Here is a 52,495-nt window from a genome sequence, read left to right as displayed (position 1 = left end):
GTCGTCAAAGTAGCGTCGTCCGCCCGTGAGGGCGGGGTCGGCGGGGTCTGGTGCGTGTGATCGCAAGGCGGAGGAGGGAGGCGACGCTCGCGTCGTCGACCGACGACAACGCGGCGAGCGCGCGTGCCAGACCCCGCCGACCAGACGGGACTTTGACGACACCCCCTAGGCTCCGCGGATGACTCTCGATGAGCTGGACCGGAGCAAATACGTCAGCCTCACCACGTTCCGCAAGGACGGCACGCCCGTCGCGACGCCCGTGTGGGCGGTGGCGGACGGCGGTGAGCTGTACGTCTGGACGCGCAGCGATTCCTGGAAGGTGAAGCGGATCCGCAACAACGGGCGGGTCACGGTCAGCGCCTGCGACGTGCGGGGGCGGGTCGCGGAAGGGGCGCCCGTGCTCGAGGGCGAGGCGCGGCTGCTGGACGAGGCCGGCCTGAAGCGGGTGCGCAAGCTGATGCTGCGGAAGTACACCTGGCAGTTCTGGGGGGTCGACGTGCCGGCGGCGGTGTTCCGGCTCGGGAAGCGTCCGCACACCGCGATCGCCGTCAAGCTTTGAGATTCCCGTAGCCCGCCCGTAACACCGGTGGGATCCAATGCGGGCATGGAGACCGCGACTTCGCTGGTGATCGGTCAACTCTCGGGCTACTTGCGCGGGTTGACGCAGAGACTCGATCCGGGGGCAGGTTGGTACGGGGAGTTCCTGCGCCGGGATCCGGAGGGTCTGCGGGCCTGCCTGGACGGGGCCGCGATGCCGCCGTGGGACGTGCTGGAGTCGCTGCTCGGCGACCTCGCGGGGGCCAGGGGCGCCGAATCCGCGCAGCGGGAGAGCCAGTACGCGGCCCGGCTGCGGGCCGCGGCCGTCACGGTGTGGGACCGGCTGCCGGGCGGCGCGGAGGAACTGCGGACCCTGCTGGCGGCGGCCGCCGACCAGCGAGCCGTCTCGGAGGCGGCGACGCGCGCCCTGACGGCCCGCCTGGCCGCGACCGCGGACCGCACCGAAGCGGAAGCACTGACCCGGGAACTCGCCTGGACCCGCGACGACGCGGCCAGGGCCGCAGCCCGCCAGCAGGACCTGACCTCCCGCCTGACGGCCCTGTCGGCGCCCGCCCCGGAGCCGGCCGGGCAGCCCGCCGCCTCCTGGCCCGGCACCACCCCGCCCGAACCGAGCCGGTCCGAATCCCCCTGGCCCGCCGAGGGCGCTGCGGCCGGTGCGGGTCGGCCCGGCGGCTCCTGGCCCGCCGAGGGCGAGGTCGAGGCCGATGCCGAAGCCACGGAAACGGCGCAGGCGCCCGGGGCGTGGGCCGGGGTCGGGGACGGCGGGCCGTTGCCCGGGGTGCCGCGGCAGCGGGAGTCGGGGGAGGACCGGGCGGAGCCGCCCGTCGGGCAGGCCGAGGGGCGGTGGCTGCGCGGAGCGCGGCGGGCCGGCGGGGCCCGCTACGCAGGCGCCGCGGCCCCGGAGGCCGCCGCCTCCTTCACCCCGCCGCCCGGGCTCCCGGACGCGGCCGGCGCTCCGCCCCGCGGCGCCCGCTTCGGCCGCCCCGGCGCCGAGCCCGCAGCTCCCGGCCGGACGATCGGCCGGGCCCGCTTCGCGCCGCCGCGGCCGGCTGCACCCGCCGCCGACGGGAGCCCCTCCTCGGCCACCGGGCCGGACGTACGGGCCGGGGCCGCAGACCGCCCCGCGCAGCCGCAATCGCAGCCGCAGTACGCGGGCGGCCCCCGTTTAGCCCCGCCCGGTGCGCAGGCGCAGTCCGCCGCCCGGGGCCACTTCGCCCCGCCGGGGCCACAGGAGCACTCCGCTGCGGACGAGCCGGGCCGGCGCTCCGGCGAGGGGATCACGGGAGTGGTGGGGCAGTTGGCGGCCCTGCGGGCCCAGGGGCGGAGCGGGGAGGCGCATGCGGTGCTCTGCGAGGCCGCCGCCGGGCCCGCCGAGTGGCTGCCCGGGTTCGCCGCCGAGCTGGTCCGTGCCGGGCTCGGTGCGGACTGGGCCACGCTGCTGTGGGAGGCGGCCTCGCTGCCGCCCGAGCGGCTCGCCGCGGCCGCCGCCGTCCTCGGCGAAGCCGGCCGGCACGCCGACTGCGAGGCCCTGCTGCGCCAGGGCGCGGCCCGCCCCGCCGCCGAGATCGCCGACGCCGCCCTGGCCCTGGCCGCCGCCGGCCGGACCCGCGAGGCCGACGCCCTGCTCGGCGCCTTCGTCAAGGTCCGCACCGCGGAGGAGGCGGTCCGGCTCGCGCGCCGCGATCCGCAGTGGTTCACCCCCCGGCTGCTCCGGGCCGCCGAGGCCCTGTCCGGCACGCATCACCGTGACCTCGTACACGCCCTGCGGGTTGCGAAACCGCCCGTCCATTGAGCGGATTCGACCGCCCGTTGTCATAACTTGATCGACTCACCCAACCGTGCACGGCGGTCTTGCCCCACGGTGTGACGAGGCCTACGTTCTACTCCCTACGCATATCGTCTACGTGCGTAGAACTCGGCGTTCCCGTCGCGAGGAGCAGCTCATGGCCCAAGTCGTCCGCGCCGCACTCGTCCAGGCCACCTGGACCGGAGACACCGAGTCGATGATCGCCAAGCACGAGGAGCACGCCCGCCGGGCCGCCGCCCAGGGTGCGCAGATCATCGGCTTCCAGGAGGTGTTCAACGCCCCGTACTTCTGCCAGGTCCAGGATCCCGAGCACTACCGCTGGGCCGAGCCCGTCCCCGACGGCCCCACCGTCCAGCGCATGCAGGCGCTCGCCCGCGAGACCGGCATGGTCGTCGTCGTGCCGGTCTTCGAGCTCGAGTCCGAGGGCTTCTACTACAACACCGCCGCCGTCATCGACGCCGACGGCAGCTACCTCGGCAAGTACCGCAAACACCACATCCCCCAGGTCAAAGGCTTCTGGGAGAAGTACTACTTCCGCCCGGGCAACCTCGGCTGGCCCGTCTTCGACACCGCCGTCGGCCGCGTCGGCGTCTACATCTGCTACGACCGCCACTTCCCCGAGGGCTGGCGCGCCCTGGGCCTGGCCGGGGCCCAGCTGGTCTACAACCCCTCCGCCACCCACCGCGGCCTGTCCTCCTACCTCTGGAAGCTGGAACAGCCCGCCGCGGCCGTCGCCAACGAGTACTTCGTCGCCGCGATCAACCGCGTCGGCCAGGAGGAGTACGGCGACAACGACTTCTACGGCACCAGCTACTTCGTCGACCCCCGCGGCCAGTTCGTCGGTGAGGTCGCCAGCGGCAAGGACGAGGAACTCCTCGTCCGGGACCTCGACTTCGACCTGATCAAGGAGGTCCGCGACCAGTGGGCCTTCTACCGCGACCGCCGCCCCGACGCCTACGGAGGGCTCGTACAGCCGTGACCGACCCGATCCCCCTGCACAGCCGCCACCAGGCCGTCATGCCCGACTGGCTCGCGCTCTACTACCGCCGCCCCATCGAGCTCACGCACGGTGAGGGCCGCCACGTCTGGGACGCCGACGGCAACCGCTACCTCGACTTCTTCGGCGGCATCCTCACCACGATGACCGCCCACGCCCTGCCCGAGGTCACCAAGGCCGTCTCCGAGCAGGCCGGCCGGCTCATCCACTCCTCCACCCTGTACCTCGACCGCCCGATGATCGAGCTGGCCGAACGGGTCGCCGCCCTGTCCGGCATCCCCGAGGCGAGGGTCTTCTTCACCACCTCCGGCACCGAGGCCAACGACACCGCCCTGCTGCTGGCGACCGCGTACCGCCGCTCCAACCAGATCCTGGCGATGCGCAACAGCTACCACGGCCGCTCCTTCTCCGCCGTCGGCATCACCGGCAACCGCGGCTGGTCCCCGACCAGCCTCTCGCCGCTCCAGACGTACTACGTCCACGGGGCCGTGCGCTCCCGCGGCCCCTTCGCGCACCTGAACGACGCCGAGTTCACCGCCGCCGCCGTCGCCGACCTCGAGGACGTGCTCGGCCAGGCCCGCGGTGGCGTCGCCGCCCTCATCGCGGAACCCGTCCAGGGCGTCGGCGGGTTCACCGCCCCGCCCGACGGGCTGTACGGGGCCTTCCGCCGGGTCCTCGACCGGCACGGCATCCTCTGGATCAGCGACGAGGTGCAGACCGGCTGGGGCCGTACGGGAGAGCACTTCTGGGGCTGGCAGGCCCACGCCCAGAACGGGCCGCCGGACATCCTCACCTTCGCCAAGGGCATCGGCAACGGCATGTCCATCGGCGGGGTCGTGGCCCGCGCCGAGGTGATGAACTGCATCGACACCAACTCCATCTCCACCTTCGGCGGATCCCCGGTCACCATGGCGGCCGGCGTCGCCAACCTCGCGTACCTGCTGGAGCACGACCTCCAGGGCAACGCCCGCCGCGTCGGCGGCCTGCTCCTGGAGCGGCTGCGCGCCATCGCCGCCACCGTGCCCGCCGTACGGGAGGTCCGCGGCCGGGGCCTGATGGCGGGACTCGAGCTGACGAAACCCGGCACCGGCGAGGCCGATCCGGACGCGGCCGCCGCCGTCCTGGAGGCCGCCCGCGAAGGCGGTCTGCTGATCGGCAAGGGCGGCGGGCACGACACCAGCGTGCTGCGCATCGCGCCGCCGCTCTCCCTCACCGTCGCCGAGGCGGAAGAGGGCGCCGACATCCTCGAACGGGCCCTGCGCAGCATCGTGTAACCGGGAGGCGCCGCACATGTCCATCCGCACCCTCATCCGCGGCGGCCTCGTCGTCACGGCCGCCGACGAACTCCATGCCGACGTCCTGGTCGAGGACGGCCGCGTCGCCGCCCTCGCGGCCCACGGCTCGGCGGCCGCCGAGGTCTGGACCGCCGACCGCACGATCGACGCGAGCGGGAAGTACGTCATCCCCGGCGGGGTCGACGCCCACACTCACATGGAGCTGCCCTTCGGCGGGACCGCCGCCTCGGACACCTTCGAGACCGGCACCCGGGCCGCCGCCTGGGGCGGCACCACCACCATCGTCGACTTCGCCGTGCAGAGCATGGGCCAGGCCCTGCGCCAGGGGCTCGACACCTGGTACGACAAGGCCGACGGCAAGTGCTCCATCGACTACGCCTTCCACATGATCCTCTCGGACGTCAACGAGGGGACCCTGAAGGAGATGGACCACCTGATCGGGGAGGGAGTCACCTCCTTCAAGCTGTTCATGGCCTACCCGGGCGTCTTCTACAGCGACGACGGGCAGATCCTGCGGGCCATGCAGCGTGCCTCCGGCAACGGCGGGCTGATCATGATGCACGCCGAGAACGGCATCGCGATCGACGTCCTCGTCGAACAGGCCCTGGCCCGCGGGGAGACCGATCCCCGCCACCACGGCGAGGTCCGCAAGGTCCTCCTCGAGGCCGAGGCCACGCACCGGGCGATCCAGCTCGCGCGGGTGGCCGGCTCCCCGCTGTACGTGGTCCACGTCTCGGCGCAGGAGGCCGTCGCCGAGCTCGCCGCCGCCCGCGACAAGGGCCTGCCGGTGTTCGGGGAGACCTGCCCGCAGTACCTGTTCCTGTCCACCGACAACCTCGCCGAGCCCGATTTCCAGGGCGCCAAGTACGTCTGCTCCACCCCGCTGCGGCCGCGCGAGCACCAGGCCGCGCTGTGGCGGGGCCTGCGGACCGACGACCTCCAGGTGGTCTCCACCGACCACTGCCCGTTCTGCTTCCGCGGCCAGAAGGAGCTCGGCCGCGGCGACTTCTCGAAGATCCCGAACGGGCTGCCGGGCGTGGAGAACCGGATGGACCTCCTCCACCAGGCCGTCCTGGACGGGCACATCAGCCGCCGCCGCTGGATCGACATCGCCTGCGCGAGCCCGGCCCGGATGTTCGGCCTCTACCCGCAGAAGGGCACCATCGCGCCCGGCTCCGACGCCGACATCGTCCTCTACGATCCGCACGCCGAGCAGGTCATCTCCGCCGAGACGCACCACATGAACGTGGACTACTCGGCGTACGAGGGCAAGCGGATCACCGGACGCGTCGACACGGTGCTCTCGCGCGGCGAACTCGTCATCGACCGGCGCGAGTACACCGGCCGGGCCGGCCACGGGGTGTACATCCCCCGCTCCACCTGCCAGTACCTCTAAGGAACAGTGATGGACTTCGGCCTCGTCCTCCAGACCGACCCGCCCGCCTCACAGGTGATCAGCCTGATGAAGCGCGCCGAGCGCAACGGCTTCCGCTACGGCTGGACCTTCGACTCCGCCGTGCTGTGGCAGGAACCGTTCGTCATCTACAGCCAGATCCTCGCGAACACGCAGAAGCTGCACATCGGCCCGATGGTCACCAACCCCGGCACCCGCACCTGGGAGGTCACCGCCTCCACCTTCGCCACCCTCAACGACATGTACGGCAACCGCACGGTGTGCGGGATCGGCCGCGGCGACTCCGCGATGCGGGTCGCCGGGCGCAAACCGAACACCCTGGCCCGGCTCGGGGAGGCCATCGACGTCATCCGCGACCTCGCGGAGGGCCGGGAGGCCGAGGTCGACGGGAACCTCCTGCGGCTGCCGTGGATCCGGGACGGGAAGCTCCCCGTGTGGATGGCCGCGTACGGGCCGAAGGCGCTGGCCCTGGCAGGCGAGAAGGCGGACGGGTTCATCCTCCAGCTCGCCGACCCCTACCTCACCGAGTGGATGGTCGGCTCGGTCAGGGAGGCCGCCGAACGGGCCGGCCGCGACCCGGGAGCGGTCACGATCTGCGTGGCGGCGCCGGCGTACGTGGGCGAGGACCTGGCCCACGCCCGCGACCAGTGCCGCTGGTTCGGCGGGATGGTCGGCAACCACGTCGCGGACCTCGTCGGCCGCTACGGCGAGCACTCCGGCATGGTGCCGGACGCCCTCACCGAGTACATCAAGGCCCGCCAGGGCTACGACTACAGCCACCACGGCCGCGCCGGGAACCCGTCCGCCGACTTCGTGCCGGACGAGATCGTGGACCGCTTCTGCCTGCTCGGCCCGCCCGAGGCCCACATCGAGAAGCTGCGGACCCTGCGCGACCTGGGCGTCGACCAGTTCGCCCTGTACGACATGCACGACGCGAAGGAGGACACCATCGACGCGTACGGGCAGCACGTCATCCCGGCGGTCAACGGCTGAGGGCCCGGCCCGCGTCCCCCGGACCCACTCCGAACGCCCCCTGCACCGTCACCTGTGCCCCAGGTGACGGTGCAGGGGGCGCCGCCGTGAGGTGTGAGGCGCACAACAATTGCTTTGTGCGCGACGGCACCCGGATGTTTGATCACGGGGACGAGTGATCCAGTCCCGGGCGATCCCCGGGACGCCTCCGGGAGGAAACGTGAGTACAGCCACCGAGCCCCGCCACCGCACGGGCTTAGGCACGGACGGCATCCGCTACGTCCACACACTCGGCCCGCACGGGACGAACCTCGAAGCCGCCGCCCATGAATGGCTGCGCCGCCGGGGGGCACCGGGGGAGGTCGAACTCCACGCGTCGCTCGAGGAAGCCCTCGAAGCGGTGCCCGACGACGGCGAGCACGCACTCGCGGCCTGCGCCGTCTATCCGGCGTTGCACACCCTGACCTTCGGGAACCTGCACCGCCTGCACATGGTCGACAGCTTCATCATGCCGACGCACAACATGGTCCTGGCCGGCACGGGGGTGGACGCTCCGCTGACCGTCTCCACGCACCCCGCCCCGGTGGGACTGGTCCCGCCGCAGGCCGAACCCCGGCTGGTGCTCAGCAATTCCCAGGCCGCCATCGACTGCGCCGCCGGCTTGAGCGAGGGATGCATCACCACGATCGTCGCCGCCGAGCGGCACGGGCTGCGCGTTCTGCGGGACTTCGGCCCGGTGCCCATGGTCTTCACCATCCACCAGGTGCTCGCAGCGGCCGACGGGCCCGACGCCGCGGGAGCGGTGCTGTGACGACCGGAGCCCAGACCAGTGCCCGGACCAGTGCCAGGACCAGAGCCCCGATCAGTGCCCCGATCAGTGCCGCCTCGCGCGCCGAGGCGAAGGACCTCACCGGATCCCTCGTCCCCAAGGTCAACCGGTTCCGCCTGCGCCAGGCCGACGACGGTACGGTGACGGCACCTCAGACAGCCGATCGCGCACTTCTCGCCGAGATCCGGGACGAAGCCACCGCCTGGTACCGCCGCAACGGCCGGGACCGCCAGGCCGATGCCCTGGCGGCGGACGTGGACGGCTGGATCGCCGCCGGCCTGGACACGGCGCCCGACTTCGCCCGCTCCCGGGACGCGCTCGAGCCCCCTGCGGACGGTGAGCACGTGTTCTTCCTGGCTCCCGCGCAGACCACCAACAGCGTGCCGCCCGTCGGCAAGCGCCTGGACTGCTTCTTCGCCCTGCGCAAGGAGCCCGACGCGCTGCCGCGGCTGGCCACGTCCTTCCCGCATCCCAAGAACAACTGCCAGTCCCTGGTGCTCATCGCGGGCAGCCACGGGTTCGCCCACGGCAACTGCATCGTGTTCTTCCCCGAGAACGTGGCCGCGCCCGACAAGGTCGAGGACCAGCCGTACGCGATGTTCTTCTACAACAAGATGCGGAAGATCCACGAGACCTACGCCCTGCCGGGAGCCGAGGCGGTCCTCACCGCCGAGTCCGTACCGCGGGCCTCGTCCGGCCTGCCCCCGGAAGTCTGCTTCGAGGCCCGTGCGATCTGGGGATACCTGCACGACTCCATGCACTACCAGGGCCGCTGGCCGTTCGATCAGCACATCATGCTGAAGATGAACTGGTTCGTCGGGCTCCTGGAGGAGACCAAGGTCGACGCCAAGACCGTCCTCGCCTGCGCGGACGGCGGGGTCCCCTTCGCGCAGGAACAGATCGCCATGATCCTGCTGGAGCGGGTCTTCCGGTACCCGCAGGCCGACGACGCCACGCGCAACTTCGATTCGGGCACCGGCGTCTTCCTCTACTCCTGGCTGCGCGCCCACGACGCGCTGACCGGGTCGCCCGAAGCCGGCGGCCTGCTCCACCTGGACTGGGACAAGACCCTCCACGCCCTGCGCGAGTACGTCGCCACCGTCGAGCGCCTCGAGGACCGCGTACGCACCGACGACGAGTACCGGGCCGCGGCCAGGGAACTCGTCCGCGCGTACCTGCCCGCCGGTGAGGCGAAGCAGCGGTTCCGCTTCACCGAGGACCAGAGCGTCCTGCTGCGGGCCAAGCGGACGCTCGCGGGGCTGGCGCCGCTGCGGTTCGCGGACGCGGAGTGGTGAGCCCGCGCCATGAGCGGTGAGCGTCGCGCGAGGGGCGGCCTCGGCACCCCGGCCCTGTCCTGCCTGATGGTGCTGCTGCTGGCGACGGGATGGGTGGTCTCCGGCAAGCTGGTCAGCGGCACCCCGCCGCTCGCGGTGGCGGCCGGCCGCACCGCGGCCAGCTTCGTCGTCCTCAGCGCGATCTCCGCGCTGCGGCCCCGGACGTGGACGGCGATCAAGGTCACCGGCGGCCGCCGCGGGGCCGTCGTGCTGCTCGCGTTCCTGGGCTTCTTCGCCTACTACACGGGCACCCTGCTGGGCATCGACCGGATGGGCGCCTCCCGGGTGGGCCTCGTGGTCTCCCTCCTCCCCTGCATCACCTTCGTGATCGGCATCGTCGCCTTCCGGGAACAGGCGGGCACCCGCCGGGTCCTGGGAACCCTGCTCGCCGTCGCGGCGGCCCTCGGCTACGCGCTGGAGGACGGCCCGGCGCGCGGCGACGCCGGAACCGGAGTACTCGTCGCCGGGGTCCTCTTCGCCCTCGCGGGCACGTTCGCGTACGCCCTGTACGGCTACGTCTACCGCAAGCACATGTCCGACGTCCCGCCGCTCGCCGCCCTTCCGGCGGTCACCGGCGCGGGCACGGTCATGCTCGGGCTGGCCGCGGCCGTCTGCGTGTCGCCGGGCGACATCAGCGTCACCCAGTGGGCCGGAGTCGCCGTGCTCGGCGCGGTACTGACGGCGCCCGTCTTCGTCATCTCCCATGAACTGATCCTGCGCAAGGGCCCCCTGTTCACCTCCTCCGTCGCACTGGTCGTGCCTTTCCTGGTGCGCCTGGGGGAGTGGGCATGGGGTGAGGCGGACGCTCCCGGGCCCGCCTCGCTCCTCTTCCTCGCACTCTGCTCGGCGGGCGTGTGGATGACCGTCGCCCCGGTCCGGGCGCCGGCCACGGAGGAAGACCGGCCCCTGAACCCGACCCAGACCGAAAGAAGCACACCGTGACAGAGCCACACCCCGAGCCGCACCCCGCACGCCCCACCGTCGTCCTGGTCTACCAGCGCACGTCGCTGCCCTGGATCTTCGAGGGCGCGCAACGGGCCGGCATCGACATCGTCCTGGTCCCGCGCCCCGACGAGTCCGTGTCCCCGGACCGTCTGCCACCCGCCGTGGTGGAGCTGCTCCCCCTGGACGTGGAGGGGGATCCGGCCAAGGCCCTGAGCATCCTGAAGCAGCGCCACGAGAGCGCCCCGTTCGACGGCATCACCACGCTCTACGACCCCGCGGTGCCCTTCGTCGCCGACGTGGCCGGGGCACTCGGCCTTCCGGGTCTGGGCCGGGAGACGGCCCGGGCCGTACAGGACAAGCGGGTCATGCGGCGCCGGCTGGCCGAAGCGGGCCTGAACGTACCCGGCTTCGTCGCCGTGGACGACCCGGGCGCCTGGAGCGAGGCCACCCGCCTCACGTTCCCGGTGGTGGTCAAGCCGGCCAACGGCTTCTCCAGCCTCGGCGTGACCAAGGCCGACGGCCCGCAGCAGCTCGCCGCCGTGGTCGACGAGGTCTGGCAGGTCTGCCAGAACACCCTGAACCACGTTGCGGGTCTCGTCGTCGAGGAGTACCTCGACGGCCCGGAATTCGCCGTGGAGTCCCTCGCACACCGCGGCGAGGTCCAGGTGCTGTCCATCGGCTACAAGGGCGAGCCCGTCGGCCCGCACTTCGAAGAGGGCGTCTACCGGGCCCCCGCCGCGCTCCCGCCCCACGTCCAGGAGGCCGTGGTGCGCGAGGTCGTCGCCGCCCACGCCGCCCTCGGGGTGACCGACGGCCCGACCCACACCGAACTGCGGCTGCGCGGCGGTGAGCGGCCCTACCTGCTGGAACTCGGCGCGCGCATCGGCGGCTCCGGCGTCTCCCACTACATCGCCGGACACGTCACCGGAGCCGATCTGGCCGCCGACGCCCTGCGCGTGGCCGCCGGGCTCGGCCCCGCCCCCCTGCCCGGCCCGTCGGCGCAGCCGGCCCGGGCGATCGGTGCGGCCGCCAACTACATCGTGCCCTGCGGCGGCTCCGGACGGATCACCGCGATCCAGGGCCTGGACGAACTGGCCGAGGACCCCCGGGTGGACCACGTCGTCCAGATGCTGCATCCGGGTGACGTCGTACGGCCCTATCCCGAGTTCACCGGCTATCCGGCGTTCGTCCTGTCCCACCACCCCTCCACCGAGGACGCCGAGGCGTTCCACCGCACCATCGAGCAGAGCGTCCGCATCACGTACGCACCGGTGGAGGACGCCCGGTGACCGCTCCGGCTCTCGACGACCGTGACGGGCACATCTGGCTGGACGGCCGGTTCGTTCCCTGGCGGGACGCCCGCCTGCACGTGCTCACCCATGGCCTCCACTACGGCGGCGGGGTCTTCGAAGGAGAACGCGTCTACGACGGCCACGTCTTCAAACTGACCGAGCACTCGCAGCGGCTGCACGACTCGGCGCGCGAACTGGGCTTCCACATCCCCTTCTCCGTCGCCGAGCTGGACGAGGCGACGCTCGAACTCGTCGCCCGGCAGGGCATCGGCGACGGCTACGTCCGCCCGGTGGCATGGCGCGGCAGCGAGCAGCTCGGCGTGGCCGGTGCGGGCGCCTCCGTCCACGTCGCGATCGCCACGTGGGAGTGGCCGCACCTCTTCCCGGCCGACGCCAAGAGCAGCGGCATCCGGCTGGGGACCTCGCGCTGGCGGCGCCCGGCGCCGGACACCGCACCCGTCCGGGCCAAAGCGGCTTCCCTGTACAACATCTGCACCCTGGCACGGGACGCCGCCGACGCCGCCGGCTTCGACGACGCGCTGCTCCTGGACTACCGCGGCCACGTCGCGGAGGCCACGGGAGCCAACATCTTCTTCGTGGCGGGGGAAGAACTGCACACTCCCACCGCGGACTGCTTCCTCGCCGGCATCACCCGGGCGACCGTGCTCGACCTGGCGCGGGAGCTCGCAATCCGCGTCGTCGAACGTCATGTCCGGCCCGAGGAGCTCGGCGGGTTCGACGAGTGCTTCCTCACGGGCACCGCCTACGAGGTGCAGCCCGTCCGGTCGATCGACGCGCACGCGTACACGGTGGGCAAGGCGACGACCGCGTTGATGGAGGCGTACACCGGGCTGGTCCGCTCGACGCACCGGACCGCCGCCCTGCGCTGAGCGGTGGCCGGGGCAGCCGCGGCGTCAGGCACCGCGTTCGCGCAGCACGCGCGTACGACCCCGCACCTGACGCCGCGGCGTCCGCGGCGCGGCGGCCCCGGCGAGGCCGCCGCCCGCGCGGCGCGGGCCGCTTCCCGGCCGGCCGCGATCACGCCCGTGCGGTGCGTCGTCGGCGGGAACGGCGTGCCACACCGCGGCACGCGGACCGGCATGGGCCACACTCGAGGGCGCACGGCCCGCCGGCCGAGGAGGCGCAGCGGTCGCGGATCGCCCGGCGAATACATCGAGACCCGCCGGGGGTATGACTACAGCCACCGCGCCTGCGGGGCGCGCCGCGGCGCGACGTGAGGGAGGCCACCATCGACGCCCACGGGCAGCACACGATCCCGGCGCTCAGAACCTGACCCAGACCCCCACCCGACCTGAAGGGGCGTGCGCACATGCCGGACCACACGATCGGCGACACCGCGGACCGCGTCGAGCTCGCTCCCGGCGAGGTCCCCTCCGACGGCCGTTTCGCCAACCCCGACCTGCTGCCCGTACCCGTCGAGGCCAGGCGCTGGACGACGTACAACTTCACGGCCCTGTGGGTCGGCATGGCGCACAACATCCCCTCCTGGCTGCTCGCCTCCGGGCTGGTGGCCCTGGGGATGGACTGGAAACAGGCCGTCTTCACCATCGCGCTGGCCAACCTCATCGTGCTGGTGCCCATGCTGCTCACCGGGCACGCCGGCCCCAAGTACGGGATCCCGTTCCCGGTGCTGGCCCGGGCCTCGTTCGGGATGCGCGGAGCCAATCTGGCCGCGCTGATCCGGGCGGCCGTGGCCTGCGCCTGGTTCGGGATCCAGACCTGGATCGGCGGGTCCGGCATCTACGTCCTGCTCGGCGAGATCTTCGGGGGCTGGGAGGACGCGGGGAAGATCGCCGGGCAGCCCTGGCCGCTGTGGCTGTGCTTCATCCTCTTCTGGGTCCTCGAACTCGCCATCATCTACCGGGGGATGGAGGCCCTGAGGCGCTTCGAGAACTGGGCCGCGCCCTTCGTCATCGTCGGCGCGCTCGCCCTGCTGGTGTGGATCGGGGTGAAGGCGGGCGGCTTCGGCGAGCTGCTCGACCAGCCGTCCAAGCTCGGCTGGGGCGAGGACTTCTGGCCGGTCTTCTTCCCGTCGCTGATGGGGATGATCGCCTTCTGGTCGACGCTCTCGCTCAACATCCCGGACTTCACCCGCTTCGGCGCCGGCCAGCGCTCCCAGATCCTCGGACAGACGCTGGGGCTGCCGACCACGATGACCCTCTTCGCGCTGCTGTCCGTGTTCGTCACCTCCGGCTCGGAGGCGGTGTACGGGACCCCGATCTGGGACCCGGTGGAGCTGGTCGCCAAGGCCGACAGCGTCTTCGGGCTGCTCTACGCCCTGGTCACGGTGCTCGTGGCGACGATCTCGGTGAACATCGCGGCGAACGTGGTCTCCCCGGCGTACGACCTGGCCAACCTGGCCCCCCGCCTGATCAACTTCCGCAGGGGTGCACTGATCACGGGCGTGGTCGGCGTACTGATCATGCCGTGGAAGCTGACCTCCACCCCCGAGCTGTACATCTTCACCTGGCTCGGCCTGGTCGGCGGCCTGCTCGGCACGGTCGCCGGCATCCTCATCGCTGACTACTGGATGGTGCGGCGCACCCGGCTCTCGCTGCCCGACCTGTACCGGGCGGGCGGGCCGTACTGGTACACGGGCGGCTGGAACTTCCGGGCGCTGGCGGCGTTCCTGGTCGGCGGGGTGCTGGCCATCGGCGGATCGCACTCGGCCCCCGGCCAGGGCCCCTTCCCCGAGGAGGGCCTGATCCCCGTCCTGAAGCCCCTGGCGAACTACGGCTGGGCGGTCGGCGTGGCCTCCTCCTTCCTCCTGTACGCAGCCCTCATGACCCGCGAGCGCCCCGACCGCTGACGCCGGGCCCCGCGCCCGCACCGCCCCGGCGGAGCGGTCCGCCGGCGGTCCGGCGCCCGCGCCGCCCTCGCCCGTGGCACCCGGAGTCCACCTGGAGTCCAACCGGCGGACGCCGATTGTCGGTGGGGTTTGTCAGCCGGGCGTGGTGTGATGGGGGCATGATCGAAGAGTTCCTGGACCAAAACCTGTCCGCGGTGGAAGAAGCGGTCCGCAAGGCGGCGGCGATCGAGATCATGCCGAGATTCCGGCAGCTCGCCGAGCACGAGGTGGACCAGAAGAGCGGCCCGCACGACCTGGTGACCGTCGCCGACCGCAAGGCCGAGGAGCACCTCACGGCCTCGCTGACGCACCTGCTGCCCGGCTCCGCCGTGGTCGGCGAGGAGGCCGTGCACGCCGACCCGACCGTGTACGGGGCGCTGCGCGCCGACGCGCCGGTCTGGATCGTCGACCCCGTCGACGGCACCCGGCAGTTCGTCGCCGGCGACCCGGCCTTCTGCACCCTGGTGGCCCTGGCCCACCGCGGGGAGATCCTCGCCTCCTGGACCTTCGCCCCGGCGCTGGACGAGCTGGCGACCGCCGTGCGCGGGCAGGGCGCGTACGTCAACGGCGAGCGGATCCACAGCGGTTCGCCGGAGCCGGGCGCCGCGCTGCGCGTCGCCATGGCCCACCCGCTGTACACCTCCGACCAGGACAAGGCGACCCTGGCCCGCCTCGACGTGCCCGGGGTCGCGGCCCGGCCCTGCGGCTCCGCCGGCCTGGAGTACCTGAAGGTGGCCCGCGGCGAGATGGACGGCCTCGCCTTCACCTGGCCCTCGGCGTGGGACCACGCGGCCGGTCTGCTGCTGGTCGCCGAGGCGGGCGGAGCGCAGAGCACCGTCGCCGGAGTCCCCTTCCGGGTGGACCGGGACAACGAGCTGCCGTTCGCCGTGGGCCGCGACGAGGCCACGGCCGTACGGATCCGCGACCTGCTCCGCGGCGCGTAGGACGGTCCGACCGGGCCGGGGCCGGGGCCCTCGTGGACGGGCCGAATATCCTGGGAGCGCAGCCGCCGCCGGACGAAGGAGTCTCAAGGTGCCGTCGATTCTCGATGCGGTCGTGGTGGGGGCGGGGCCCAACGGGCTGACGGCCGCCGTGGAGCTGGCCCGGCGCGGCTTCTCGGTGGCCGTGTTCGAGGCCGCGGAAGCGGTGGGCGGTGGGGCCCGTACCGAGGAGCTCACCCTCCCCGGCTTCCGGCACGACCCCTGCTCGGCCGTGCACCCGCTCGGCATCGGCTCACCGGTGTTCGCCACCATGCCGCTGAAGCGGTACGGGCTGGAGTGGCTGCACGCCCCGCTGCCCATGGCGCACCCCTTCGACGACGGCACGGCCGCCGTGCTCTCGCGCTCCGTCTCCGAGACGGCCGCCTCCCTCGGGCCGCGCGACGCGGGCACGTACCGCCGGCTGGTGCAGCCGTTCCTCGGCAAGTGGGACACCCTCGCCCGGGACTTCATGTCCCTGCCGTCGACCGCCCTGCCCCGGGACCCCGTCACCCTGGCCCGCTTCGGTCTCGCCGGACTGCCGCCCTCCACCTGGCTGCTGAACCGCTTCCAGGACGAGCGGGCGCGGGCGCTGTTCGCCGGGCTCGTCGCGCACGTCATCGCCCCGCTGGGCGGGATCGCCACGAGCGCCGTCGGCCTGGTCTTCGCCCTGGCCGCACACGCCAACGGCTGGCCGATGCCGCGCGGCGGCTCGCAGTCGATCTCGGACGCCCTCGCCGGGTACCTGCGCGACCTCGGAGGCACGGTCCACACCGGTTTCGAGGTCAAGCGCCTCGACGACCTGCCGCCGGCCCGGGCGTACGTCTTCGACACCTCGCCGACCGCGCTGGCCCGGATCGCCCGGCTGGGACGCGCGTACGACGGCTACAGGTACGGCGCCGGCGTGTTCAAGCTCGACTACGCCCTGTCCGGCCCCGTGCCCTGGACCGCCGACGCGCCCCGGCGGGCCGGCACGGTCCAGATCGGCCCGCGCGCCCGCGACATCGACGCCGCCCTCCAGCTGGCCACGAGCGGGCGCGCCCCCCGCAACCCCTTCCTGATCACCGCCCAGCCCAGCCTGGCCGACCCCGGCCGGGCGCCCGAGGGCAAGCACGTGTTCTGGGCGTACGGGCACGTCCCCGCGGGCTGGGGCGGCAACCTCACTGACGCCGTCGAGCGCCAGATCGAGCGCTTCGCCCCCGGCTTCCGCGACCTGGTGCTGGCCCGCGCCACCGCGGGCCCGCCGGAACTGGCCGCCCGCAACCCCAACTACGTCGGCGGCGACATCGCCTGCGGCGCCGCCTCCGGGATCCAGCTGCTGCTGCGGCCCAAACTGTCCCTGTTCCCGTACGCGACGGCCCACCCGGCCGTGTTCCTCTGCTCCTCGGCCACCCCGCCCGGCCCCGGTGTCCACGGCATGTCCGGGCACAACGCGGCCAAGGCCGTCTGGCGCCACCTGCGAAAGGCCTCCTGATGGTGCGCATCACCCTCGTGCAGGGCGACATCACCGCCGAGCACGCGGACGCGATCGTCAACGCGGCGAACTCCTCCCTGCTCGGCGGCGGGGGAGTGGACGGCGCCATCCACCGGCGCGGCGGCCCCGAGATCCTGGACGCCTGCCGGGCGCTGCGCGCCTCCCGGTACGGCAAGGGCCTCCCGACGGGCCGGGCCGTGGCCACGACGGCGGGCCGGCTCCCCGCCGAGTGGGTGATCCACACGGTGGGCCCGGTCTGGTCCCGGGACGAGGACCGCTCGGAGCTGCTGGCCTCCTGCTACCGCGAGTCCCTGCGGGTCGCCGCCGAGCTGGGCGCCCGTACGGTCGCCTTCCCGGCCATCTCCACCGGCATCTTCGGCTGGCCGATGGACGACGGCGCCCGGATCGCGGTGGAAACGGCCCGCGCGACCGCGACGCCGCCCGTGGAGGAGGTCCGCTTCGTCCTCTTCGACGAGAAGGCGTACGCGGTCTTCCAGGCGGCGCTGACGTAGCGGGTGCCCGGGGGGCAGGGCCGGGGATGCGGCGGAAGCGGTCGGGGGTGTCGGTGGGGGTCGCTAGGCTTCTGGGATGAGCCTTGTCGACGCGCCCACCGAGACCCCCGATGCCCTGCAGGTGCTGCACCGCGTCTTCGGATACGACTCCTTCCGCGGCGAGCAGCAGCAGATCATCGAGCACGTGGCCGGCGGCGGCGACGCGCTGGTCCTGATGCCGACCGGCGGCGGCAAATCGCTCTGCTACCAGATCCCGGCGCTGGTCAGAGCCGGTACGGGAGTGGTGATCTCGCCGCTCATCGCGCTCATGCAGGACCAGGTGGACGCCCTGACCGCCCTCGGGGTGCGGGCCGGCTTCCTCAACTCGACCCAGGACCCGTACGAGCGCCAGGCCGTCGAGCAGGCCTTCCTCGCCGGCGAGCTCGACCTGCTGTACCTGGCGCCCGAGCGGCTGCGCACCGAGGGCACGCAGCGGCTGCTCGACCGGGGCACGGTGTCGCTGTTCGCGATCGACGAGGCGCACTGCGTCGCCCAGTGGGGCCACGACTTCCGGCCCGACTACCTCGCGCTGTCCATGCTGCACGAGCGCTGGCCCAAGGTGCCGCGGATCGCGCTGACCGCGACGGCCACCGAGGCCACGCACGCCGAGATCGCGGCCCGGCTGGGGCTGGCGGAGAGCGGCGGGGCCCGGCATTTCGTGGCCAGTTTCGACCGGCCCAACATCCAGTACCGGATCGCCCCCAAGAACAACCCGACGCGGCAGCTGCTGGAACTGATCCGCACCGAGCACGAAGGCGACGCCGGGGTCGTCTACTGCCTGTCGCGGGCCTCCGTGGAGAAGACGGCCGCGTTCCTGGTGGAGAACGGCATCGACGCGGTCGCGTACCACGCGGGCATGGACTCCCGCACGCGGGCGGCGAACCAGGCGCGCTTCCTGCGGGAGGACGGGGTCGTGGTGGTGGCCACGATCGCGTTCGGCATGGGCATCGACAAGCCGGACGTGCGCTTCGTGGCGCACCTGGACCTGCCCAAGTCGGTCGAGGGCTACTACCAGGAGACCGGCCGCGCCGGCCGCGACGGCGAGCCGGCCACGGCCTGGCTCGCGTACGGCCTCCAGGACGTGGTGCAGCAGCGCAAGATGATCGACGGCTCCGAGGGCGACGAGGCGCACCGCCGCTCGCTGGCCGCGCACCTCGACGCGATGCTCGCGCTGTGCGAGACGGTCGACTGCCGCCGCGTGCGGCTGCTGGCCTACTTCGGGCAGGCGGCCGCCGGGCCGTGCGGCAACTGCGACACCTGCCTGACACCGGCCGAGTCCTGGGACGGCACGGTCGCGGCGCAGAAGCTGCTGTCCACGGTGTGGCGGCTGGCCAAGGAACGCCGCCAGAAGTTCGGCGCCGGCCAGATCATCGACATCCTCCAGGGCAAGAAGACGGCCAAGGTCATCCAGTTCGACCACGACGCCCTGTCGGTCTTCGGGGTCGGCGCGGACCTGAGCACCGCGGAATGGCGCAGCGTCGTACGCCAGCTGCTGGCCTCGGCGCTGCTGGCGGTCGAGGGCGACTACGGGACGCTGGTGCTCACGGACGCCAGCGGCGAGGTGCTGGGCGGCCGCCGCAGCGTTCCGATGCGCAAGGAGGCGGCGCCGGCCGCGGCGTCCCGCAAGTCGTCCGGCTCGGGCTCCGGCTCCGGGAAGGCCGGGCGCGTCCCGGTCGACCTCCCGGCGGCGGCCGTTCCGGTCTTCGAGGCCCTGCGCGCCTGGCGGGCGGCGACCGCGAAGGAGCAGGGCGTGCCGGCGTACGTGGTCTTCCACGACGCGACGCTGCGGGAGATCGCGACCCGGCTGCCCGCCACTGCCCCGGAGCTGGGCACGATCAGCGGCGTCGGCGAGGCGAAGCTCGCCAAGTACGCCGAAGGGATCCTCGAGACCCTGGCCGGGACCGGCGGCGCCCCCGAGCCCGCGTCCGCGCCGGCGTCCGTGCCCTCCCCGGCGGCGCCGCCGGAGCCCGACGCCCCGCATGCCGACGAGGAACCGCCCTTCGACTTCGACGAGACCGACCCGCCCTGGGACGACTGGGAGTAGCCCGAGCCGCAGGCCGGGGGAGGGCCCGGGGACTACGCCGCGTCGGCGGTGCGGTCCTCGTCCGGGTCCTCCTCCTCGGCCTCGTCGGGGTGCGCCGCGCACGGGGGGCACAGGCGCGCGTACTCCGCCATCACCTCCTCGACCGTCTCCTTCTGCTTGCGCTCGCACGCCTTCTTCCGCGACTCCTCCTTGCAGACGAGCTCGGCGCGGGCGCCCTCCAGTACGGCGATCGCCTGCCAGCCCTTGAGCACGCACAGCAGCGCCTTGCACAGGCAGTCGACGAACTCGGAGACCGTCTCGAAGCCCTGCCAGGCCTCCGTGATGCGGCGCAGCAGCACCAGCAGGCGCGCGTAGAGGCGTACGACGTCCTTGCCCAGGACCGCGTCGCAGACGTCCGCGAGCAGCTGGGCCGCCTCCGTCTTGATCTTCGCCGCGCGTTCGGGCAGCGCCGTCAGCTCGCCGTCCAGGTCGGTGAAGCAGGCCGCGGCCTTCAGGGTGTCCGCCGTGTACCGGGCGATGCGCGCCGAGAGCGTGGCGACCGTGTCGTCCCTTCCGACCGTGTCGTCGAACTCGCACCCGCAGTCGTCCACGCAGCAGCCCCAACCGCCCCGGCACCTGCGGATGTCTTCGAAGACCTTGTCGACGGCCTGCTGCAGACAGTGGCGCTGCTCGTGCGTGACCCGGCAGCGGATCTGCTCGCGGACCTTGCCGAGCGTCGCCGCCGCCTCGTCCAGATCGGTCCGGGCGGCCAGCCGCGCCTTCGTGTACTGGGTCCGGGCGCCGTTGAACTTCTCCTGGAACTCCCTCAGCTGGGGCAGGTGCTCCTGGGTGACCTCGGCCCGGCGCTGGATGCCCGCGGCGACGCAGGCGAGTTCGTCGATCGCGCCGGGATCGCAGCCGCCGCCTGTGCTGCTGCCGGCCGGGTGGTGGTGCGAGGTGCTGCTCATGGTGGGCTCTCCTGGGTGAGGGGGCAGGCGCCCCCCGAGTGTGGGCCGGGCGGTGTCACCGGCTCGTCGCCCGGCCATCGCCGCGGCCCGCGCCCCGGACGTCGCGGCGCCGCGCCCCGGCCGTCGCGGGCGCCGGGCCCCGGGGGCTGCGCAACGCCCCCGTGACGGGAGGAGCCGCAGCATCGGCCCATGGCTGGATACCGGGCACTCGCCGCCGTGGGGCGCAGCGTCGTCGCGCTGCTCAACCGGCGCTTCGCCGAGGAGATCCCGGCGGGGCGCCGCCCGGAGGCCGTGCTCGCCGGGCCCGTCGACTTCGACAAGGTGGACACCCCGGGCTCCGTCATCCGCAACCCGGCGGTGTCCGTCTACTGCTACCGGCTGAGCATCGACCGCGAGACCCGGCCCGCGCTGGCGGCGATGGCGGCCCAGGACGGGCTGCCCCGGCTGCCGCTGCGGATGCACCTGATGATCGCCGCCTGGGACCAGTTCGTGGAGGCGGAGCTCGAATGGCTGGGGCTGGTCGCCCGGGTCCTGGAGGGCGAGGGCCTGCTCACCGGGCCCCTGCTGCACCCGAGCGGGGACTGGCTCGCCGGGGACTCGGTGCAGATCGTCCCGGACGAGCTGGCGATGGACTCGATGAGCGAGGCCTTCCAGGCGATGACCACCGACTACCGGCTCTGCCTGCCGTACGTCGCCCGGGTCATCCGGATCGACGGGCCGGCCGGGCCCGCCCCGGGCGAGGTCACCGTCGTCACCGCCGGGACGGCGCCGGAGCCGCTGCGATGACGCCGGGCGGGCCGATGGCGCCCGGCGGGCCGGCCGGGCGGATCACCGTGGAGGCCGGCCGGGTCGACGTACTGCACCGCCTCGCGCTGGCCGTCCGGCCCCTCGACGCCAGGAGCCGCGCCGCCGCCGGGCCGGGGCTGCGCGTGGGGTACGAGGAGCACCCCGTCCCCGGGCGCCGACAGCGCGGGCAGGACCTCGTCCGGCCCCTCGAGGGACACGGCGCCACCGGATTCGTACTGCGCCACGCCACCACGGGCAGCCTCCCCGCCGCCGTCACCGTCCGCATCGACGACCCCGCCCGGCGCTGGATCCCGCGCCGGTTTTCCGTACCGCTGTGGACCCGGGCCGAACTCTCCGGCTCCGACGAGCAACCGCCCACCGCACCCCATGTCCGCGCCGACGCCCGGCTGTTGATCCCCTGGCTGCTGCCCGGCCCCGCTCACCCCGTACCCCAGGGCACGACCGGCCTCCGGTTCCGCATCACGCGCCCGGACGCCGCCTCCACCCCCGTACGCTGGCCGCGGGTGGACGTCTTCGGGCCCGGCGGCGTCCCCCTCGGCTGGGCCCACGGCGACGAGCACGGCCAGGTGCTGCTGCTGATCGACGGGGCCGGGGCGCTCCCGTACCCGGCGCCCTCCCGGTTCCCCGTCGCGCTGCGCACGCACGCCCCCGACCCGCCGGCCGACCCCGACGCGGACACGGCGGCCGGTCCGCTGGCCGGCCTCGTCGCCGAGCCGGTCGTCCGCAGCGCCAACCCGCCCCGCCCGCAGGACCTCGACAACGAGGTGCTGCGCGGTACCTCCCGCCCTGCCGGGTACCGCACCGCCGCCGCGGACACCGTCCGCACCCTCACCGTCGGCCGGGTCGTACGCGCCGCCGATCTGCCGCACATCCCCGCCTGACCCGTGACCGAGGAGACCCGTACATGCCCGAGTACCTGACCCCCGGCGTCTACGTCGAGGAGACCAGCTTCCGCTCACGGTCCATCGAGGGCGTGCCGACCAGCACGTTCGCCATGGCGGGGCGGACCGCGTACGGACCCGTGCCCTACATCCTGCCGGGCGGCCCCACCGTGCTGCCCCCACCGGCGCTGGTCACCAGCTTCACCGAGTACGAACGGGCCTTCGGCGGGCTGAAGATCGGCGAGGACGACTGCCAGCTCGCCCTCGCCGCACGCGCCTTCTTCGCCAACGGCGGGCGCCGGCTCTACGTGTCCAGGGTCTTCCCGTTCGTCCGCGCGAGCGCCGCCGAGGACGCGCCGCCCGCCGTCGACGCCAACTTCGCCTCCCTCGCCGTCCCCGCGCAGGGCACCCCGCTGCTGTACTGGCGGGCCCGCTGGCCGGGCTCGGCGGGCGCCGGGATCTCCGTCGCGGTGACGTTCCGGCGCGGCAAGAACATCCTCGTCGCCGGCAGCGGAGGCGTGCCCCGGCTCACCGGGGTGCAGCAGGGCGCCGCCGTGGAGGTCGTCCAGCTGAGCGGCGGGGCTGCGCCGTCCCTCCCCGACGACACGCCGCCGGTGTCGGACAAGGTCAGGACCGTCATCCGGCGCGCCGACGGGGTCCTCGGATATCTCAAGGGCCAGGGCGACTTCGAGCCCGTTGCGGCCGGAACCGCCGCCTTCCACCTGACGCTCGCCGTCACCGTACGCCTGGACGACCGCGTCGACGTCTACAACGAGCTGGAGCTCGACGACCGGCACCCGCGCTCGGTGGGCAACGTACTCCAGGCCGCCGACCCGGCCGACGAGTTCTCCCTCGTCTGGCTGGACACCGTGAAGCCCGCGGCCGGAGCGCCCCCGCCGACCCCCGGCGCCCGGCTCACCGCGCTCCTCTCCCCCGGGCAGCCCGGCGCCCACCTGGTCCACGGCGGCGACGGGCTCGAGCTGTCGGCGCAGGACCTGGGCGGCAAGGAGGCCAACCCGGACAGCCTCACCGACCCCGCGCGCGGGCTCGGCGCGCTCGCCGAGATCGACGACATCGCCATCGTCGCCCTCCCGGACACCGTCACCCTGGACCCCGCCGCACAGAAGACCGCGGTGGACCTCCTCATCGGACACTGCGAGCGGCTGCGCTACCGGATGGCGATCGTCGACCCGCCCCGCGACAGCTCGATCTCCGAAGTGCGCCGGTTCCGCGCCCAGTTCGACACCAAGTACGCCGCCCTCTACTACCCGTGGGTCCGGATCACCGACCCGAGCCGCCGCCCCGACCCGGGAGCACCGCCGCCGGTCCTGGAGGTGCCGCCCTCCGGGTACGTCGCCGGCATCTACGCCCGCAGTGACGTCGAGCGCGGTGTGCACAAGGCCCCGGCCAACGAAGTCCTCCTCGGCATCAACGACTTCACCGCCAACGTGACCTACGACCGGCAGGCCGTCCTCAACCCGGAGGGCATCAACGCCCTGCGCTTCTTCGAGGGGCGGGCCCGGCGCGTGTGGGGCGCCCGGACGATGAGCTCGGACCCGGAGTGGAAGTACGTCAACGTGCGCAGGCTCTTCATCTACCTGGAGCACTCCATCGAGAAGTCCACCCAGTGGGCGGTCTTCGAGCCGAACAACGAGCGGCTGTGGGCCTCCGTCCGGCAGACCGTCGAGGACTTCCTCATCGCCGTCTGGCGGACCGGCGCCCTGCTCGGCACCAAGCCCGAGGAGGCCTTCTTCGTCCGCTGCGACCGCACCACCATGACCCAGAACGACCTCGACAACGGGCGGCTGATCTGCCTGATCGGCGTGGCACCCACCTACCCCGCCGAGTTCGTCGTGTTCCGCATCGGACAGTTCACGGCCGACGCGCAGCGCAGCTGACGCCCGCAGAACGGGAGGTACCCCCATGGCCACGCGCAACAACCCCTACGGAGCCTTCAACTTCCTCGTCAAACTCGGCGACACCGGAGGCGAGGACCAGATCGCCGGCGGCTTCTCCGACTTCAGCGGAGCCGGCAACGAGGTGAAGTACTCCGAGTACCGCAACGGCAACGACCCCGAGAACCACGTCCGCAAGATCGCCAACACCAATACGACGAACGACGTCACCCTCAAGCGCGGGATCATCGGCGACCTGCGCCTCTTCAACTGGATCAAGGCCACCCGGGAGGGCGCGTACGACGCCCGCACCGTCACCGTCACCCTGCACGACGAGGGACGCCAGCCGGTCTGCGCCTGGGTGCTGCGCGCCGCCCAGCCCAAGAAGTGGGTCGGCCCCACCCTCACGGGCAAGGGCGGCGGAGAGGTCGCGATGGAGGAGCTCCACCTCGTCGCCGAACGCATCGACTTCCAGTCGCTTTGAAACCTCCCCGCCCTGAGGGGCGGGGATTCCTAGCTCGCTTTGCCCGGCCCCTGGCAGGGGGCGGGTTTTACAAGGTCAGCACCAGCCGGGTTGAGACCAGCCCGGACGTGGGGGCACCTCCCAGCGGTAGCTGGGGGACATGACGCGGGCGGAGTTCTTGTCCCTGGGGGACGAGACTCCGCATGCGGTGCACGTGTACGTCCTTTCGGAAAGGGGGAGTGCGTGCTTGGTTCTCGCTCCGCACTGTGCGCAGTCCATGGTGGTATGCGCGGGGTGCACAAGGTGCAGCATCCGGCCGTGCTTGCGCGCCTGCTCGATCAGCGCCGTCTTCGTGGCGCCGATCGCGGCGTCGGCCGCCTTGCGGGCCATGGAGGACTTCGTGAGGAAGCGCGGCCGGAAGTCCTCCACGGCAAGGTGGTCGAAGTCCCGGACGATCGCCTTGGCCCACTTTCGGGCGGTGTCCTGCCGCTGACGGGCGATCTTCTTCGACACCTTGGCCGCAGCCTTCCGGGCCTTGCGGTACCCGGCAGTGTCGGGCCGGTTCTTGGGCGTCGCGCGGCGGGCCGTCATCCGCTGGTAGCGGGCCAGCTTCGAGGCCGCCGTCTTCCCGTGCTCGGCGTGCGGGAGGTCGTGGGCGTCGGAGGTGGTGGTCGCGGTCTCCTTCACGCCCCAGTCCACACCGACCACCGCTCCTGTCTCCGGCAGCGGTTGCGTCTGGGCCGTCACGACGAACGACGCGTACCAGTGCCCGAGGCTGTCGCGGTACACACGCACACTGGTGGGGTCGGACGGCAGGTCACGCGACCACACGACCGTCAGTACGATCCCGCCCGCCAGATGCAGACGACCGTGCTTGATCGAGAACCCGCGCCGCGTGTAGTTCAGCGACGGCGCGGCCTCCCGCTTCCGCTTGATCCGGGGCATCCCGGCCCGCTGCCGCATCGGCAGCTTCGACTTGATGTCCTTCACTGCCTTGGCACGGGACTTCGCGAAGTCCCGGATGGTCTGCTGCTGCGGTACCGAAGCCCCCTCACGCAGCCAGGCCACCGACCGGCGGGCCTCGGTCAACATCCTGTCGAGCTGCGCCGGACCGCACGTGACCTTCCCTTTCGCGCCCTTGTTGAGCGCGTGGACCTTGCGGGACATCGCCACGCACTCGTTCCACACCCACCGGCACCGCGCCCACTCGGCTTCGAGCCGGGTCAGCGCGGTCGACGAGATGCGCAGCCGGTACGTGTAACGGGCGCGCCCGGTCACGTCATCGGCCAGCGGTGGCGTCGCCGTGATCGCAACATAACAGCCCCCACTGACAACGGAAGAGAGAGCAGGTCAGAGCGGACATGCAGAGCAGTCCGCAGCTTCGCGGCTCCGCTCGAAGGGGCCATTTCGCCCCGACCTGAAGGCCGGGACGTCCCAGGAGGAAACAGGTGAGCCCCGCCGGATTCGCCGGACTGCGTCTCGGGGCGCCCGGGGTGTACCGCGGCGCGCGGCCGCCCGCGGCCTCGCTGCGGCCGGTGCGCCTGGACATCGCCGGGTTCGTCGGCGTGGCACCCCGCGGGCCCGTCGACGAGCCCGTCGCCGTCGACCGCTGGACCGACTACCAGCGGTACTTCGGCGGCTTCGAGGGGCCCGGGCTGCTGCCCTACGCGGTACGGGCCTTCTTCGCCCAGGGCGGTGCACGGGCCCATGTCCTGCGGGTGGCGCCGCTGCCGCGAGCCCCGCATCCCGCGGCCGAGGAGGCCTGCGCCCTGCACCGGATCACCCTGGCCCGCGCGGACGCCCCCGGCGCCGACCCCGGCAGCGGGGCGCCCTGCGAGATCGGGCTGCGCGCCCGGAACGAGGGGGGCTGGGGCGGGCGGCTGTCGGTGCGCTGGGAGTTCACGGGCGCCGGGCAGTTCGAGGCCGCCGTGACGGGCCGGGACCTGGCGCTGCCCGAGGGGCGCACCCCGCCGGCCGGCTCCGTGCTGCGTGTCCGGGGCGCCGGGCTGCCGCCCGCGGGGAGCTTCTTCCGCATCCTCGAACTGGCCGAGCGCCAGGACGCCTCCGGGCGGCGCAGCCGGATCGCGGTCCTGGACCGGCCGCCGGGCGGCGGCAGCGGCAGCGGCGGTGGCGCCCGGCCGCCGACCGTCGAGGCCGAGCCCGTCACCGCCACCGTCACCGTGGCCGACGGCGACCCCGCCCACCCCCGCCAGGAGCGGTTCGCGGGGCTCGGCCTGGGCCCCGCACACCCCCGGTACGCCGCCTCCGTCCTGGCCGCCGAATCCCTGCTGGTCGCCCCCGACGGGCCGTGGCCCCCGGGGCTGCTCCCGCCGGACGCCTTCCTCGGCTCCGTCTCCTCCCGGCCCGTCCGCCCGGGCGCCGACCGCTACGAGGGCATCGGCGCCGACAGCTTCCACGGGCCGGGCCCGGTGGAACTGCTGCCCGTCGGCGGCGCCGAGAGCGTCGAGGACCCCGGATCCGCCGGGGCCGCCGGCATGGACCGGATGGCACTGGTTCCCGAGGTCGCGCTGCTCTGCGTACCCGATCTGCTCTGGCAGTACGGCGAGGTCCTGCCCACCACCGAGACCCCGCCGCGGGACGTCGGCGCCCGCTTCGCGCCCTGCCCGCCGGCGCTCGCGCCCATGACCCTGCACCCGGCCCGGCCGCGCGCCCTGCACCTGGACAGCGCCGCCCAGCTGCCCGAGATCCTGCGCCGCCAGCAGCGGCTCGTCGCCCTGGCGGAGCGCCAACGGCGGTTCGTCGCCCTCCTCGACGTGCCGCCGGGACTCCCCGTCCGGGCCGTCGCCCGCTGGCGGGCCGCCTTCGACAGCTCGTACGCCGCCGCCTACCACCCCTGGCTCGGGGTCGTCGCGCCCGAGGACCCCCAGGGCGCGGCCGTGCACGTCCCGCCCTCCGGGTTCGCCGCCGGCATCATCGCCGAGCGCGAGCGGAGCCTCGCACTGCCCTGGGGCCCGGCCAACGCCCTGGCCGCCGGCGCCGTGACCGCGGTGCAGCGGCTCGGCGACGCCGACTGCGACGAACTGCACCTGCTCGGCATCGACGTGTTCCGCGCCGAACGCGACGGCCACCGGCTCGCCTCGGCCCGCACCCTCTCCCGGGACCCCGACTACGTGCAGCTCAGCGTGCGCCGGCTGATGACCATGCTGCGGCTCGTCCTGGACCGGCAGGCGCAGGGGCTGGCCTTCGAACCGCACACCCCGCAGCTGCGCGAGGAACTGCGCGGAGCCGCCGTCCGGCTGCTGCGCGGGCTGTACCGCAGCGGCGCGTTCGTGGGCGACAGCGAGGACGAGGCCTTCTTCGTACGCTGCGACGAGCGCCTCAACCCCGCCTGGTCGCAGGGGCTCGGACGGCTGGTGGCCGAGATCGGCGTGGCTCCCGCGCACCCCCTGGAATACCTCGTCCTGCGGATCGCGCAGGACGCCGACGGCGCCGTGGCGGTGACATGAGGTGAGCGTGCCCGAGCTCGTGCAGACCTTCAGATTCCGGGTGCGGCTCACGCGTACCGCCACGCCCGGCCGGACAGCCGAGCCCCCTCCCGTCATCCCGCGGCCGCCGTCCGAGGCCGGCGCGCCCGGCCCCGCGGCGGTCGGCGCCGGCGCGGCGGACCGGGCTCCCGACCGGCTCGGCGACGGCGGGTTCCAGGAGTGCGCCGGGCTGGCCCTGGAGGCCGACGTCCGCGAGTACCTGCAGGGCGGCGCGAACGACGAAGTGGTGCGCCGGGTGGGACGGGTCAGGCTCCAGCCGCTCGTCCTCAAACGGGGCATGCTCGTCGCCGCCGACGGGGGGAGCGCCGACACGTGCCTGTGGGACTGGCTGCACGGCATGGTCGCCGGCGGCGCCCCCGTGCCCCGGTACGACGGCGACGTGGAGGTGCTCGACCCCGCGGGCGGGCGCGTGGTCGCGCACTGGACGTTCGTCCGCGGACTGCCGCTGAAGATCACCGGACCGACGCTCAACGCCCGTACGGGGGAGATCGCCGTGGAGGAACTGCACATCGCCCACGAGGGCCTGCGCCTGGAGCGGACCCCGTGACGGCCCTGGTCCACGCCACCCTGCAGCGGCTCACGGTGACCGCCCAGCCGGGAAAGGACCAGCCGCCCCTGGTCAAGGAGGCCGAGGGCAGCCGGCCCCTCCCCGTGCAGTTCAACCCGGCCACCCTGCGGATCAGCCGCAACAACAACGTCGACCGGGGCGGGGCGACCACGCGGAGCCAGAAGGTCCAGCATCCCGCCCAGGAGGGCTCGACCCTCACCTTCGACCTCGAATTCGACACCGCCGAACAGCGCGGCGGCGGTCAGTACGTCGACGTACGCCGCTGGACCGCCCTGGTACGGCAGTTCGTCGAACCCCCGGCGAAGGCCTCCGACCCGCCGCCCGCCGTCCGCTTCGTCTGGGGCACGCTCCGCTACAACGGCATCGTCACGCAGGTCAACGAGGAGCTCGACCACTTCGCGCCCGACGGGACCCCGCTGCGGGCCAAGGTCGCGGTGACCATCGTCGAGCAGAACTTCGCGTACCAGGCGCACGCCGAGGGGCCCGCCACCCGCGACGCCCGGACCGCCACCGAGGCCGGCGACCAGCGGACCGGAGCCGCGCCCGGTACCGCCGGCACGAACCGGCCCCGGCAGGTCGTCCAGGCCCAGGACGGGGAGTCCGCCCAGCAGCTGCTGTCCCGGCTGGGGCTCGACCCGGCGGCCTGGCGCGGTGCGATGAGCGGGCTCGACAGCCCGCTGGCCCTGGTGGCGGGGGCCTCCGTCCAGCTCGGCGCGGAGGTCTCCGCGGGGTTCGCGGCCGCGGCCGGGATCAGCCTTTCGGCGGGCTTCGCCGGGGACGCCGCGCCGACCTCCGTCGGGGGCCTGGCCGCGGCGCTGGGCACCACCGGCGCCGGGCCCCGGGCGGATCCGGCGCTGGCCGGCTTCGTCCTCAGCGCCGGGGGCGGGATCGCCGCGTCGGCGGACATCGTGGCGGGCGCCGCAGCCGACTCGGCCACCGAGCGGGCCCGGCAGAGCTTCGAGGTCCCGCCCGCGGCAGCGGACCCGCCGGGGGGCACGGCCCCGGCCCGCCCGCCCGTACGCGAACCGGCCCGGCCCGCAGGACCGGCCGGGTACGCCCCGCCGCCGGCCCCCGACCGGCGCTCCCTCGGCTACGGCCGGGGCATACCGCTGCGGGCCCGCGCCGATCCCGCGACCCTCGCCGAGGTCCGGGCCGGCGGCGGCCGCAGCCTCGCCGACCGGGCCCGGCGCGAGGAGATCCTGCCGCCCGACCCCGCCGCCGCCCCCTGGGAGCGGCTGCCGCCCGCCGCACCCGGCCGGGCCGCCGCCGACTGCGAGCAACGCGGCCGTGACGCGGGCCCGACCACCCTGAGGTGGACACCGCGAGGAGGCCCGCCATGAGCGTGTACATCGGAGAGCTGCACACCGACGTCGTGCCCACGGGCGGCGCCGCCCCGCCGGCCGCCGGCCAGGACCGGGCCGGCGGGAAGTGGGCCGCCGCCGAGCACCACCGGGAGGCCTGCGAACGGGCCGCCTGGCTCGCCGCCCGCACTGCGGCGGAGGGCTTCGATGACTGAGCCGGCGATCGCGGTCGTCTCGCCCGTCTTCGAAGTGGGTGGCTCCCTGGTCAGGGACCTCGCGCGGGACTGCGTACGCCTGGAGGTCGCCGAGGGCGTCGAGGGACTGCGCACCCTACGCGCGCACTTCCTCGCCGTCGGCGCCGGGGCCAAGGGTCCCCAGGACCGGCTGCGGCACCTCGACGGGTCCACCGTCGACCTCGGCAGTGGCCTCAAGGTCGCCCTCGGCCCGCCCTCCCGCCAGCGGTACGTCTTCGAGGGCGTCGTCTCCGGCCTGGAACTCGTCCTCGGCGACGGCGAACCGCCCCTGGTCCTCGTCCACGCCGAGGACGCGCTGATGCGGCTGCGGATGACCCGCCGGATGCGCACGTACCACGACACCACCGACGCGGGAATCGCCGAGGAAGTGGCGCGCGAGCACGGGCTCGGCGCCGACGCGGACGTCCCCGGGCCCCGCTACGACGTCGTACAGCAGCTCAACCAGAGCGACCTGGCCTTCCTGCGCGAACGGGCCCGGCTCGTCCAGGCCGAGCTGTGGGCCGGCGGCCGCACCCTGCACTTCCGCCCCCGCGGCAGCCGCGGCACGACCCCGCAGACCCTCGTCTACGGCGGCGAGCTGATGTCGGTCCGGCTCGCCGCCGACCTGGCCCACCAGCGCAGCGAGGTCGTCGTCACCGGCTACGACGCCGACCGGCGCGAGGTCGTCGACGAGCGCGCCGGCCCCGAGGTCGTCGAGGCGGAGACGGCCGGCGGCCGTACCGGGGCCGGACTCCTGGCCCGGGCGCTGGGGCCCGGCGCCAGCCTGCGCGTGCGCGAGGCCGCCCTGACCGCCGAGGAGGCCGGGAGCTGGGCCCGCGCCGAAATGCTGCGCCGCGGCCGCCGGTTCGTGACCGTCGCGGGCATCACCAACGGCAGCCCCGATCTCGTCGTCGGCGGCAGGCTCACCCTGCGCTCGGTCGGCGCGCCGTTCGAGGGGGAGGGGTACCACGTCACCCGCATCCGGCACACCTTCGACGCGGACCACGGCTTCCGCACCCGCTTCGACGCCGAACGCTCCAGCCTGAACGAGGTGGTGTGATGTCCCTGCCCGCTCCCGCGGACGGTTCCGCCCCCGGATACTTCGGCGTCTACCCGGCGTTCGTCACCGACATCGTGGACGACAAGCGGCTCGGCCGGGTCGAGGTCCGCTTCCCCTGGCTCGGCAGGGACGGGGACCGGGACGTACGCGCCTGGGCCACCCTCTGCTCCCCGTACGCCGACGACGAGCAGGGCCTGCTGGTGCTGCCCGAGGTGGGCAGCCAGGTCGTCGTCGCCTTCGAGGCGGGCAATCCGCGCCGCCCGTACGTGCTCGGCGCGGCCTGGAACGGCCGCACCGCCCTGCCGCACGAGCCGCAGGACGCCAACAACCTGCGCGCCCTGCGGTCGAGGGCGGACAGCCGGCTGGAGTTCGACGACACCCGGGGCGCGGCCAAGGTGAGGATCACCATGGCCTCCGGCCACGAGGTGACCCTCGACGACGCCGCCCAGCAGGTGACGATCCGGCACAGCGGCGGCTGCGTCGTGCGGCTGACGCCGACGGCCGTGGAGGTCCAGGCGAACGTCTCCGTCGACGTCAAGGCGCCCGTGGTCGCGGTCAACGCCCCGCTGTCCACCTTCAGCGGCCTGGTGAAGTGCGGAACGCTGGTCACCGAGCAAGTGGTGATCTCCCCGGCCTACACCCCCGGCGCCGGGAACATCTGGTGAGCGCCGCAGCCGCAGGAGCAGCTGCCGCCGCCGACGGGCACGGCTTCAAGGTCCTCGCCCCCTGGTACACCTGCGAGCGCGGGCGCTTCGACCGCTTCGACCCGTCGGCACACGCCCCGGCGCTCCAGAAGTACGCCTCGGCCGAGTTCGTCCGGGCGCTGGTGGCGGATCCGCGCGACTCGCTGCAGTTCGACCCCGACGAGGACGTCTGGTCGTACCCGGTACCCGTCGACCTCGCCGACCGCGGCCCGGGACGGGCCCGCTTCGCCACCCACCGGCTGGTGCGCACCCGGCTGCGCAAGCTCTACCAGCCCAGCCACGAGCGGTTCTACGCCGTCGTCGTCGAGCTCTTCTGCGACCGGCCCGGGCTGCCGCGGCCGCAGTCCGCGGAGGGCCTCGAGGTGGGTTTCGTGATGCGCCGGCGCCACGTGGACATGTGCGCCCCGCCGAAGGTGCTGCGCACGCTCTCCCGCAGGCTGACGTCGGACCTGCTCGCGGCCGGGGACCAGGCCGGCGCGGACGCGGGCCCGTACCTGTCGGAGACCCGGGACGTGCTGTGGGCCGACCTGGCGCACCGTACGGCCTTCGAGGAGGAGAACCGCGAACTCCTGGGCCGGGTCGACCTGAAGAAGGAGACCCAGGCGTGGATGGCCGGAGCCGCGGGAGGGCAGTGGCGCACGCTCGGCGAGCCGCCGCCGGCGGGCCGGCCCGAGGACCGGGAGCAGGAGCTGCCGATGTGGCGGCTGCCCGCGCGCTCGGGTGACTGCGGGCACGGAGCGCCGCCGGAGCGGTCGCTGTGGTTCGGGGTGGTGCCGACCGCCTCCGCCGACCACGACGACGGGGGCGCCCCGAAGCTCGACGGCCGCTCCGTCTACGAACTGCGCTGCTTCGTACGGCGCACCCCGCGGGCGGGGCACGAGCACTGCCCGCCGCAGATCTCCTGGAGCAAGCCCACCGAGCCCTTCCGGCTGGCCCCGTTCTTCGACCCCGAGGGCACCAAGAACCGGAAGATCTCCATCACCATGCCCGACTTCCGGGCGGTGGCCGCCCGGGCCGCCGCGCCGCCCGGCCCCGGCGGGGTCGCGATCACCAGCCCGCCCGGCTCGCAGATGTCCTTCGATCCGGGCGGGGGCACGCCGAGCGGCGGTTCGGTGGCCGGTGCCGTCCCGCGGACCTGCACGTTCGCCCTCGAGATCTTCATGATCGTGGCGTTCTTCCTGTTCAGCATGTTCCTGCCGATCGTGGTGTTCCTCTTCCAGCTGTGGTGGCTGCTCGCCCTGCGCTTCTGCCTGCCGCCCTCGCTGGATGCGGCCGCCGCGCTGAAGGCCTTCTTCGACGGCAGCAAGACCCTGGCCGACATGGGACGGGCGGAGACGGACGCCTTCGACGAACTCCTCGGCGCCAAGGGCGCGGGCGCCCGCCTCAGGGACGCGAGCGGCTCCTTCGCCCAGGACGACCTGGACGACCTGGTGGACCTGGTCACACCGCCCGCCACCGCCCCGGTCCCGGCGGCGCCGCGGCCGGAGCCGCCGGTCGACGACCCGCTGTGCGAGGGGGGATGAGATGGCCGCCCCGGCCCCCGCGGCCCGGGAACCGGCCCGCGCTCCCGTCCCCGCCGCACCCGTACCGGCCGCCCCCGTACCGGCCCCCGCGGGCCCCGCGCCCGCCACCGCGCCGGGCAGGCTCGCCGACGAGCTGTCCCGCGTGGTCGTCGCGCCCGAGGTCCCCAGGGAGGAACTGGCCCTGCAGGGCGGGGCGGCGCTCGCCGTGCCCGCCCCGGTCGAGGAGTACCTGGCGCGCAAGGGGGCCGGGGGCGGGCCCGTACGGGTCCGCCTCGGCCAGGTCGCGGCCGGGACCCTCCACCTCCGCAAGACCGATCAGGGGATCGTCACCGGACCCGGGAGCGGCTTCCAGGCGGTCCCGCTGCTGCACCCGCTGCTGCTGCCGCTGCGCACCCGGGGCATCGAGCCGGTGCTCGCCCTGCGCGTGCGCGACGGAGTGCTGGAGGGGCACGCCTCCGCGAAGGTGAAGGGCGTTCTGCTCGACGGTGCGCGGGGCCTGTTCGACACCCTCCAGGACTCCGCCGGGGCGCTGGGCTGGCACGGCGTGGGCGGTCTGCGCCTGGCGGGCGTGGAGAACGAACTGCGGGGCGCGACGCTCGTGGTGAAGGCCGGCGGCATGTCCTTCACGCTGGGCGGCTTCCTCAGCGCCTCCGGGAGCCTCGGACTCGCGAACGAACTGGTCACCTTCGACGCCGTCGCGAAGGGCACGGTGGCCGGGCTCGGGTCGGTGGAGGTGCCGGTGCTGCGCGGGCCGGACGGGACACTGTCCGGGAAGGCGATCGTGGACGTGGCGCTGCGCGGGTTCACCGGGCAGGTGACGGCCGCCTTCGCGGCGGGGACCGTCGACGTACGCGGAACCGTGCGCTACGCCAACGACAGGTTCGAGGGCCAGGTGACGCTGCTGGCGACCGACGCCAAGGCGGCGAAGGAGCTGACGGACAGCCAACTCCCCGAGCAGGTCACCTCCGCGAAGGCGGTGACCGGGGAGGCGGCCGGTGCGGACGCGGCGCCCGCCACGGCGGAGCCGGCGGGCCCGCGGCCCGGCCCCCGGGTGGTGGCCGGCTGGGGAACGGTCCACGTCCGGCTGGCGGACTGGCTGCGCGGCGAGGCGCTGGTGGTCGTCGACCACCACGGCGACGTCACGGTCGTGGGCAGGATCCTGCCGAAGATGGACAAGCCGCTCTTCGAACCGAAGGACTCCACCAAGCAGCTCGCCAGGTTCGAGGTCCGCGCGGCCTACGGCATCCCGCTGGTCGGCAACGTCTTCCTGTTCGCCAACATCGGCCTCGAAGCGGTCGCGCAGATCGGCCCCGCGACGCTCGACCGGATGGAGCTGACCGGCACCTGGTCGACCAAGCCCGAGGTGCTCAAGAGCTTCGGCCTGACCGGCACCCTCAACGTCCCCGCCTACGCGGGCCTGCGGCTCAAGGCCGAGGGCGGCGCGGGCGTCCAGCTCGTGGGCCACGACATCAAGGCGGGCATCGCCCTCAGCGCGCTCGCCGGGATCCGCGGCTACGTCGAGGCCACGCCGGTGATCGGCTACCGGGAGGTCGCCGATCCGAAGGCGGGCAAGCACGGGGAGTTCTTCCTGGCCGGGCACATGGAGATCGCGGCCCAGCCCTTCCTGGCGCTCGGCGGCGAGCTCTTCGTCGAACTGGACAGCCCCTGGTGGTCCCCGGCGCCGGACCAGCGCTGGAACTGGCCGCTGGGCCGGCTGGAATATCCGCTTCCGGGGGAGTTCGGCATCGGGGCGGACGTCGAGCACGTCCTGGGATCGGGGAAGGTCCCCGAGATCACCTTCGGCGAGGTGAACTTCGATCCGGACAAGTTCCTGACGGACCTGGTCGGCGACCACGTCCCGGCCAAGTCGGCCAAGGACGAACAGAAGAAGGGCGCCTGGAAGGACCCCGCCGCCGGCCCCGCGGTCCCCGCGAAGGCCCCGGCCAAGGCTCCCGCGAAGGCCCCTGCGAAAGCCCCCGCCAAGGCGGCCCCCGCACCCGCCGCTGCCCCGGGCAAGCCGGCCAAGGGCGCCGCCGCAGTGCCGTCACAGGAGAAGGGGGAACGCTGGCTGGCCGGTCTCCAGGCGCTGGGCGCCCTTGCCGAGCGCTCGCACAAGGACCCGTACGACGAGACCGAGCTGCGGGACGCGCTGGCCGGGATCAGGAAGAAGCACGGCTTCACCGTCCTCGAAGCCGAGTTGGAGGCGGACAAGTGGCAGATCACGGCCGGGATGAGTCCCGAGACGAAGGCCGCGAAGGTCGACGCCGCGCCGAAGAAGGCCCCGAAGGAACCGGGTGAGGAGGGCGTCGACCGGCGCGTGCAGAGCAAGAGCCATCCGCTGTACAAGTCGGACTACCTGGCCGCGTTCGAGGGAGGCCTGCACAAGGACTTGCGGAACAAACTGACGAAGAGGAACTTCGCGGGCACGGAGATCAACCACATTCCGCCGTACGGCGTCTACTCCAAGATCAGCGACCTCGCGTTCGGCGACGGACCGGCGATCCAGATGGACAAGATGGACCACCGGGGGCTGAAGGACCGCTGGGGCGAGTGGACCGACCATCCGCGCGTCCTGAGCACCGGCTCCTGGGACGAGTCCAAGGAGCACCGGGCGGACCAGCTGCGCCTGATGAAGCGCAAGAAGTTCAACGCGGCCGTGGAGAAGGACATCGACGACATCGCGTCGAAGTTCGGCAAGAAGTACGACGGGGCCGTCGAGCAGTTGAAGTCCAAACTCCGCGACAGGGGCTGGTGGAAGTGACCGCCGCAGGCGAGACGCCCCGGTGACGGTCCCTGCGGACCATGGACGCCATGGCAGCATCTGACGCCCTGACATCCGCCCCCGGCGGCCGCGGCCCGGGAGCCCTGTCCGCCGGCGAGGCCCGGCTCGGGACCGGGCTGCGGTTCCCGTTCCGGCCCGGAAACGGAGGCGGAGGCGGGCTCGGGTGGGTCGCGGGAGCCGCCGCGGTCCGGCAGTCCGTCGAGACGATCCTGGACACCGAGCCCGGGGAGCGCATCATGCGCCCCACCTTCGGCTGCGGACTGCGCCGCCACCTCATGGCCCCCAACACCCCCGCCACCCGCACCGCGATCGCCGCCGAGATCGCCGAGGCGCTCACCGCCTGGGAGCCCCGGATCCGGGTCACCGAGGTCGCCGTGACCCCGGGGGAGGAGCCGACCCTGGTGTGGATCGACATCGCCTACGTACACCTGCTCGACCTGCGCCCGGCCAACCTCGTCTACCCCTTCTACCTGCGGTAGAGGCCGGGTGACGACGGTATGCCGCTGATCGGCCCCATCCTCGACGACCGCACCTTCGAACAGCTCCGGGACGAGCTGGTCAAACGGATCCCGGTCTACGCGCCCGAATGGACCGACCACAACACGGGCGATCCCGGCATCGCCCTGCTCGAACTCTTCGCGCACCTCGGCGAGTCACTGCTCTTCCGCTTCAACCAGATCCCCGACGCCACGAAGGTCGCCTTCCTGCGGCTGCTCGGCGTCCGGCCGCGCCCCGCGCTCACCGCACGCACCCTCCTCGTCCTGGAGACCGAACGCCCCGAGGGCGTGCAGGTGCTGCGCGGCGCCGAGGCCCGGGCCGGCGCGGTCGCGTTCGAGACCGACAACGAGGTCGTCGCCTGGCCCCTGGAGACCCTCGCCGTCGGCAAGACGCCCGCCCCCGAGGCCCCCGGCTCCGCCGAGAGCCGGCGCCGGCAGAACGCGGTCGAGGCCCTGCCGAAGGACGAGCGCAAGCGGGTCGCCTCCGGGGCTCCCGTCTCCTTCTACGTCACCACCGCCGTCCCCGCCGACCCGCTGGACCCCGACCAGCAGCCCCTCGACGTCAGCACCACCCTCGACCGGTCCCTGTGGATCGCCCTGCTCGCCAAGAACACCACCGACCCCCGCCTGCTCGCCGGCCGGACCCTCTTCGTCGGCGTGGTCCCCGACGAGCAGCTCCCGCGCCCCTACGACCTGCGCGCCCGCGACCCGCACGACCCCACCCGGCTGCGGGCCGGCGACCTCGTGAGCGCCCCGCCCGGCTTCCTCTGGGAGCTGTGGAACGGCCCCGAGGCCCGCACCGCCTTCACCCCCCTCGCCGTGCTCGGCGACACCAGCCGCGGGCTCACCACCACCGGCGTGGTCTCCGTCGCGCTGCCCGCCGGCTTCCCCGCACATCCCCGGGGCCGCACCGGCAGCGGCGGCCTGCACAGCCCGCCGCCCCTCGACGACGAGAAGACCGCCGCCCGGGTCCTGGGCTGGCTGCGCGTGCGCCGGCCCGCCGACGAGAACGACGCCATCCACCGCATCCGCTGGGTCGGCGTCAACGCCGTCGGCGCCGTCCAGGCCCGCACCGCCGCACCCGAACTCCTCGGCACCGGCACCGCCGACGCCGGCCAGGTACTGCGCCTGACCCGGCACCCCGTCCTCGCGGGCAGCGTCCGGCTGGAGGTCGAGGAGCCCGACGGCTGGCAGCCCTGGACCGAGGTCGAGGACTTCGCCGCCGACGGACCCTTCGACCGGCACTACACCCTCGACGCCGACGCCGGACTCGTCCGCTTCGGCACCCGCTGCCGGCTGCCCCAGATCGGCGAACGCATCCGCGTCCTCGCCTACCGTTACGGCGGCGGCTCCGCCGGCAACGTCCCGGCGGGCGCGATCGGCGCACTCACCGGCGTCTCCGGCGTCAAGGTCACCAACCCGCTCCCCGCGTACGGCGGCGCCGACGCGGCCTCCCTCGCCGACGCCCTCGACGCCCTGCCCGCCGAAGTGCACCGGCGCGACCGGGCCGTCACCTCCGACGACTTCCGCTCCCTCGCCCTCGAAGTCCCCGGAGTGCGGCGCGCCGAGACCCTGCCCCTGCTGCACCCCGACACGCCCACCCAGCCCGCCGCCGGCGTCGTCAGCGTGCTCGTCTTCCCCACCGAGGACCTGCGCGACCCCGGCGCCCCGCTGCCCGACCTCGCCCTGCTGCGCCAGGTGGCCGCGTACCTCGCCCCCCGGCGCCTGGTCACCACCGAGCTGTACGTCATCCCGCCCACCTACGTGGACATCGCCGTCTCCGTGGGCATCCGGACCCGGGACGGCTACCAGCCCGACGCGGTGCGCCGCTGGGCCGAGCTGATCCTGCGCCAGTACCTCGCCCCGCTGCCGCCGTACGGGCCCGAGGGCGCGGGCTGGCCGCTGGGCCGGGCCGTGCGGCGCGCCGAACTCGAGGCCGTCGCCGTCCAGGTGGAGGGCCTGGAGTACCTCGAGGACGAACTGCTGCTGGCCCGGCGCGCCGCCGGCGGATGGACCCCGCTGCCGCTCGTCCCGCTGAACCCGTGGGAGGTGCCGCGGCTCGCCGAGATCACCGTCGTCACCGGCAGCCCGCTGCCCGTCGGCGCCGGCTACGGCTCCCCGCCACCGCCCCCCGGCGACCCGGTCGTCGTACCGCTGCCCCCGGAGGTGTGCTGATGTACGGCGACCGCGCGATCGGCGTCCTGGCCGACCCCGACCAATGGCTGCGCTGCCGCCACGAGTCCACCGCCCTCCTCGACGAGGGCGGGGTCTGCCTCGCCTGGGAACCCGAGCCGGAGGCGGGGCCGGACCCCGCTGCGGCCGGCCACGGACCCGCCGGGCTCGCCTTCGACCGCTGGGGCCGCGCCTACCGCTCGTACCCGCGCGCCGGACGCGTGGAGGTCGTCCCGCCCGGTGGCGGCGGCGAGGGCGCACCCCACCACCGGCCGGGCACCCTGTGCGTCCCGCGCGGCCTCGCCGTGGACGCCGCCCAGCGGCTGTTCGTCGCCGAGTCCGGCGCCGGCGCCGTCCACGTCGTCGACCTGTGGGGCGAGCGGCTGCTGCGCCGGGTCCCCGTCCGCAGTGCGGACCGGCCGCACCGCCGGCCCCTCGACGTCACCGCCCACTGCGGGGCGGTGGCCGTGCTCGTCACCCGGCCCGCCGGAATCCTGCTGCTCCGGGGCCGCCGCGGCCCGCTGCGCGGGCCCGTGCTGCGCCGCCCGCCCGGCACCGACGGCCTGCGCCCCACCCGGATCGCCGACCACGCCGGGCACCTCCACGTCCTGTGGACCGGGGCGGCCGGCGGGCGCGCCGTCGTCGCCCGCGCCGACGCCACCAGGCCGCTGGTCGTGGACGACGCCACCGACCTCGATCTGACCGCCGACGGGGCACTGGTCGTGGCCCGGGCGCCCGGGCAGCCGTTCCGGCGCTTCCGCTACGCCCCGGCAGCCCAGGCCGCGGACTGGGCCGAGATCGAACCCCTGCGCGCCCCCGGCTACGACGGCGGCGCCATGACCGTCGACCCCGACGGCCGCGTCTCCTTCACCACCGCCGACGGCCTCGCCCGTACCGCCGGGCCCGCCGCCCGGTACACGCCCGCCGGGAGCGTCATCGGCTACCGCCTCGACGCCGGGGAGTACCGCACCCGCTGGGGCCGGCTGTTCCTCGACGCCTGCATCCCGCCCGGCACCGAGGTCCGCGTGAGCTTCCTGACCACGGACGAGGACACCGTCCCCGACCCGCTGCCCTGGTCGCCGCCCGTCCGCGGCCCCCGCTCCGTGCGCCATGGCGAGCACACCCCGCCGCTGCCGCCCCGCGCCCTCTACGCCGACCGGCTGCCGCCCTCCGCATCCCTGTTCCGGCGTCCGACCGGCCGCGAACTGCCCTGGGCGCAGATCGACCCCGAGGACGGGTTCGAGACGTACGAGGCCCCCGTGCAGGCCCCGCCCGGCCGCTACCTGTGGATCGTGCTCCGGCTCGCCGGCACCCTGCGCGTGAGCCCCCGCATCCGGGGCCTGCGCGTGGAGCGGCCCGGACACCGGCTGCCCGCGGCGCTCCCCGGGGCCTGGAGCCGGGACGAGGCCGACGCCGCGTTCCTGCAGCGCTTCCTCGCCCCCGCCGAAGGCCTGCTGCACGAACTGGACTCCCGCGCCGCCCTGCGCACCCTCCTGCTCGACCCCCGGGCCACCCCGCAGGAGGCCCTCGGCTGGCTGGCCGGACTGCTCGGCCTGGCCCTGGACCGGCGCTGGCCGGTGGCCGCCCGCCGCGAGCTGATCGCCCAGGCGTACGACCTGTTCCGCATCCGGGGCACCGCGGCCTGCCTCGAACGCATCCTGCGGCTCTACCTCCCGCTGCCCATCAGCGTGGTGGAGCACTGGCGGCTGCGCGGACTCGGCGGAGCGGTGCTCGGCGCCGGACCCGGCGGGGCCCCCGCACCGGCCGTCGGCGGCGCGGCGGGCACCTCCGGCGCGCTGGGCCGGTTCACCGTCGGCGGCACCCGGCCCGGAGAGGACGGCTACACCGCCACCGCCCACCGGTTCAGCGTGCTCATCCCCGCCGATCCGAGCGCCGGGCAACTCGACGTGGTCCGCGCCATCGTGGAGGCCAACAAACCGGCCCACACCCGCGTGGACATCTGCCCGCTCGGCGCGGGCATGCGGATCGGCCGCACCCTGCACCTCGGACTCACCTCCGTCGTCGGCCCGGGCGCGGCCTGGGGGCCCGCGGTCGTCGGCCGGGTACGGGTCGGCGAGGACGGCATCGTGGGCGTGCCCGCCGCCGGCTCCCGCGTCGGCGAGAGCACCATCGCCGGGGCGGTGCGCGTCGGATGAGCGGCCCCACCGTGGTCATCGACCGGCTGTCGGCGACCCTGCGCCACGACCCCGCCGAGCCGCCGCCCGCCGCGGACCGGCTGCGCGGACCGCTGGGCCACGCCGTCGGCGGCGCCCTGGAGGCGGCCCTGCGCGCCCTGGTCCTGCCGCCCGGGCACTGGTGCCTGGCCCGGCTCGACCTGACCCTGGGCCTCGACCTGGCCCGCCCCGATCCGGCGCTCGCGCGCGACTGGTCCGAGGCGGTCGCCGCCGCGATCGAACGGACCGTGCGCGAGGGCCGCGCCGCTGCGCCGGGCGCTCTGGTGCACTACCGGCACGACGTGGAACTGCTCGCCGACGCGGTCGCCGGCCTTGCCGCCGGGCGCCGCGAACGGCTGTGGGCCTGGCGGCAGACCGGCATCCTCCGCCCCGGCGACCCCGCCCCGGACGCGGCGCCCGGCCCGGTGCTGCTCGCCGCCCTGGAACGCCGTCCGCAGCACGCCGCGGCCGCCGTGCTCCGCGCAGCCGGGGACTGCGGGCTCGCCGCGCTGGACCGGGCCTGGGGGCAGGGCGGCTGGCAGTGCCTGGCCGCCCTCGTCTCCGGCCGGGACGCTGCCGCCGAGGAGGCCGCCGGACCGGCGCCCGACCCCGGTACCCGCGCGCTCGCCCGGGCCCTGCTCGCCGGATCGCGGCTGGCCTCGCTGGTCCGCGAGAGCCGGCTGCGCCCCGCCGGACCGACCCTGGCCGCATGGGCCGTTCTGGTCCTCGCCGAAACCGACCCGGCATCGCTGCGCCGGACCTCCGCCCGCCCCGGGCTGCGCCGGCTGCTGGCGGACGGCCTGCGGACCGCGGGCGGCGCCCCCGCGCCGCCCGGTCTCGAACAGGCCGCGCAACCGCGGGAGGTGCGGGACACCGGCGCCGCCGAGCCCGCCGACTCCGGTGGGCGGGCCCCGGCGCCCGCCGACCACCCCGAGGCACCGCCCGGCCGGGACGCGCCGCCGCAGCAGCCCCCTGGCGCGATCCCGCCCCGCGCCGATGCGTCCGGGGCCGGTCCCGCCCCGGACGCCCCCGCGGCCGCTGACCCCGGTGCGCGCGACCCCGCAGGGGCGCCCGGGCAGGACGGCCGGCCGGCCGAGGAGCCGGCCGCCGGTTCGGCGGGCGGCGCGGCCACCGGCTGGGCCGGGCTGCCGTTCCTGCTCGCCACGGCGGCCGAGACCGGACTCCCGGACCGCGCCCTCGACGAACCGGCCCTCGCCGCACGGCCGTTGCCCTGGGTGCTGCACGCCGCCGCCCGCGCCCTCGCCCCCGGCATCGCGCCCGGTGACCCGGCGGCCCTCGCCCTCGCCGGGCTCGGCCCCGACCGCGCCGGCGCCCTCCTGCGCGCCGCCGCGGCGACCCCGCCCGAGCAGGACGCCGTGAGCGCGCTCGCCGCCGACTGGGCCCGGGCCACCGCCGCCCGCCTCGGCGACGAGCGGTACGCGGACGACCCGTTCGGCGCCGTCGCCGCCGTCGCCCGCCGCCCCGGCCGGATCACCGCCGAGACCGGCTGGATCGAGGTGCACCTCGCCTTCGCCGACACCGACCTGGCGGTCCGCCGCGCCGGGCTGGACCTCGACCCGGGCTGGGTGGGCTGGCTCGGCGCGGTGGTGAGGTACCGCTATGTCTGAGCGCATCAGCCGCGACCTCTCCCGGCGGGCCGCCGCCGTCGCCGTCCGGGTGGCCGAGCTGCTCGAGACCCTGTGCAGCGAGGAGGCCGGCGGCGGATCCGCCGCGTTCCTGCGCGACTGGGCCGAGAGCGCCGCGCACCGTGCCGCAGCCGCCCCCGGCACGCGACCTCCCGCCTTCACCCCGCTCGACCGGCTCGTGCACCGGTTCGGACTCGGCTCCCTGGAGACCGAGCTCGTGCTGTTCGCCGGACTCCCCGACGAACACGAGGGCCTGGCCCGGACGTTCCGCACGATGAACCCCGGCGGCGCCCCGCACCCCAGCGTGGGCCTCGCGGGCCTGCTGATCGACTGCGCGGCCCGCACCGGAGCCGGGGGCGGCGCACCAGGGCACGCTCCGGACCGGGTCGCCCTGCGCCGGCTGCTCCACGAAGGCCCGGCCGTACGGGCGGGCGTGCTCGCCCTCACCGGCGACGGCCCCTTCCACGAACGCTCCCTGACCCTCGCGGACGGGCTGTGGGAGGCCCTGCACGGCTATCCCGCCCGGCCCGCAGCGCTGGAGGAGGCCGACCCCGGCCCGCCGGTCGCCGGACTCGACGGCTGGCTCGAACTCCCCGAAAGCGTGCGGGCCGTCGCCGCGCTGCGCTCGCGCGAGCCCCGCATCCTGCTGGTCTGCGCCCGGGACGAGACCGTCGCCCTCAGCCGCTGCGCGGCCCTCGCCCGCGCCGCCGGACTCGGCCTGCTCGCCGCCCGGACCCGCCCCGAAGACCCCGGCGCCATGGGGCTGCTGGGCCTGCACGCCGCCGTACGGGACGCCGTGCCGCTGCTGGTGGTGCCGGCCCCCGGCGCCGGGGCGGGCCCGGTCACCCCCGCCGTCGGCCGGATCCCCGGCCCGCTGCTCGTCTGCGCGGCGCCGGGCACCGTACGCCCCGGGCCGCAGCGGCCCGTACTCACCGTGCCGGTCGGGCCGATCGGCACGTCGGACCGGCGTACCGCCTGGCGGGCGGCGCTGCCCGAAGCGCCGCAGCACGCCCCGGAACTGGCGGCGCGCCACCCCCTCGACCCGGCGCTCACCGCGCAGGTGGCCCTCGACGTGCACGGCCGCGCCGGGCTGGCCCCCGACGCGGAGGAGGAGGGGGCCGGCCCGGACGTCTCCGGAGCCATCCGGGCCCGCGCCGGGGCGCTGCTGCCCTCGGGCGTCGACCTGGTCAGCCCGGACGCCCGCTGGCCGCGGCTCGTCCTCGGCGGGGAGGCCGACGACCAGCTGCGCGACGCGGTGGCGCGGCTGCGCCACCAGGCGCTGGTCCTGGACGACTGGAGGCTGCGGGAGGCCGCCCGGGCCGCCCGCGGCGTACGGCTGCTGCTCACCGGGCCGCCCGGGACCGGGAAGTCGCTGGCCGCCGAGGTACTGGCGACCGAGGCGGGCCGGGACCTGCTGGTGGTGGACGGGTCCGAGCTGGTCTCGAAGTACATCGGCGAGACGGAGAAGAACCTCGCCGCCTGCTTCGAAGTGGCCGAGCGCACGCAGGCGGTGTTCCTCCTCGACGAGGCCGACGCCCTGTTCGCCACCCGTACGGAGGTCTCCGAGGCCAACGACCGGTTCGCGAACATGGAGACGGCCTACCTGCTCCAGCGGCTCGACCGGTTCGACGGGCTGGCCGTGCTGACGACCAACCTGCGGCAGAACATCGACGCCGCGTTCATCCGCCGGATGGACTTCGTCGTGGAGTTCCCGCTCCCCGACGAGGCGGGCCGGCACCGGATGTGGGAGCTGCACCTGCCCCGCGCCCTGCTGCACGCCGACGTGGACCTGGCGGGGCTCGCGCAGTACTACCCGGTGCCCGGCGGCTGGATCCGCAACGCCGCGATCGGCGCGGCCTTCCGGGCGGCGGACGACGGGGGAGCGGTCCGCCAGGGCCACCTCGTCGACGCGATGCGGCGCGAGTACGGGAAGGCGGGCCGCCCCTTCCCCGGGGAACCGGCCCGGCCGGGCGGCGCCGCGGCGGACCGGCGGGCCGCGCGGGCCCTCGACTCGGCCCCCGGCTCCGCGCTCGACCCGGCCGCCGGCTCCCCGTCCCCCTCCGCCCCCTTGGTGATCGACAGGCGTACCCAGAAGGAGAGCTCATGACGGCGCTCGGCTCCGGCAGCACCCCGTGCGGCTGTGGCGGCGGGTCCGCCCCGGACCTGCCCACCGACCCCGGGCACGGGGGCGGGCCGTGCGGTCCCGGCCCCTGCGGCGGGGACGAGCTGCCCGTCAATCCGTTCCTCGCGCTGCGCGTGGCCTTCGGGATGCTGCTCGGCGAGGACGACTTCCGCGTCCTGATGGGCAATCCGCGCGGCAAACTCATGCTGCACAACGCCTGGCTGCACGGCCCCGGCGTCGTCCGGGGGCTCGGCGTCGCCCGCGACGGCGACGAGCTCAGGGTGCTGCCCGGGCTGGCCGTCGACGGGCTCGGCCGCGAACTCGCCCTGGAAGCGGCCTGGTGCGTGTCCCTGACCGCATGGGCGCGGGACTGGATCGAAGCGCACCCGCTGCAGGAGGGCCCGCAGACGGCAGCCTCGCCCGTGGCCGAGCCCGCAGCCGGGGACGCAGAACCCGACCCTCCCCGGCGGCGCACCGTCGAGGCCTGGATCCTCGCGGAGTTCGCGTCCTGCCAGGACCGGCCGGTACCCGCCCTCGCCGACCCGTGCGACGTCACGCGCCGGCACGACGACTTCTCCCGGATCGTGGAGACCGCGCGGATCACCATCGGTTCCACCGCCCCGGCGCCCTGGCGCCCGTACCACCGCGTACGGGTCCTCCTCGGCCTCGACGAGGCCGCCCCGGGGGACACCGCCGGCCAGGAGGCGCTGCGGGAGGCCGCCGAGGTGGCCCGGGTCCCGGCGCACCTGCGGGCGCCGGCCCTGCTCGCCGCGTTCCGCCGGCTGGCCGCCGCGGACGCCACCGCACTGGAGCCGGAGCGGGAGGAGGGCGACGTGTGCCCGCCGTGGGCGCCGGTGACGGAGGACCACGCCCCCGTCGTCCTCGCCCGCCTCACCGTCGAACTCACCGAGTACGACGGGTGCGTACGCGTGGAGGAGGTGCGGGCCGACCAGTCCGTCCGCACCGCGATCCTGCCCACCACCACCGTCCAGGAGCTGGTGTGCGGCCTGGCGCCCGGGATCATCGGCGCCGCCGCCGAGGCGGACGCCGGAGGCCCGCGCCTGATCCGCGGCTCCCTCGCCTGGAGCCGTGAGCACACCGTGCTGAGCTTCGAGGTCACCGCCCCGCTCGCGCCGGGATCCGCCGAACCGGAGGGCATCGAGATCACCTCGCTCTCCGACGCAGGCCGGGGCTGGGCGACCGACGAGGTCGCCGGGATCCGGGTGTCGGCCGACGGCCGCCGGGTCAAGGTGGACCTCGACCAGCGGCCCGCGTACGAGACGGTCCGCATCCGCGTCCGCGGCACCGGGCCCAAGCCGCTGTACGGCGAGCACCCGCGCGCGCCCTTCGCGGGCCTGGAAGGCGGCCCTCCGGGCACCGCCGACGAGGGGAACGACGCCGTCGTCACCGTCCATCTGCCGCGCCAGGCGGCCCCCGGGAGGACCGAGGAATGACGATCAGCGAAGGCACCGCCGCACCGGCCCCGCCCGCCGACCCGCCCACGGGGCCGCCCGCCACCCCGTCCGCGACCGCCGACGGCGGGATCGACCGGCTCAACCCGTTCGACGGGCTGTTCCTGCGCGCCGAACACCTCGACCGCATGCAGGGCTACGCCCGCGAACTCGCCCTGGCCGTCGGCGCGGCGGGCGGACCCGGCGTGGTCGAGGGCTACGAGGTCAGCGTGCAGGACGGCACCCTGCGCGTCGGCGGCGGCCTCGCCGTCTCCCCGGAGGGGCGCCCGCTGCGCTCGCAGCGCCTCGTCACGATCCCGCTCACGGGCCTGAAGCCCGGGCCCGACGGGTTCTGGTGGGTCGAAGTGGCGCCCGACTCCCGGCCCTACGGCGATGCCCCGGTACAGGGCAGCTACTGCGACGACCCGTGCGCGGGTACGGGCACCACCCGGCGCCCGTACGTCTCGGAAGGCGTGCGGATCCGGCTGACGGAGGGCGCCGAGCGGGGACTGGACAACCAACTGCCCGCCTCCCGGCGCAACTTCCTCGCCTCGCGGATCTTCGCAGCCGAACGCACGGAGCACTCCCCGTGGCCGTACGGGTCCCGCAGCGCCCACCTGCCGCCCTCCTGGACCCCGCCGTCGGCGAGTCCCGGACAGCCCAAGGCCGTCCGGCTCGCGGTGCTCCTGCGCGACCCCGGCCGGCCCGACGGGTGGGAGGCCGACATCTGGGCGGCCCGCCGCGACCGGGCCGCGGCCCCGCCGTACCGGTACTGGCAGGCACGGCTCGGCATGCGGCCCTGGGACGCGTACACGGCCCAGATCCTCCAGTTCCAGGACCAGTTGGCGCAGGTGCTGGGAGCCGCGGAGGCGCCCTCGGCGGATCTGGGGCCGCTGCTGGAACAGCTGGCCCTCATCGGCGAACAGCAGTTCCTCAAGAGCCACACCAAGGACCAGCTCGGCCGGGAGGTCGCGCGGCTCATCACGGGCATCGGCGAGGGCGCCCTGATCAGGCCGGCGGCCGCGGGCCCCGGCCCGTACACCCTGGAGCAGCTGGGCATCGCGGAACTGCCGCCCGCCGGGTACCTGCCGTTCACGCCCGAGCCGGAGCAGCGCGCCGCCCTCGGCGGGATCCGGACGCTCCTGGGGCAGCAGGTGGACCTGAGGTACTGCTCGTGCGCGCTCGCCGATGTCGCCCGGGCCGTGGAGGAGGCGCAGCACCGGGACCGCATCCGGCTGGCCGAGCCCGTCGGGGTGGACATCCTGCTGCCCGTCGACGACCGGCAGGCGCCGGTCGGCAACTGGGTCGCGTTCGTCAGGCGGGAGCAGCGCCACTGCTACGAGCCCGGGGACGGCAGCGACCGGCTGTACGCGCAGCGGGAGGAGAGCGCAGAGAGCGCAGAGAGCGGAGAGAGCGGAGAGAGCGGGGAGACGGATGAAAAATAGCACTCGGTGACTGATCGGTGACGGTGCGCGCATAGCATATGCGGTCGGACTTCTATGCAGGAGGACCGCCTATGAACCAGCAGTTCCTCGAGTCACCGGTCCGTGTCCCCGGGCAGGGGGAGGCGCCGGCCCTCCACCTCCTCGGCGGCCCGCGCGTCGTCCATCAGGGGAGATGGCTGGACGTGCCGGAAGGGGGCAAGCGCCTGCTCGCGTTCGTCGCGCTCAACGGCGGCCGGGTCGAGCGCCGGCACGCCGCGGGCACGCTGTGGCCGTCCGGCGACGACCTGAGGGCGGCGGGGAACCTGCGGTCCGCGCTGTGGCGGCTCAAGGCCGCCGGCATCGACCTGCTCGACTCCGACAAGTGCTCGCTCGCCGTGCGCGAGCACACGGTGGTCGACCTGTACGTCCTGTACGGCTGGGCCGGGCGGCTCATCGGCGGCACCGCCACCAGCCAGGACCTCTCGGTGCTGAAATGGCGTACCGACGCGCTCGATCTGCTGCCCGGCTGGTACGACGACTGGGTGCTGCTGGAGCGCGAACGCGTCCGCCAGCGGCTGCTGCACGCGCTGGAGGCGCTGAGCCGCGAGCTGGCCCGCGTCGGCCGGCACGCCGAAGCGGTGGAATCCGCGCTGGTCGCGGTGAGCGCCGAACCGCTGCGCGAAAGCGCCCAGCGGGCCCTGATCGAGGCCCACTTGGCGGAAGGCAACCTGATCGAGGCGATGCGCACCTACGACACGTACCGCGACCTCGTGAAACGCGAACTCGGCGTGGAACCGGGATGTGAACTCTCCGGACTGATACGCAACTTCTGTCACTCGGCCACCCGCACCCGCGAGGTGGTGGCCGCCCGGGTGCGCCACGCCTGATCCAGGGCCAAGCTGGAGGCATGAGCGACGACCGGCCGGGCCGGCGCAGTACGGAACTGCGGCTGGCCCTCGCGATGCGCGGCGGGGTCAGTCTCGCCGTATGGACGGGCGGGGCCTGTTGCGAGACGGCGGCGCTCCGGGCGGCGGCGGGGCGGCAACCCGCCCCGGAAGCGGGCGTCTACGCAGGGCTGCTGGACACGTGCGGATACGAGGACGTCGACATCGACGTCCTCGTCGCAGCGAGTGCAGGGGGGATCAACGGCGTCCTGCTGGCCTGCCACCTCGTGTACGGGATGCCCTTCGGCCGGGGTGTGCGCGACCTGTGGCTGCGCCTGGGCGACCTCGAAGGGCTGCTGCGCCGCTCCACCCCCTTCCACGTACCGGCCTCGCTGATGCGCGGGGACGAGGTCTTCTACAAGGAGCTGCGCGGTGCGCTGGGCCGGCTCCTCGACGAGGCTCCGCCGGACCGGCGCCCGCCCGTCTCGCTGCGGCTGTTCCTGACGGCCACCCGATTGCGGCCCCGCGGGGACCTGGTCCGGCCCGCCCTCGGACGGCCGCTTCCGGTCGGGCGCTCCCGGGCCTACTTCCGCTTCCGGCACCGCGGCGCCCTGACGGACTTCCCCGACGACGTCACGGGCGCGGCCCGGGAGACGGCGCTGGACCGGCTGGCGTACGCGGCGCGGACCTCCTCGTCCTTTCCGGGAGCCTTCGAGCCGGGCCGGGTGTACGTCGGCAACGGCGCGCAGCCCGTGGAGGACCCGCCCCGGGTGGACATGCGCGGTGTCAGCAGCGAGAGCGGCCACCCCGATGAGGACCTGAACGGCTGCGCCGAACTCATGGACGGCGGGCTGCTGGACGACATCCCCGTCGCCTGGGCCGTACGGGCGGTCGCCGGGTCCCCCGTGGCCCGCAAGGCCGACCGCCGGCTGCTGTTCCTCCAGCCGGTGCCCCCGTTCCCGCCGCCCCCCGAGCCGGGCGGCAGCCGGTGCGTCACCCGCCTGGTGCGGATGGCCGCGAAGTCCCTGGCCGTGAAGACCGGCTCGGAGTCCCTGCGCGACGACGCCCTCGAACTGGGCGCCGCCGAGGCCGCGGCCGAGCAGCGGCGGGCCGTCCTCGGGGTGCTGCCCCCGACCCTCACCGAGCTGTACGACGCGGCGATGGCCCGGCTGGACCCGTACGCCCGCTCGGCCGGCCGCGCGGAGGCGCGCCGGCTGATCCGGCTGCTGGCGGACCCGGCGGAGGTGACCGGCCCGGACGCGCTGCCGCTGCCCGCGGGCCCCGGGCCGCTGGAGGCGCTGGACGAGAGCGCCGCGGAGGGCTCGGCGGTCCTCTTCGCCCGGCTGCGCCGGGCGGCGGACGGCCTGGCGGTGGGGCCCGGCACGCTGCCCGGCCCCGGGTACTCGCCGCTGGCCCTCGCGCGTGCCGTACGGCTCCTCATGGACTGGCTGGGGGCGTACGAGTCCGGCGCCGGGCCGGTGGAGGCGGCGTTGGTGGAGGCCTACCGGACGCGGCTGTTCGCGTGCCGCTCCGCCGTCGCCGCCCTGAACGCCGCCCGCGACCGGCTGCTGCTCGGCCGCTACCGGGCCGCCCTGTCCCCCGGACTGATGCCCGCCGACGCCACGGCCCCGTACGGCGAGGCGACCCGCCTGCTGGGCGCGCTCATGCCGCCCGTGCCCCCGCCCGAGGCCGCTCCCGCGCACTGGGAGACCTGGGCGGCGAACCTCGCGACGGCGGTCTGCTCCGGCTCCCTGCCGGAGGTCCCCGCGGCCGGCCCGGCGGCGGTCCCGGAGGGCTTCGGGCACCTGTGGGAACGCCTGGCGGACCTGGGCCAGGAGATCGGCCTGGACCTGAGCCCCGACGTCGACGGCTACGAGGCCCTCCACGCCGCCGCCCGCGGAGCCGGCCCGCCCATGACCGAGGCGCTGGCGTACGCCGAGGTGCTGCTCGGCCCGCTGCGTCCCGACCCGCTGGCCGAGGCCACCGACCTCGACTTCCACACCGTTTCGGCGGCCGACACCAGTTGGGCCACCCGCACGGTGCTGCCGCAGGTGGCCCCGGACTCCCCGCAGGACATGGTCAGGGCCAAGCTCAGCGGGAATGGGCTGAACAACTTCGCCGCGTTCCTCAGCGCCCGGTGGCGGATGAGCGACTGGACCTGGGGCCGCCTCGACGGGGCCGCGGCCCTCGTGTCGCTCGTCGCCACCGACGAGCGTCTGCACGACGCGTTCGGGGATCCCGCGGACCTCACCGCGCTCGGCGAGGAGATCGCCGGCGAGATGGCGCTCGGCCCGCGGTTCCCGGAGCTCTGGGCGCAGGACGTCACCACCCGGCCGGACGTGGCCCCCTGGGACCGGGTGCGGGACGTGCTCACCGCGGTCCGCCAGAACGAGATCCTCCACGAGGAGCTGCCGCTCCTGGCCGAGCTGCACCGCAAGGGCTTCCGGAGCGGCAACCGGCCCCCCGACTCCCCGCCGAACCCCCCGGGCCTGCCCACACGGGCCGCGTTCGACGCGGCCCTGGCGTCCTTCGGCGAGATCGGCGCCGAGGAGGCCGGCCGGCTGCTGCGCGCGCGGGATCCGCGCCGGACGGCCCTGCGGACCGGGCTCCTCGCCTGGCCGGCGCTCCAGCCCACCGGCAGGGCCGGGGCCCGCCCGGTACGGGGCCTCCTCGGCGCGCTGAAGCCACTGGTCTGCCTCCCGGTGCTGGTCGGGGTGGTGGCAGCGGTACCGGCCCTGTGCGCGGCCGTGCTGATGTGGACGGGCATCGCCTTCTCCACCGGCGACTGGTCCTCGCTCCCCGGCCACGTCCCGGTCTGCCTGTACGCCATGGTCGCCCTCGCGGCCCTCGTCCGGCAGCGGGTCCGGCCCGCCCGGCTGCGCGCTGCCGCCCTGCCGATCGCGGTGGCCGGACCACCCGTCGCCCTGTGGCAGCTGCGCGGCCTGCCCACCCCGGACGTCGGCGACGGGGCCCGCACGGTGATCGTCGCAGCCGCGTTCGCCCTCGCCGCCGCGGCCGTGCTGTACGTCGGCACGGACCGCCGGGCGCTGCTGCCGGGGGCCGCGGCGGTCGCCGGAGCGATCGCCGGCCTCGTCCAGTTCGGCCGCCCCGGGCTCGGCGGCTGGTGGGCCGCCCTCATCCTCTACGCCGTCCTCTCCTGGGTCACCTCCGTCCTCCCCTGGCTGTACCCGAGGCCGCACCCGCCCGTGTCCGGGGCCGCCGGCCGCACCGACCGGCGCAGCGCCCCGCGCCGATCGCTCGGATAGGGTGAATCGGTAGGAATCGGACCCCCCGGGGTGAGGTCGGTGCGGTGGACACATACCAGTCGACGAGCGAGGTCCCGGATCAGCCGGCCGCGGCTGTCGGGTACGCCGGTGTGCTCCGCGAACTGCTGCCGATCGCCCTGTGGCGGGAGGACGCCGACGGACTCATCGTCGAATGGTCGCTCGCCGCCCAGGACCTGCTCGGCCACCGCCCCGAGGACATCCTCGGCCTCCCCGGCACGTCCGTCCTCGTCCCCGAGACCAACCACGAGCTCGCCGAAGACCTGACCCGGCGCGTCCAGGCGGGTGAGACGGTGGTCGGCACCCTCCCCGTACGCCACCGCGACGGGCACCGCGTCACCATGGAGATGTGGATCGTCCCCGCCATCGACCCGCAGGGCCGTACGGGGGCCATGCTGATCGCCGTGGAGACCTCCGAGGTCCTGCGCATGCGGGACTCGCTCGCCGCCCTCCAGAGCCTCTTCACCCAGTCGCCCATCGGGCTCGCCACCCTCGGCCCCGACCTGCGCTTCCTGCGCGTCAACGACGCACTGGCCCGGATGAACGGCGTCTCGGCCGCCGACCACCTCGGCAAACGGCTCACCGAGGTCGTGCCCGGCGTCAACGCCGTCGCGCTCGAGGCGACGATGCAGCAGGTCATGGACCGGGGCACCGCCGTCGTCGACGTCCGCCGCACCGGCCGCACCCCGGCCGACCCCGAGCACGACCACACCTGGTCCTGCTCGTACGCCCCGCTGCTCGACGGCTCCGGCCGCCCGCTCGGCGTGATCGCCTCCCTCATCGACATCACCGAGAGCCAGCAGGCCCAGGTCG

The 52,495-nt window shown here is 74.6% G+C and carries 39 protein-coding genes and 1 pseudogene (1 of these 40 only partly in view); 38 read left to right on the top strand and 2 right to left on the bottom strand.

What is annotated here, in order from left to right; genetic code table 11:
- The first annotated feature begins 178 nt into the window (after positions 1-178).
- The 16 genes from ACFYXK_RS25555 to recQ all read left to right on the top strand — a co-directional run bounded on the left by ACFYXK_RS25555 (position 179) and on the right by recQ (position 19,358).
- The gene (locus ACFYXK_RS25555) at positions 179-559 is read left to right on the top strand and encodes a PPOX class F420-dependent oxidoreductase (protein WP_389413196.1); all 381 of its coding nucleotides are present in this window, start codon (positions 179-181) and stop codon (positions 557-559) included.
- Between the two features lie 45 nt (positions 560-604).
- Positions 605-2,350, top strand: a complete 1,746-nt coding sequence (locus tag ACFYXK_RS25550; protein ID WP_389413195.1) for a hypothetical protein — start codon at positions 605-607, stop codon at positions 2,348-2,350.
- A 151-nt stretch (positions 2,351-2,501) separates the two neighbouring features.
- On the top strand, positions 2,502-3,344 hold the full coding sequence (locus ACFYXK_RS25545; protein ID WP_383510098.1) for a nitrilase-related carbon-nitrogen hydrolase: 843 nt from the start codon (positions 2,502-2,504) through the stop codon (positions 3,342-3,344).
- Between the two features lie 38 nt (positions 3,345-3,382).
- Positions 3,383-4,636, top strand: a complete 1,254-nt coding sequence (locus ACFYXK_RS25540) for an aspartate aminotransferase family protein (protein WP_389413200.1) — start codon at positions 3,383-3,385, stop codon at positions 4,634-4,636.
- 16 nt (positions 4,637-4,652) lie between these two features.
- Positions 4,653-6,053 (top strand): dihydropyrimidinase, encoded by a 1,401-nt coding sequence (gene hydA / locus ACFYXK_RS25535; RefSeq protein ID WP_389413194.1) that lies wholly within the window; start codon positions 4,653-4,655, stop codon positions 6,051-6,053.
- Between the two features lie 9 nt (positions 6,054-6,062).
- A complete protein-coding gene (locus tag ACFYXK_RS25530; RefSeq protein ID WP_389413193.1) occupies positions 6,063-7,064 on the top strand; it encodes a TIGR03842 family LLM class F420-dependent oxidoreductase in 1,002 nt (333 codons plus the stop codon).
- Between the two features lie 199 nt (positions 7,065-7,263).
- Complete coding sequence (locus ACFYXK_RS25525; RefSeq protein WP_389413192.1) at positions 7,264-7,854, top strand: bacilysin biosynthesis protein BacA; 591 nt, start codon at positions 7,264-7,266, stop codon at positions 7,852-7,854.
- A complete protein-coding gene (locus ACFYXK_RS25520; RefSeq protein ID WP_389413191.1) occupies positions 7,851-9,167 on the top strand; it encodes a DUF6421 family protein in 1,317 nt (438 codons plus the stop codon). The genes ACFYXK_RS25525 and ACFYXK_RS25520 overlap by 4 nt, the downstream gene beginning before the upstream one ends.
- Before the next feature lie 9 nt (positions 9,168-9,176).
- Positions 9,177-10,148 (top strand): DMT family transporter, encoded by a 972-nt coding sequence (locus ACFYXK_RS25515; protein ID WP_389413190.1) that lies wholly within the window; start codon positions 9,177-9,179, stop codon positions 10,146-10,148.
- On the top strand, positions 10,145-11,440 hold the full coding sequence (locus ACFYXK_RS25510; protein WP_389413189.1) for an ATP-grasp domain-containing protein: 1,296 nt from the start codon (positions 10,145-10,147) through the stop codon (positions 11,438-11,440). Before ACFYXK_RS25515 ends, ACFYXK_RS25510 begins: the two co-directional genes overlap by 4 nt.
- Positions 11,437-12,333: a branched-chain amino acid aminotransferase gene (locus ACFYXK_RS25505; RefSeq protein ID WP_389413188.1), complete on the top strand. Its 897-nt coding sequence runs from the start codon at positions 11,437-11,439 to the stop codon at positions 12,331-12,333. The genes ACFYXK_RS25510 and ACFYXK_RS25505 overlap by 4 nt, the downstream gene beginning before the upstream one ends.
- Before the next feature lie 440 nt (positions 12,334-12,773).
- A complete protein-coding gene (locus ACFYXK_RS25500) occupies positions 12,774-14,273 on the top strand; it encodes an NCS1 family nucleobase:cation symporter-1 (RefSeq protein ID WP_389413187.1) in 1,500 nt (499 codons plus the stop codon).
- A 158-nt stretch (positions 14,274-14,431) separates the two neighbouring features.
- A complete protein-coding gene (locus ACFYXK_RS25495; protein WP_383510124.1) occupies positions 14,432-15,256 on the top strand; it encodes an inositol monophosphatase family protein in 825 nt (274 codons plus the stop codon).
- An 88-nt stretch (positions 15,257-15,344) separates the two neighbouring features.
- Positions 15,345-16,763: a phytoene desaturase family protein gene (locus tag ACFYXK_RS25490; protein ID WP_389413186.1), complete on the top strand. Its 1,419-nt coding sequence runs from the start codon at positions 15,345-15,347 to the stop codon at positions 16,761-16,763.
- Positions 16,763-17,275 carry an O-acetyl-ADP-ribose deacetylase gene (locus ACFYXK_RS25485; RefSeq protein WP_389413185.1) on the top strand — a complete coding sequence of 171 codons (513 nt, stop codon included), beginning with the start codon at positions 16,763-16,765 and terminating at the stop codon, positions 17,273-17,275. Before ACFYXK_RS25490 ends, ACFYXK_RS25485 begins: the two co-directional genes overlap by 1 nt.
- A 76-nt stretch (positions 17,276-17,351) precedes the next feature.
- Positions 17,352-19,358 (top strand): DNA helicase RecQ, encoded by a 2,007-nt coding sequence (recQ, locus tag ACFYXK_RS25480; protein WP_389413184.1) that lies wholly within the window; start codon positions 17,352-17,354, stop codon positions 19,356-19,358.
- A 32-nt stretch (positions 19,359-19,390) separates the two neighbouring features.
- On the opposite strand, the gene ACFYXK_RS25475 is transcribed toward recQ, so the two are convergent.
- Positions 19,391-20,305, bottom strand: a complete 915-nt coding sequence (locus ACFYXK_RS25475) for a hypothetical protein (RefSeq protein ID WP_389413183.1) — start codon at positions 20,303-20,305, stop codon at positions 19,391-19,393.
- Positions 20,306-20,494: 189 nt separating this feature from the next.
- Between ACFYXK_RS25475 and ACFYXK_RS25470 the strand changes: the two genes are divergently transcribed.
- The 4 genes from ACFYXK_RS25470 to ACFYXK_RS25455 are packed head-to-tail and all read left to right on the top strand — an operon-like array spanning position 20,495 to position 24,372.
- On the top strand, positions 20,495-21,091 hold the full coding sequence (locus ACFYXK_RS25470) for a DUF4255 domain-containing protein (protein WP_389413182.1): 597 nt from the start codon (positions 20,495-20,497) through the stop codon (positions 21,089-21,091).
- On the top strand, positions 21,088-21,993 hold the full coding sequence (locus ACFYXK_RS25465) for a hypothetical protein (RefSeq protein WP_389413181.1): 906 nt from the start codon (positions 21,088-21,090) through the stop codon (positions 21,991-21,993). Before ACFYXK_RS25470 ends, ACFYXK_RS25465 begins: the two co-directional genes overlap by 4 nt.
- A gap of 23 nt (positions 21,994-22,016) precedes the next feature.
- Positions 22,017-23,891, top strand: coding sequence for a phage tail sheath family protein (locus tag ACFYXK_RS25460; protein WP_389413180.1), 1,875 nt, complete (start codon positions 22,017-22,019; stop codon positions 23,889-23,891).
- Between the two features lie 25 nt (positions 23,892-23,916).
- Positions 23,917-24,372, top strand: coding sequence for a phage tail protein (locus tag ACFYXK_RS25455; RefSeq protein ID WP_383510151.1), 456 nt, complete (start codon positions 23,917-23,919; stop codon positions 24,370-24,372).
- Between the two features lie 29 nt (positions 24,373-24,401).
- Here ACFYXK_RS25455 and ACFYXK_RS25450 read toward each other — a convergent pair.
- Positions 24,402-25,641, bottom strand: a pseudogene (locus ACFYXK_RS25450) (RNA-guided endonuclease InsQ/TnpB family protein).
- A gap of 158 nt (positions 25,642-25,799) precedes the next feature.
- On the opposite strand from ACFYXK_RS25450, the gene ACFYXK_RS25445 reads away from it, so the two are divergent.
- The 18 genes from ACFYXK_RS25445 to ACFYXK_RS25360 all read left to right on the top strand — a co-directional run.
- Positions 25,800-27,818 carry a hypothetical protein gene (locus ACFYXK_RS25445; protein ID WP_389413179.1) on the top strand — a complete coding sequence of 673 codons (2,019 nt, stop codon included), beginning with the start codon at positions 25,800-25,802 and terminating at the stop codon, positions 27,816-27,818.
- Between the two features lie 7 nt (positions 27,819-27,825).
- Positions 27,826-28,404 carry a phage tail protein gene (locus tag ACFYXK_RS25440; protein WP_389413178.1) on the top strand — a complete coding sequence of 193 codons (579 nt, stop codon included), beginning with the start codon at positions 27,826-27,828 and terminating at the stop codon, positions 28,402-28,404.
- The gene (locus tag ACFYXK_RS25435) at positions 28,401-29,765 is read left to right on the top strand and encodes a hypothetical protein (protein WP_389413177.1); all 1,365 of its coding nucleotides are present in this window, start codon (positions 28,401-28,403) and stop codon (positions 29,763-29,765) included. The genes ACFYXK_RS25440 and ACFYXK_RS25435 overlap by 4 nt, the downstream gene beginning before the upstream one ends.
- Positions 29,762-29,941, top strand: coding sequence for a hypothetical protein (locus tag ACFYXK_RS25430; RefSeq protein ID WP_389413176.1), 180 nt, complete (start codon positions 29,762-29,764; stop codon positions 29,939-29,941). The genes ACFYXK_RS25435 and ACFYXK_RS25430 overlap by 4 nt, the downstream gene beginning before the upstream one ends.
- Positions 29,934-31,019 (top strand): phage late control D family protein, encoded by a 1,086-nt coding sequence (locus ACFYXK_RS25425; RefSeq protein WP_389413175.1) that lies wholly within the window; start codon positions 29,934-29,936, stop codon positions 31,017-31,019. The genes ACFYXK_RS25430 and ACFYXK_RS25425 overlap by 8 nt, the downstream gene beginning before the upstream one ends.
- Entirely contained in the window at positions 31,019-31,684 is a 666-nt protein-coding gene (locus ACFYXK_RS25420; RefSeq protein WP_389413174.1) for a phage baseplate assembly protein V, read from the top strand. The genes ACFYXK_RS25425 and ACFYXK_RS25420 overlap by 1 nt, the downstream gene beginning before the upstream one ends.
- Entirely contained in the window at positions 31,681-33,246 is a 1,566-nt protein-coding gene (locus ACFYXK_RS25415) for a hypothetical protein (protein WP_389413173.1), read from the top strand. Before ACFYXK_RS25420 ends, ACFYXK_RS25415 begins: the two co-directional genes overlap by 4 nt.
- A gap of 1 nt (position 33,247) precedes the next feature.
- The gene (locus tag ACFYXK_RS25410; protein ID WP_389413172.1) at positions 33,248-36,007 is read left to right on the top strand and encodes a hypothetical protein; all 2,760 of its coding nucleotides are present in this window, start codon (positions 33,248-33,250) and stop codon (positions 36,005-36,007) included.
- A gap of 50 nt (positions 36,008-36,057) precedes the next feature.
- Positions 36,058-36,507, top strand: coding sequence for a GPW/gp25 family protein (locus ACFYXK_RS25405; RefSeq protein WP_389413171.1), 450 nt, complete (start codon positions 36,058-36,060; stop codon positions 36,505-36,507).
- 18 nt (positions 36,508-36,525) lie between these two features.
- A complete protein-coding gene (locus tag ACFYXK_RS25400) occupies positions 36,526-38,700 on the top strand; it encodes a putative baseplate assembly protein (protein WP_389413170.1) in 2,175 nt (724 codons plus the stop codon).
- On the top strand, positions 38,700-40,853 hold the full coding sequence (locus tag ACFYXK_RS25395) for a phage tail protein (RefSeq protein ID WP_389413169.1): 2,154 nt from the start codon (positions 38,700-38,702) through the stop codon (positions 40,851-40,853). The genes ACFYXK_RS25400 and ACFYXK_RS25395 overlap by 1 nt, the downstream gene beginning before the upstream one ends.
- Positions 40,850-42,499 carry a hypothetical protein gene (locus tag ACFYXK_RS25390; RefSeq protein WP_389413168.1) on the top strand — a complete coding sequence of 550 codons (1,650 nt, stop codon included), beginning with the start codon at positions 40,850-40,852 and terminating at the stop codon, positions 42,497-42,499. Before ACFYXK_RS25395 ends, ACFYXK_RS25390 begins: the two co-directional genes overlap by 4 nt.
- Positions 42,492-44,624: an ATP-binding protein gene (locus ACFYXK_RS25385; RefSeq protein ID WP_389413167.1), complete on the top strand. Its 2,133-nt coding sequence runs from the start codon at positions 42,492-42,494 to the stop codon at positions 44,622-44,624. Before ACFYXK_RS25390 ends, ACFYXK_RS25385 begins: the two co-directional genes overlap by 8 nt.
- On the top strand, positions 44,621-46,093 hold the full coding sequence (locus tag ACFYXK_RS25380; RefSeq protein WP_389413166.1) for a hypothetical protein: 1,473 nt from the start codon (positions 44,621-44,623) through the stop codon (positions 46,091-46,093). Before ACFYXK_RS25385 ends, ACFYXK_RS25380 begins: the two co-directional genes overlap by 4 nt.
- On the top strand, positions 46,090-47,535 hold the full coding sequence (locus ACFYXK_RS25375) for a hypothetical protein (protein ID WP_389413165.1): 1,446 nt from the start codon (positions 46,090-46,092) through the stop codon (positions 47,533-47,535). The genes ACFYXK_RS25380 and ACFYXK_RS25375 overlap by 4 nt, the downstream gene beginning before the upstream one ends.
- A 71-nt stretch (positions 47,536-47,606) precedes the next feature.
- A complete protein-coding gene (locus ACFYXK_RS25370) occupies positions 47,607-48,401 on the top strand; it encodes a BTAD domain-containing putative transcriptional regulator (protein ID WP_389413164.1) in 795 nt (264 codons plus the stop codon).
- Between the two features lie 20 nt (positions 48,402-48,421).
- Positions 48,422-51,664: a DUF3376 domain-containing protein gene (locus tag ACFYXK_RS25365; protein WP_389413163.1), complete on the top strand. Its 3,243-nt coding sequence runs from the start codon at positions 48,422-48,424 to the stop codon at positions 51,662-51,664.
- Between the two features lie 44 nt (positions 51,665-51,708).
- On the top strand, positions 51,709-52,495 hold the beginning of the coding sequence (locus tag ACFYXK_RS25360; RefSeq protein WP_389413162.1) for a SpoIIE family protein phosphatase. Its footprint extends 1,328 nt past the window's final position; 787 of the gene's 2,115 nt are visible here — the first part of the coding sequence; its start codon is at positions 51,709-51,711; the stop codon falls past the right edge of the window.

It is taken from the genome of Streptomyces sp. NPDC002209 (assembly GCF_042890265.1).
GTDB lineage: Bacteria > Actinomycetota > Actinomycetes > Streptomycetales > Streptomycetaceae > Streptomyces.
Note: the sequence above shows the minus strand (reverse complement) of the source record. Positions and strands in the feature narration are given on the sequence as shown.

Excerpts from the sequence above, each read along its gene's own strand:
- ACFYXK_RS25365 (WP_389413163.1), top strand. The coding sequence starts at position 48,422 with ATGAGCGACGACCGGCCGGGCCGGCGCAGTACGGAACTGCGGCTGGCC.
- hydA (WP_389413194.1), top strand. The coding sequence starts at position 4,653 with ATGTCCATCCGCACCCTCATCCGCGGCGGCCTCGTCGTCACGGCCGCC.
- ACFYXK_RS25555 (WP_389413196.1), top strand. The coding sequence starts at position 179 with ATGACTCTCGATGAGCTGGACCGGAGCAAATACGTCAGCCTCACCACG.
- ACFYXK_RS25550 (WP_389413195.1), top strand. The coding sequence starts at position 605 with ATGGAGACCGCGACTTCGCTGGTGATCGGTCAACTCTCGGGCTACTTG.
- ACFYXK_RS25460 (WP_389413180.1), top strand. The coding sequence starts at position 22,017 with ATGCCCGAGTACCTGACCCCCGGCGTCTACGTCGAGGAGACCAGCTTC.
- ACFYXK_RS25465 (WP_389413181.1), top strand. The coding sequence starts at position 21,088 with ATGACGCCGGGCGGGCCGATGGCGCCCGGCGGGCCGGCCGGGCGGATC.
- ACFYXK_RS25545 (WP_383510098.1), top strand. The coding sequence starts at position 2,502 with ATGGCCCAAGTCGTCCGCGCCGCACTCGTCCAGGCCACCTGGACCGGA.
- ACFYXK_RS25470 (WP_389413182.1), top strand. The coding sequence starts at position 20,495 with ATGGCTGGATACCGGGCACTCGCCGCCGTGGGGCGCAGCGTCGTCGCG.
- ACFYXK_RS25425 (WP_389413175.1), top strand. The coding sequence starts at position 29,934 with ATGACTGAGCCGGCGATCGCGGTCGTCTCGCCCGTCTTCGAAGTGGGT.
- ACFYXK_RS25420 (WP_389413174.1), top strand. The coding sequence starts at position 31,019 with ATGTCCCTGCCCGCTCCCGCGGACGGTTCCGCCCCCGGATACTTCGGC.
- ACFYXK_RS25400 (WP_389413170.1), top strand. The coding sequence starts at position 36,526 with ATGCCGCTGATCGGCCCCATCCTCGACGACCGCACCTTCGAACAGCTC.
- ACFYXK_RS25380 (WP_389413166.1), top strand. The coding sequence starts at position 44,621 with ATGACGGCGCTCGGCTCCGGCAGCACCCCGTGCGGCTGTGGCGGCGGG.
- ACFYXK_RS25485 (WP_389413185.1), top strand. The coding sequence starts at position 16,763 with ATGGTGCGCATCACCCTCGTGCAGGGCGACATCACCGCCGAGCACGCG.
- ACFYXK_RS25455 (WP_383510151.1), top strand. The coding sequence starts at position 23,917 with ATGGCCACGCGCAACAACCCCTACGGAGCCTTCAACTTCCTCGTCAAA.
- recQ (WP_389413184.1), top strand. The coding sequence starts at position 17,352 with ATGAGCCTTGTCGACGCGCCCACCGAGACCCCCGATGCCCTGCAGGTG.
- ACFYXK_RS25390 (WP_389413168.1), top strand. The coding sequence starts at position 40,850 with ATGAGCGGCCCCACCGTGGTCATCGACCGGCTGTCGGCGACCCTGCGC.
- ACFYXK_RS25375 (WP_389413165.1), top strand. The coding sequence starts at position 46,090 with ATGACGATCAGCGAAGGCACCGCCGCACCGGCCCCGCCCGCCGACCCG.
- ACFYXK_RS25515 (WP_389413190.1), top strand. The coding sequence starts at position 9,177 with ATGAGCGGTGAGCGTCGCGCGAGGGGCGGCCTCGGCACCCCGGCCCTG.
- ACFYXK_RS25495 (WP_383510124.1), top strand. The coding sequence starts at position 14,432 with ATGATCGAAGAGTTCCTGGACCAAAACCTGTCCGCGGTGGAAGAAGCG.
- ACFYXK_RS25540 (WP_389413200.1), top strand. The coding sequence starts at position 3,383 with ATGCCCGACTGGCTCGCGCTCTACTACCGCCGCCCCATCGAGCTCACG.
- ACFYXK_RS25475 (WP_389413183.1), bottom strand. The coding sequence starts at position 20,305 with ATGAGCAGCACCTCGCACCACCACCCGGCCGGCAGCAGCACAGGCGGC.
- ACFYXK_RS25410 (WP_389413172.1), top strand. The coding sequence starts at position 33,248 with ATGGCCGCCCCGGCCCCCGCGGCCCGGGAACCGGCCCGCGCTCCCGTC.
- ACFYXK_RS25370 (WP_389413164.1), top strand. The coding sequence starts at position 47,607 with ATGAACCAGCAGTTCCTCGAGTCACCGGTCCGTGTCCCCGGGCAGGGG.
- ACFYXK_RS25385 (WP_389413167.1), top strand. The coding sequence starts at position 42,492 with ATGTCTGAGCGCATCAGCCGCGACCTCTCCCGGCGGGCCGCCGCCGTC.
- ACFYXK_RS25530 (WP_389413193.1), top strand. The coding sequence starts at position 6,063 with ATGGACTTCGGCCTCGTCCTCCAGACCGACCCGCCCGCCTCACAGGTG.
- ACFYXK_RS25430 (WP_389413176.1), top strand. The coding sequence starts at position 29,762 with ATGAGCGTGTACATCGGAGAGCTGCACACCGACGTCGTGCCCACGGGC.
- ACFYXK_RS25395 (WP_389413169.1), top strand. The coding sequence starts at position 38,700 with ATGTACGGCGACCGCGCGATCGGCGTCCTGGCCGACCCCGACCAATGG.
- ACFYXK_RS25405 (WP_389413171.1), top strand. The coding sequence starts at position 36,058 with ATGGCAGCATCTGACGCCCTGACATCCGCCCCCGGCGGCCGCGGCCCG.
- ACFYXK_RS25500 (WP_389413187.1), top strand. The coding sequence starts at position 12,774 with ATGCCGGACCACACGATCGGCGACACCGCGGACCGCGTCGAGCTCGCT.